Source organism: Streptomyces capparidis (genome assembly GCF_054782095.1).
Map to the genome: position 1 here is coordinate 1 of NZ_BAAGTD010000050.1, position 57,180 is coordinate 57,180.

The window sequence follows — 57,180 nt, forward strand, 5'->3', positions numbered from 1 at the left end:
GCTCGCCGAGGGGGCCCGCGCCGCCGAGGCCCGGCTGCGGGCCGCGCGCGAGGCCGCGGAGCTGGGCGAGCGGCTCACCGCGGCCGAGGAGGAGGTGCGGCGGGCCCGCGAGCGCGCCGCCGGCGCCCACGAGCACTGGAACGCGCTGCGCGAGCGCCGACTGGACGGCATGGCCGCCGAACTCGCCGCAGGGCTCACCCCCGGCGAGCCCTGCCCCGTGTGCGGCGGCACCGGGCACCCGGCCCCCGCGAGCCCCGGCCCCGACCACGTCACCAAGGAGGCGGAGCGGGAGGCCGAGCACGCCCACCGGCGGGCGGAGCGGGCCCGCGAGGAGGCCGCGGAGGCGGTGCGCGCCCTCGGCGAGCGGGCCGCCGCCGCCCGGGCCGCCGCCGGCGACGAGGCACCGGACCGCCTCGCCGCGCTGCTCGCCGACCTCACCCGCGAGCACGCGCGGGCCCACGAGCGGGCCGCCGACGCCGTGGCCGCCGCCCAGCACCTGGAACGCCTGGAGGCCGAGCAGGCCCGCCGCCTCACCGAGCGGCAGGAGGCCGCCACCCGCGCAGCCGCCCTCACCGCCCGCCTCGACGCCCTCGACGGCGAGCAGCGGGAGCGCGCCCAACGGCTGGAGCGGGCCCGCGGCACCGACCCGTCCATCGCCGCCCGCGTCGCCCGGCTCACCCGGGAGGCCGACCGGCACGCCGAGGCCGTCTCCGCCGCCCGCGCCACCGCGCAGGCCGGGGACCGGGCCCGCCGCTCCGCCGAGCAGGCCGAGGCCGCCGCCCGCCGCGCGGGCTTCGCCTCAGCGGAGGAGGCGGCCGGGGCGGCCCTCGACCCCGCAGAGCGGCGCGCCGCGGCGGCGCGCCTGGAGGACCACCGGCAGGAGCTCGCCGCCGTCGAGGCCGCGCTGGCCGACCCCGAGCTCGCGGCCGCCGCGGCCTCGCCCCCCGCCGACCCGGACGCGGCGGCCAGCGCCCTCGCGGCCGCCACCGCCCGGCTGCGCACCGCCTCCGCGGCCCGCGACGCCGCCCGCGACCGCGTCGCCGAACTGGACCGGCTCAGCGCCGCCCTGGCCGCGCAGGCCCGCCGCATGGGCCCGCTGCTCGAGGAGCACGCCCTGGCCCGGAAGCTGGCCGACCTGGCCTCGGGCGGCGGCGAGAACGCGCTGCGGATGCGCCTGGAGTCGTACGTCCTGGCGGCCCGGCTGGAGCAGGTCGCCGCGGCCGCCAGCCACCGCCTGGAGCGGATGTCCTCCGGCCGCTACACCCTGGTGCACTCCGACGAGAAGGGACCGGGCACCAAGCGCTCCGGCCTGTCCCTGCGGGTGGTGGACGCCTGGACCGGCACCGCCCGGGACACCGCGAGCCTGTCCGGCGGCGAGTCCTTCTTCGCCTCCCTGTCCCTGGCGCTGGGCCTGGCCGACGTGGTCACCCAGGAGGCCGGCGGCGTCCGCCTGGACACCCTGTTCATCGACGAGGGCTTCGGCACCCTGGACCCGCAGACCCTCGACAGCGTGCTGGACGTGCTGGACTCCCTGCGGGAGCGCGACCGCGCCGTGGGCATCGTCAGCCATGTCCCCGAGCTGCGCCAGCGCATCACCACCCAGCTCAGCGTGGTCCGCGGCCGCGGCGGCTCGACGGTGCGGGTCACCGCCCCCGCGGGCTGAGGTCCCCCGCCGCGGCACACCCCGGAACGACGACACGAGGACACCCATGACCACGTCCCCCACCGCAGGACTCGGCTCCCTCGCGGAGATACTCGCGGCGGCCGAGCGGGGGAGCTTCCCGCCGCCCGACGGCTCGGTGACGGTGGTGCCGCCGCCGTCCCCGCGCGGCGAGGGCGTCGTCGCGTTCACCGCCCACTCGGTGGTGTTCACCGCGGAGGATCCCCGCTGGGTGCGCGAGACGCTCGCCGCGGTGCGCAGCGACCCGCTGGCCGCCACCCTCAACCCGTCGTTCCTGGTCGCGCTGGCCGCCCGCACCGGCCGCCGGATGGACACCATCGACGCCCTGGTGTGCGCGCCCGCGCTCCCCGGCCCGCCGGAGCGGCCCCTGACCCCGGTGGACGACCCCGGCCACCCCCGGGTGGTGCGGGCCCGCCGCTACCGCGACGACGTGCGGGTGTGGGCGGCGCCCGAGGGCGTGGTGGTGCTCGGCCGAGGGCTCGCCGGGCGCTGGGAGGTGGCGCTCGAACTGGACGAGGGCGCCCGCTGCCGGGGCGCGGGCCGGGCGCTGGCCCGCGCCGCCCGCCACCTGGTGCCGGACGGCGCCGCGGTGTGGGCGCAGGTCCCGCCCGGCAACGCCCGCAGCGCCCGCGCCTTCCAGGCGGCCGGATACCGCCCCATGGGCGCCGAGGCCCTGCTGATCCGCGCCTGACCCGCCCCGCACCCCCGCCGGGCCGGCCGCGTATCGTCCCACGCGCAACCGGAACCGACACCCTCGGGAGCAGGGAACCATGGTGATCAGGGACGCCGTTCCCGGCGACTGGCCCGGCATCTGGCCGTTCTGGCGGCGCATCGTCGCCGCGGGTGAGACCTACGCCTGGGACCGGGACACCCCGGAACCCGCCGCGCGGCGGTTGTGGATGCCGCCGTCGGCGCGGGTGTTCGTGGCCGAGGACGGGCCGCGGATCGTCGCCTCCGCGCAGTTGAAGCCGAACTACGGCGGCCCGGCGTCGAGCACCGCCAACGCCGGCTTCATGGTCGACCCCGACCACACGGGCCGCGGCATCGGCCGCCGCCTCGCCGAACACGTCATCGACCAGGCCCGCCGCGACGGCTACCGCGCGATGGTCTTCAACGCCGTGGTGGAGACCAACCCCGCCGTCCGCCTGTGGACCTCCCTCGGCTTCACCGTGATCGGCACCGTTCCGCGCGTCTTCGACCACCCGAAGCACGGCCCGGTGGGCCTGCATGTGCTGCACCGGGAGCTGTGACCTGCCCGGAGCACGGCTTCAGCGCCAGCCGATCTCGATGTGGGCGGGCAGGAAATCGAGGCCGAGCCAGATGAGTACGCCGCCGACCAGGGAGTAGAACAGCGCTCCGGTCCGGGTCGCGGGGTCGGGCAGCCACCGGTGCCGGCGGCGCTCCGGTGGGGGCGGGGAGGACGGGGGTGTCACGCGGGCTCCTTGGCCGAGGCGGTGCGAGGGGGAACGCGGGGCACGAGGGCGGCGGCCGGCCGGTGGCGCCGGGGACGGCTCCGACGCGGGGCGCGGGGCCGCTCCGCCGTCCGGGCGAGCGCAGGGGAGAGGGGCATCCTGTTACTCCGATGATCCGACCCGTTTCCGGGGCAACAGGAGCATCCCAGTAAGGGGATGGTCCTGTCCAGTCTCCGGGATGGCCTGTTGGGTGCGCCGCTCGACGTCCGCTCTGGCGCGCCTCGTCCCCCGTCCGGGACAATTCGTCCCATGACGGGGGTGTGTGTCGCGCCGGCGGAGCGGCTCGGGCTTCGGCCGCGGGCCGTCCCGGCGGACGCCGGCGCGGGGAATGAGGGCATCATGACGGGCATGATCAGCAGCCAGCGGGACGAGCTGTCCCGCCTAGTGAGGGACCGGAGGGCGGAGCTGGGCCGCAGCCTCGCGCGGGTCGCCGCGGCGGCCGGCGAGGACGCCGTGAGCGCCCAGTGGGTCAACAAGCTGGAGCTCGGGCAGTTGGCGAAGGCGCCGACCCGCGAGCATCTCGCGGCGCTCGCCCGCGGCCTCGAGGTGCCCTTCGCCATGCTGGCGCGCGCCGCCGCCATCCAGTACTTCGGCTTCGAGGAGACGTATTCCGACAGCGGGGAGGTCCGCGCGGTCGTGGCGCACATGGGCGACCTCGACGAGGACGAGCGGCGGCAGGTGCAGGCCATCGTGGAGGCGTTCGCGCGGTCCCGGCGGCCGCGCTCCGGCGACCCGTCGGATTGACACGGCACGGGCCGCCTCGTGGGGAGGTGCCGCGGGGTGCTCACGGCGTCCTCCGGCCGGTGGTGGATGGCTGGAATTCTACGATCGATGAGAAGATCAACTCGCCGACGCGGCAAGCCAGTTGGTGATGGCGAGCGCCTTGGGTCGCCACTCCTCGCTCGTTACGCCCTAGCTCTGAGCTGGACCTCTTGTGCATGATGGTGGGCGAGGCGCACCGCTTGGGGCGTTCACCACCTCGCCTCCACTGCACCCTGCCCATCGAACGTATGATCGATTGGCGGGGTCTCGGCTACTCAGGGGAACGAATGTCCATACTGAAATCGGACTCCACGGCCCTGCCGCCCACGATCAAGATCACCCGTGTCCCCGCCCTCCCGGGAGGCAAGAAGGTGAGCCGGCTGGAGAAGCCCGGGTACATCGAGGTGCGGATCACCGAGGACGCGATCAGCCTGGAGGGCTGCAAGGACCTGGAGTGCGTGATCCAGCTCGCCTTCGACACCGACTCCCTCCAGCAGGGCCTCATCGCCCCGCCGGGCGAAGGCGGCGACGCCCCCCGGCGGGAGCCCGCCCGGTAGGAGCTCCGCCCGTCCCGGGCGGCGCGGGCCCGTGCGCGCGGCGCGCCCCCCGGCCGGGACCGGTGGCTCACCCCCGCGCGTCGGTCGGCTCCACCACCGCCGGGTGCCGTGGATCGTCGGCCCGGACGACCATGTCCGCCGAGGCGGCGGGCGAGGCCTCGGCCTCGTAGCGCTCGAAGGCCGGCAGCGTCCACCGCAGCGCGGGCGGGGTGCGGCGGGCCAGGGCTGCGGGGGTCAGGGCGAGGTGGACGGTGAGGTCCAGGGGGAGCCATCGGCCGAGCAGCAGCTCCCCGTCGAGCAGCAGCACCCCGCCCTCGGGCAGGGTGACGTACCCGGCGCGGGTGGCGCGGTCGCGGGCGGGGTCCCACAGGGAGGGCAGGACCCGGCCGGTCCCGCCGTCCGCGTCCAGCGGGTCGAGGACCTCGCGCCGCAGCGCGCCCTCGTCGAGCCAGTCCTCGTAGTAGGCGTCCGGGTCCTCGCGGCCGTGCTCCAGGCGCAGCGACGCCGGCCGCAGGAAGTCGCCGGCCCGCACCCGCAGCACGGGGCGGCCCCGCAGCCGCAGCGGGTCCACCAGGGCGTCCGCGAGGTCGCCGGGGCGGGCCGCCGGGGCCCCGTCCACCGCGACCCGGGGCCAGGGTCCCGCGGGCAGGGCCGCGATGCGGTCGGCGAGCCGTTCGACGAGCAGGTCGGGGGAGATCGGCCGGGCGCGCACGCCCCCATTGTGGCGGTGCGCACGCCCGGGCGGGTCGGTGGTGGCCCCGGCGGTTCCTCTCGGGTGGAGCGGGGCGGGGGAGAGGACGGGGGGCGACGGGTTCCCGTGCCCCTCGCGCATACCTCGAAGGCATACCCCCCAGGCGTATCCCCCGCAGAGCGTGCGGAAGAGGCCGCCGCCCCGGGGGCCGCGGGCCGGGGCCCCCGGGCGGCGTAGTACCGTCCCGTTGCATGAGCGAGCGGAAAGGCGGAGCGGCGGGTGCATGACGGGATTACGGTCGCGCTGATCGTGTCGTCGCTGGCGGTCGCCGCGTGGGGCGGGCTGACCTGCGCGCTGGACCGGGCGCCGGGGCGCGTCCACCTCGTCGGCGGGCTGCTGGTCGAGGCCGTCGCGCTGGCGCAGTTGGCCGCCGGGATCGCGGCCCTGGCGGGCGGCGACCCCGCCGACGACAAGGCGGTGTTCTTCCTGTACCTGCTCGGCGTGGCGGCGCTGCCCCCGGCCGCCGGGTTCCTGGCCCGGCTCGAACCCTCCCGGTGGGGCTCCGCCGTGGTGGCGGTGGGCGGGCTGCTGCTGCCCGTGCTCGTGGTGCGGCTCCAGCAGATCTGGGAGGGCACCGGTGGCTGACGCCCGCACCACCGGCGCCGGGCCCGGGCGGGTGCTGGTGGCGCTGTACGGGGTGTTCACCGTGGCCGCGGGCGCCCGCAGCGCGGTGCAGATCGCCGCCGGGTTCTCCGACGCGCCCCTGGCCTACCTGCTGTCCGCGCTGGCCGCCGTGGTGTACGCGGTCATGACCGCGGGCCTGGCCCGCGGCGGCGCCCGCGCCCGGCGCGTCACCTGGGCCGGCGCGTGGTTCGAGCTGACCGGTGTGCTGGTCGTCGGCACCGTCAGCCTCCTGGTGCCCGACGCCTTCCCCGACGCCACCGTGTGGTCCCACTACGGCGCGGGCTACGTCTTCATCCCGCTGGTGCTCCCGGTCGCGGGCCTGCTGTGGCTGCGCAGGACCGAGCGCGCCCCCGCGCCCGCCTGAGCGTCCCGCGACCCACCCCCGGGCACCGTTCCGCCGGGCCCGCCGACGGCAGATACTGGGCCCCATGAGGAAGCGTGACTGGCCGTCGGCCGTTCACCGGCTCCGGGAGCGCGGCACCGCGGCGCGGGCCGCCGCCGTCCGCGCCGAGGCCCTGCGGCGGCTCCCGGCGCCGCGGGGACCGGAGGGGGAGCGGCTCGCCGCGGCGGCCGCGGCCCACGAGGCGGTCGCCAAGGCGCTGGCCGTGGAGTACCTGCGCGCCGCCAGCGTCCTCCTCGACCACCACCAGACGGGCCAGTGGCCCCCGCTGCGCTGGCCGCGCGGCATGCGCCCGCCGGGCGGCAGGGCCGTTCCCTCCTGGGTGCGCGCGGTGCACGCCTGCGACGCCAGGATCTGGCGCTACCTGCCCGTGGCGGCGCCCGGCGACGACGGCGCCGCGGGCGCCGACGACGAGGCCGACCTGCGGTACGCGGTGGCCCGAGCGGCCCGCGGCCTGCGCGCCAGCGAGACCGCCCACCTGCTCCACCGCCGCGGCGCCGGCCCCCTCGACGACGCCGAGCAGACCCGCACCGACCTGGCCGCCGTCTGGGACCGCGCCCGCGCCTACGGCGACGCGGTCGCCGCCCTGCTGTCCCGGGACGCGGAACTGCTCACGGCCGGGTAGACCCGGCCCGGAGGGAACCGATCCCGCGCCCGCCCCGTCGCAGAGCCATGACCGCACAAACCCCCAGGGCCGCGGGCGCCGCCCTGCTCGCCCTCTGCGCCGCGCTCACCCTCACCGGCTGCGGCGGCTCCGACGGCGACGGCCGCGCCGCGGCCGACCCCTCCGTGCCCGCCCCCGGCACACCCGGCACCCCCGACCGGCCGCCGCACAACGTCGTGCCCGAGGACTACACCGGGCGCTTCCGGGTCACCGCCACCGTGCTGGAGAGCCCCGACCACGGCCCGCAGTTGTGCCACACCGTGGCGGAGTCGCTGCCGCCGCAGTGCGCGGGCCCCGACGTCGTGGGCTGGGACTGGTCCCGGGTGCGGGCGCAGACCGAGAACGGCACCACCTGGGGCGAGTACCGGCTGGTGGGCACCTGGGACGGCAAGCGCTTCACACCCACCGAGCCCCCGGCCGCCGCCTCCTCCGGCGCCGGGGCGCCCGAGCCGCGGATCGAGCCGTCCGTCCCCGCCCGGCGCACCGCGGACGACCTGGCGGGCACCCAGCGCCGCCTGCACACCGACCGGCCCGAACTGCTCGGCTCCCACGCCGACGAGGAGGCCGGCGTGGTCGTCGCCACGGCCACCGTCGCCACACGTGAGGCGCAGCGCGTCCTGGACGAGCGGTACGGCGCGGGCAGCGTGGTGCTGGTGGGCTGGCTGGAGCCGCTCGACTGAGCGGCCCGCCGTCGGGGGCGGCGCGTCACCGGCCCGGGGTGAACGTCCGCCCCCGCGCGGCGCCCTCGACCGCCGCCACGTAGTCCCGCGCCACCTCGGCCGCGGGGGTGCCCGCCGCGCCGTCCATGCCCAGCCGCTCCAGCGTCTCGCGCACCCACCCCGGGCTGACCGCGTTCAGCCGCAGCCCGCGCGGCATCTCCGCGGCCGCCGCGCCCACGAACGCCTCCAGCCCCGCGTTGACCAGGGCGGTGAACGCGCCGCCCGGCATCGGGAAGGTGAACGCGCCGCTGGTCAGCGTCACCGACCCGCCGTCCCGCAGCCGCAGCGCCGCGGCCCGCGCCAGGCGCACCTGACCGAGCAGCTTGCCGTCGAGCCCGGCGGTGAACTCCTCCTCGGGGGAGCCGGTCAGCGGCGCGAGCCGCCCGCTCGCGGCGCAGCACACCACCGCGTCCACGTCGGGCACCGCGTCGAACAGCGCCGCCACGGACGCCGGGTCCGCCATGTCCACCCGCACCGGCCCGCGCCGCGACGCCCGCACCACCTCGTGCTCCGCCTCGAGCGCGGCCGCGACCGCCCCGCCGAGCACCCCGCTCGCCCCGATCACCACTACCCGCACCACACGCCTCCCGCTCCGTCCGCGCCGGCCGCCCGTGCGGCAGGCCCCGGCCGAGCCTGCCGCCCCGGGCGGCCGGCGACCAGGCCCGGGCCTTGTGCACCCCCGCGGATCCTGCACCTGACAGGTGCAGGATCCGCGTCCGCCCGCACGGCACACTGGCGGGGTGAGCGCGAACCCGGACGACGACCTCGGCGCCTTCCTGCGGACCAGGCGGGCGCGACTGCGGCCCGCGGACGTGGGGCTGCCGGACCACGGAGGGCGCCGCCGCGTGCCCGGCCTGCGGCGCGAGGAGCTGGCGGCGCTCGCCGGGATCAGCGTCGGCTACTACACCCGGCTGGAGCAGGGGCAGGGCGGCGCGGGCGCCTCCGACGGGGTGCTCGACGCCGTCGGGCGGGTGCTGGGTCTGGACGAGGCGGAGCTGGCGCACCTGCGCCGGCTGGCCCGCCCCGGCCGGGCCCGGGCGCGGCCGGAGCGGCTGCGCCCCTCGGTGCGGGCGGTGGTGGAGGCGTTCGGGCACGCGCCCGCGCTCGTCCTCGGCCGCCGCGCCGACGTGCTCGCCTGGAACCGGCCCGCGCACGCCCTGTTCGCCCCGCACCTGGACGCGGACGCGCCGGACCGGCCCGGGTCGCGGCCCAACATCGTGCGCATGGTCTTCCTCGACCCGTGGGCGCGGGAGCTGTACCCCGACTGGCCGGGCAAGTGCCACGACGCGGCGGCGGACCTCCGGCTCGCCGCGGGCCGCCACCCCGGCGACCCGGGCATCGCCGCGCTCGTGGCGGAGCTGACCGGGGCGAGTGAGGAGTTCGCGGCCCTGTGGGCGGCGCACCCGGTCCAGGACTGCGGCACCGTGACCCGCGAGTACCGCCATCCGGTGGCCGGGCGCCTGGTCCTCGCCCACGAGCTGCTGCACCTGCGTGACGACGGGCAGCGGCTCGCCGTCCTCACCGCGGCGCCCGGCTCGCCGTCCGCCGCCGCCCTGGGCCTGCTGGCGGCCGGTGCGCCGGGGGACCGCGCCGGGAGCCGGTGACGGGGGCCGTGGCGGAGGCCGCCGGACGAGGCCGGCGACCGGCGTCGATGACGGGGGCCGGGCCGGACCACCCCGTCCACGGCCCGGCCCCCGCGTCTGATCCGCCCCGGCGCGCCCGCCTCCCGGGCGCGCCCCTCAGGCTTCCGCCCCGCGCACCTCGCCCCGCGGCGCTCCCGCCGCCGCGTCCCGCCCGTCCAGCCACCGGCCCAGGTACGTGACGTCCACGGCGCCGGGCACCCGGACCTCGTGGAAGCCCATCCGGTCGTAGAAGGCCCTGGCCCGGACGTTGGCCGGGGCCATGCCCAGGTGGACGCCGGGGACGCCCCTTTCGGAAAGGGCGTCGAAAAGTCGGGTCAGCAATCCCCGGCCGTGCCCCGCGCCCTGGTGGCCGGGCAGGATGTCGATGTGCAGATGGGCGGGGTAGCCCGCCAGCTCCGGCACGAGCATCCGCTCGGGGTTGTGCAGCAGGCGCAGCATGAGCGGGGTGGGGCCCTCCTCCGGCGCGCCGGGCGCGGGACGCGGGTGGCGGCCGTCCAGGCCGGGCAGCCACCGCTCCCGGAACCAGGCGACGAACGCCGCCGTGTCGGCGGTGGCGACCACGTACCCCACCGCCCGCTCGCCGTCGTCCAGGACGAAGCACAGCCGCGGGTCGAACGCGACGTACGGCGCGGCGAAGATGTCGGGCAGCAGGTCGTGGTCGTCGTACAGGTGCCTGGCGTCGCCGCCCTCGTGACCGGTGCGGATGCAGATGTCGTACAGCGCGGCGCGGTCCTCGGGGCGGTACGGCCGGATCCGGACGACTGGGGGAATAGTGGTCATGGGGAGCACACATACCCGCCTGGGATCGCTCCCACAACCGAATTCCGCCCGGCCGCCCGCCCGGCCCGCCGCTGCTCAGACCCCATTGGGCGCCGGCACCGCCTCGCACACCATCCGCCGCTCGACCCCCACCTCGCGGCGCGGCCCGGTCAGCCGCAGCGGCACCCGGTGCCTGACGTCCGCGGCCGACGCCGCCAGCCGCAGCTCCAGCGCGCCCGGCTCCACGATCCGCCGCCCGGCCGCCCCCGGGTAGGACGCCACGTCCGCGTGGAAGCGGAACCTGACGACCCGCCGCTCGCCCGGCTCCAGCGGCACCCGCGCGTACCCGACCAGGCGCTGGTCGGGGCGGGCGGTCTCGGCCACCGGGTCGTGCAGGTAGAGCTGCACCACCTCCGCACCGGCCCGCTCCCCGGTGTTGCGCACGGCGACGGCGACCTCGGCCTCGCCGTCCGTCGGCAGTTCCGCCGGCGTCTGCCCGGCCGGCTCCCAGGCGAAGGAGGTGTACGACTGGCCGTACCCGAACGGGTACAGCGGCGTCGGGTCCAGCGCGGAGTTCCCGCCCAGCAGCCCGTTCGGCGGCTGGAGGTACGTCCACGGCTGCCCGCCGGGGCCGCGCGGCACGCTCACCGGCAGCTTCCCGGACGGGTTGACCCGCCCGGACAGCACCCCGGCCACCGCCGTGCCGCCCTCCTCGCCGGGGAAGAACGCCTGCACCGCGCCGGCGAGGCGGTCCGCCCAGCGGCCCAGCGCGTAGGGGCGCCCGGTCAGCAGCACCAGCACCACCGGGGTGCCGGTGGCCAGCAGCGCCTCCAGCAGCTCCCCCTGCACCCCCGGCAGGGCCAGGTCCGGCGCGTCGCAGCCCTCGCCCGAGGTGCCCCGCCCGAACAGGCCCGCCCGGTCGCCGAGCACCGCCACGCACACGTCCGCCTCGGCGGCGAGCGCCGCGGCCTCGGCGATCCCGGTGGTGTCGGGGGCGTCCACGTCGCAGCCCGCCGCGAAGGCGACCTCCGAGTCCGGCAGCTCGCCGCGCAGCGCCCCGAGCACGGTCGGGATCTCGACGCCGAGCGGCAGCTCCGGGTGCAGGACCCCGACGTGGCTGGGGAAGGAGTAGCAGCCCAGCATCGCCATCGGGTTGTCGGCGCACGGCCCGGTGACGGCGACCTTCGCGCCCGGCCGCAGCGGCAGCGCCCCGCCCGCCCCGGCCAGCACCACCACGGACTGCTCCGCGACCCGGCGGGCCAGCGCCCGGTTGTCCGCCGGGTCCAGGTCCACCGCGCCCCGCACGTCCTCCGGTCCGGCCGCCGGGTCCCGCGTCACCGCCTCCGCCAGCACGGGCGGCACCGGCGACCAGTCCGGGTCGAGCAGCCCCAGGGCGCACTTCTGGCCGAGCACCCGCCGCAGCGCCCGGTCCACCAGCGCCTCCGGCACCTCCCCGGCGCGCACCGCGTCCACCAGCGGCTGCCCGTACGCGCGCACGCTGGGCAGCTCCACGTCCACCCCGGCGGTCAGCGCCAGCCGGGCGGTGTCGCGGCGGGTCTCGGCGAGGCGGTGCTGGGTCTCCAGGAACCCGATCCCGAAGTAGTCGGCGACCACGGTCCCGGTGAAGCCCAGCGTGTCCCTGAGCAGGCCGGTCAGCAGCGACGGGTCGGCCGCGGGGGGCAGGCCGTCGATGTCCGCGTACGAGTGCATGACCGAGCGGGCGCCGCCGTCGCGCAGCGCCATCTCGAACGGCGGCAGCAGCACCTCGGCGAGCTCCCGCGCCCCGATGCGCACCGGGGACATGTTGCGCCCGTTCGCGGAGGCGGAGTAGCCGAGGAAGTGCTTGAGGGTGGCCACGACGCCGGTGGACTCCAGGCCCCGCACATACGCGGAGCCGACGGTGCCGACCAGCACCGGGTCCTCGCCGATGGTTTCCTCCACCCGGCCCCAGCGCAGGTCGCGCACCACGTCGAGCACCGGCGCGAGCCCCTGGTGGACGCCGACCCGGCGCAGGTCGCCGCCGATGCGCCGGGCCATCTCCTCCACCAGGCCGGGGTCGAAGGTGGCGCCCCAGGCCAGCGGCACCGGGTAGGCGGTGGCCTGCCAGGCGGTGAACCCGGCCAGGCACTCCTCGTGCGCCATCGCCGGGATGCCGAAGCGGTTGGCGGCGGCGATCCGCTCCTGGGCGCGCATCAGGGACAGGGCGGCCGCGGCCGGGTCCACGGGCTTGGTGCCGAAGGGCCGGGTGAGCTGGCCGAGCCCGTGCCGGGCCAGCGGCTCCCAGTCGATCGCCTCCAGCATCTCGTCCTGCCCGGGGGCCACCCCGCCGCCCGCCGTCTCCAGCATCTCGTCCTGCCCGGGCGCGACGCCGTCGCCCTCCGCGTCGGCGCCGATCCACAGGGCGTAGAGCTGGGCGACCTTCTCCTCCAGGGTCATCCGGCCGATCAGGTCCTCGACCCGGGCCTCGGCCGGCAGGGAGGGGTCACGCCAGGGTTCCGCGTCCTGCGCCTGCTCCGGGCCCGGGTCCGTGGGCGTCTCGTGCTGGGGCGGGGGGTGGATGGCCATGGGGTGGGGATTCCTCTCGGCAGGTCGAACGGCATGGGAACGAGGGGCGGGGCGGCGGCTACTTGCCGCCGACTCCCATCAGGCCGCTCACCAGGGCCCGGCGGGCGACGAGGTAGACGGTGAAGATGGGCACGCAGGACAGGACGACGGCTGCGAGCAGCGCGGGCACGTCCACGCCGAACTGGCCCATGTAGTTGAACAGGCTCAGGGTGAGCACCCGCTTGTCCTCCGACTGGGTGAGCAGCAGCGGGAACATGAAGCCGTTCCACGCCTGGATGGAGGCGTAGATGGTGACGGTGCTGATCCCGGACTTGGACAGCGGCACGGCGAGCTGGAGCAGCATCCGCAGTTGCGAGGCGCCGTCCAGCGCCATGGCCTCGTACAGCTCCTCGGAGATGTCACGCAGCGACCCGACGAGCAGCAGTACGCACACCGGCATGGCGAACGCCGCGGTCGGCAGGATCACCGCGGGCAGCGTGTCGTACAGGCCGAGCTCGGCGATCATCCAGTACAGGGGGATGACCACGACCTGCGAGGGGATGGCGAGGCCGAGCACGAACACGCGGAAGGACATGTTCGCCCAGCGGCTGCGGGCCCGCACCACGACGTAGGCGAGCGGCACGCCGAGCACCAGCACGATCCCGACGGTGGCCGCGGCGACGATCACCGTGTTGCCGAAGTAGGTGAGGAAGTCGTTGTCGAGGACCGTGTTGTAGTTGTCGAGCGTGGGGTTCTCCGGCGGGGCCAGCGGGTTGCCGGAGACCGCCTGCTCCTGGTCCATCAGCGAGGTGCTGATCATCAGGTACAGCGGGACCAGCACGATGACCAGCCAGGCCAGGGAGCCCAGGCCGATGAACGGCTTGCCGAGGGACAGGCGGCGGCGCGGCCGGCCGCCCGGCGCCCGCCCCGGCTTCGGGGCGGTGGCGTGGGGCGCCGGGGGCGGGGGCGGGGCGGTGCGGGTGCGGCTCACAGGCCCTCCCGGGTGCTGCGCATGGATCCGAAGCCGGTGAGGCGGACCATGAGGAGGGACAGGCCGGTGGCGACGACGACCAGCGCGGTGGCGATGGCGCTGGCGTAGCCGAGGTCGTAGGCGTCGAAGCCGACCTTGTACATGAGGAAGGGGGCGATGGTGGTGTCGGTGCCGGGGCCGCCGTCGGTGAGGATCAGCACGGTCTCGAAGTAGGTCAGGGAGCCGACCACCATCAGCACCGACGAGGTGGTGATGGTGTGCCGGAGCTGGGGGAGGGTGATGGAGAAGAAGGTGCGCACCGGCCCGGCGCCGTCCACGGCCGCCGCCTGGTAGAGCACCTCGGGGATCTGCCGGGCGCCGCCCTGGTAGATCAGGGTGTGCAGGGGGATGAACTGCCAGCCGGTGACGAACACCACGGCCAGGAACGCCCCGTCGGAGGTGCCGAGCATGTTTCCGTCCTCGAAGCCGATCCACGGCCCGATCTCCTTGATCGCCCCGAAGTTGGGGTCGAGCAGGGCGTGGAACAGCAGGGCGACGGCGGTGCTGGACAGCAGGAACGGCAGGAAGAACGTGGCGGAGAGCACCGCCCGGTTGCGCTGCCGACCGGCCGCCCACACCCCGAGCAGCAGGGCGCAGGGGGTCTGGAACAGCCAGGTGGTCACCGTGAGCAGCAGGCTCAGCCAGGCGGCGTCGCGCACCTGCTGGTCGGTGAAGAACCGCTCCCAGTTGTCCAGTCCGACGATCTTCGGCGAGTTCAGGCCGTCCCAGTCGGTGAAGGACAGGTAGACCGCCATCGCCATGGGGACGACCGCGAAGAGCAGGAAGAACAGCACCGCGGGCAGCGCCCACAGCGCGTTGGGCCGTCCCACCCGCGCGGAGACGCCCGCCGGGCGGGCCCGCTCACGCGGGCCCGCCGGGCGGCCGTTCTTGCCGATGTGCCCGGGGAGGGCGCCGGCGGCCTCGTCCGGCGCCCTCCCCGTCGTGCGTGCGGTGCGGGCCACGGTTACTTCAGGCCCTTCATCGTCTCGACGAACTTCTCGGGGGTGGTCTTGCCGGCGAAGAGCTTGCCGATCTCGGTGGCCATCGGCGTGGCGATCTTCGAGGGCAGCGCCTGGTCCCACGAGAGGGTGAAGTTCGGCGCCTTGTCCACGAGGTCGTACTGGTACTTGGCGAACTCGGGGTTGGGCGCGGTGTCCAGCAGGGACTTCGCCGAGGTGGTGGCGGGGACGTCACCGTTGAGGATCAGGTCCTCGGAGTACTTGGTCTCGGACATGGCCTTCACGAAGGCGAGAGCGGCGTCCTTGTGCTTGGTCCGCTTGTTGACCGACCAGTAGTTGGTCGGGTTGCCGACGACGGAGGCGGGGTCGCCCTTGCCGCCCGCCACGGTCGGGAAGGAGGTCCAGGCGAGATCCTTCTCGACGAACTCCTTGTGCCCCTCCAGCAACTGGGCGTTCTCCCACGAGCCCATCAGGTGCATCGCGGCCCGGCCCTTGGCGAACAGCGTGCTGGCGCCGCCGCCGTTGTAGGCCACGGACAGGAAGTTCTTGCCGAACGCGCCCTTGTCCACCAGCTCCTTCGCCTTCTTCGCGGCCTCCAGCACGGCGGGGTCGCCCCAGCCGGAGGAGTCCCCGGACTGGATCCGGGCGAAGACCTCCGAGCCGCCGATGCGGTCCAGCAGGTACTGGAGCCACATCTGCTCCGGCCACACGTCGGCGCCGCCGAGCGCGAAGGGGGTGATGCCCTTCTCCTTGAAGGCCTCCACCAGTTGCAGCAGCTCGTCGTACGTCTTGGGCGGCTGGAGGTCGTGCTTGGCGAACAGGGTCTTGTTGTAGAAGAGGATGACCGGCTGGATCCCGCGCATCGGGATGCCGTAGTTCTTGCCGTCCACCTTCCCGGCGTCCAGCACCGACGGCAGGAACGCGTCCTTCAGCGCCTTGTCCTTCGCCAGGACGGGCGTGAGGTCCATGAGCTGGCCCGCGTCCACGTAAGGCCTGATGCTGCCGCCGCCCCAGTTGAACAGGAGGTCCGGCGCCTTGGGCGAGCCCATGGCGGCGCGCAGCTTCTCGACGTAGTTGTTGCCGGGGACCGAGACCAGGTCGACCTTGACGTCGGAGGTCTTGTTGAAGCGGTCCACCGCCGACTGCTGCACCTTCACCGACGCGTCGCCGTAGACGTAGACGGTCAGCTTGTCCCCGCCGGAGCCGGAGCCGCCGTCCGAGCCGCAGCCCGCCGTGGTGACCGCGAGACCTGCCGCCGCGACCAACGCGGCCCAGCGCCTCGCGTGCCTGGTGATTCTGGACGTGGCCGAACCCATGGCGACTCCACTTTCGAAGAACAGTGACGGGAGGATCGAAACTTTTCAGCCAGTACGGTGAGCCGTGTGACGCCGAACCGCCCGGTCCGGCTGCCGAGACGCACTTGGCAGCACGGAACGGGTGGGTCGACGATGGTGCCGTCGTCACGCGGCCCGCCGCCGGGCATGCCGGTGCCGTTCGCGCCGACCCCGGCACTCCGCCGTGTCACCACCGCGAGGCCCGAATGTTTCGGCTGCGTCACCGAATGCTGCGGAGAACGTACGGCGGGGTTCTCGGGCCGTCAAGGGATTGCGCACCTCTTCTTCATCTGTCCACGCTCGGCCGGGAAGCGGCTACGATCCCCCTATGAGCGGCGCAGAAGTCCCATACCCCGCGCAGGAGCCGTCGGCTGCCGGCACCGCGACCCTCGCTGAGATCGCCCGCGAGGCCGGAGTGTCGGCTCCGACTGTTTCGAAGGTCCTCAACGGCCGCGCGGACGTGGCCCCCGCCACCCGGACCCGGGTGGAGGAGCTGCTGCGCCTCCACGGCTACCGGCGCAAGCGCGGCACCGCCCGCCCCTCCCCGATGCTCGACCTGGTCTTCCACGAGCTGGAGAGCGCCTGGGCGATGGAGGTCATCCGCGGGGTGGAGAACGTGGCGCGGGAGGAGGGGCTGAGCGTGGTCCTCTCCGAGAGCAGCGGACGGCTCACCCCCGGCCAGACCTGGGTGGACGCGGTGCTGGCCCGCCGCCCCGCCGGGGTGGTGCTGGTCCTGTCCGGCCTCGCCCCCGTCCAGCGCGCCCAGCTCACCAGCCGGGACATCCCCTTCGTCGTCCTGGACCCGGCCGGCGACCCGGGCGACGACGTGCCCGCGATTGGCGCCACCAACTGGAACGGCGGCCTGGCCGCCACCCGCCACCTGATCGAGCTCGGCCACCGCAGGATCGGGGTCATCGCCGGACCGTCGTCGATGATGTGCAGCCGCGCCCGGGTGGACGGCTACCGGGCGGCGCTGGAGAACGCCGGGCTGCCCGTGGACCCCGGCCTGATCCGGGAGGGCGACTTCCACCACGAGGCGGGCTACACCGCCGGACTGGAGCTGCTGGGGAGGCCCGACCGGCCCACCGCCGTCTTCGCCGGGAACGACCTCCAGGCGCTCGGCCTGTACGAGGCCGCCCGCGAGCTGGGCCTGCGCATCCCCGCCGACCTCAGCGTCATCGGCTTCGACGACCTGCCCGTGGCCCGCTGGATCGGCCCGCCGCTGACCACCGTCCGGCAGCCGCTCACCGAGATGGCCGAGGCCGCCGCCCGCCTCGTCCTCGACCTCGGCCGGGACAAGGAGCCGGCCACCACCCGGGTGGACTTGGCCACCCGGCTCGTGGTGCGCAGCAGCACCGCGCCCCCGCCCGCCCACTGACGACCGCCCGCCGCCGGACCGCCGCCGCCGGACCGCCGCCGCGCCCGACCGCCGCGCCCGACCGGCGGCCCCCGACCGGCGGCCCGTGGGCCGATGTGCCCGCTGATGTGCCCGCAAAAGGGACCCGAGGGGGACACCGTCCGGTCCGGTCTGCTAGGAACTGCTGAACAGCGGTCAGGGCAGCGACCGCGCCGGGAGGGTCCGGCGGCACACTTCGAGCGAGGGAGACGGCGCGTGGCCGAGATACGCGAGGACAGCGGGACAGGCTGGGAGGACGACGCCTACGTGCCCACCGACCTCAAGACCGACCAGCCCCACTCGGCGCGGATGTACGACTACCTGCTCGGCGGCAAGGACAACTTCGCCGCCGACCGCGAGGCCGCCGGACGGGCCCTGGACGCCTTCCCGACCCTGCGCACCGCGGCGCAGGAGAACCGCCGCTTCCTCGGGCGGGCCGTGCGGTACCTGGTCGAGGAGGCCGGGATCCGCCAGTTCCTGGACATCGGCTCCGGGCTGCCGACCGCGGAGAACGTCCACCAGGTCGCGCAGCGGTACGCCCCCGAGACCCACGTGGTCTACGTGGACAACGACCCGATCGTGCTCGCGCACGGCCGGGCGCTGCTGGAGGAGGACCGCCGCACCACCGTCATCCAGGCCGACGCCCGCGACCCGCGGAGCATCCTGGACAACCCCGCCACCCACAAGCTGATCGACTTCAGCCGGCCGGTCGGGGTGCTGGTGGTGGCCCTGTTCCACTTCATCGGCGACGACGAGGACCCGATCGGGCTGCTGCGCACCCTGCGCGGCGCCGTCGCGCCGGGCAGCCACTTCGTGCTCTCCCACGCCACCGCGGAGATCTCGCCCGAGACCGCCTGCGGCGTCGAGCGCGCCTACCGGGCGCAGGGCGTGCCGCTGACCCTGCGCGACCGCGCCGCGTTCGCCAAGTTCTTCGACGGCATGGACCTGATCGAACCGGGCATCGAGGTGGTCTCGGACTGGCGCTCGGACGTCCCCGAGTACAAGCGCCCCCCGCACGCCGACGTCTCCTGGTACGGGGGGATCGGCCGGGTCGCGCAGGCGGGCTGAGCCACCGGGCCGGGCGGCCCCGGCCGGGGCCGCCCGGTTCCGCGCCGCCCGGTCAGGGCCGCCGCCAGGAGTCGTCGGACAGGTGGGAGCCCGCCTGCGGGCCCATGCGGAGCATCCCGCCGTCCACCACGTACGACGCCCCGGTGGTGTAGCTCGCCTCCCCGCTCGCCAGGAACGCGATCAGGGCGGCGACCTCCCGCGCGTCCCCGGGGCGGCCCAGCGGCACGCCGGGGCGCGGCTCGGTGCGCACGTCGGTGTCCTCCTGGCCGGTCATGGGCGTGGCGATCTCGCCCGGCGCCACGGCGTTCACCGTGATCCCGTGCTCGGCGAGCTCCAGCGCCATCACCTGGGTGAGCAGGCCGAGCCCGCCCTTGGCCGCGCAGTACGGCGCGGCACCCACCCGGGGCTGGTGCTCGTGGACGCTGGTGACGTTCACGATCCGCCCGCCCCGGCCCTGCCCGATCATCCGCCGGGCGGCGCGCTGGGAGCACAGGAACGGGCCCACCAGGTCGGTGTCCAGCACCTCCCGCACCGTCTCCAGGTCCAGGTCGAGGAACGGCGTGCTGGTGCCCACCCCGGCGTTGTTCACCAGGACGTCCAGCCGGCCGAGCTCGTCGGCGAGCTGGTCCACCACGTCCGCCGCCCCGGGCAGCTCGGTCAGGTCCAGGTGCCGCACCACGGCCTTGCCGCCCGCCTTGCGCACCTCCTCGGCGGTGCGGTGCGCGCCCTCCTCGTCGGTGTGCCAGGTGATGCCGACGTCCAGGCCGTCCTCGGCCAGCCGCACGGCCGTCGCCCGGCCGATGCCCGAGTCGGCCCCGGTGACCACCGCGGTGCGGCGGCCGGTGTTCCATTCGCTCACGGTCCACCCCGCTCCTTCTGCTCGCGCACGGCGTCCGGATCGCCCGCGGCGCTCCGCGGCAGGTCGGGGCCCAGCGGGTCGATCTCCGGCGGCCGGTAGCGGTCCGGGTCGCCGGCCGGCTCCTCGCCGGGCTCCAGGCCGGGCACGGGGCCCTCGGCGATCTCCGGCTGCTGGACGTCGCTGCCCGCGACGTTGGGCGTGTCCGCCTTGCCGATGTCCGCGGGCCGGTCCCGCTGCCCGCCGTGCTCCTCGGCCTCGCGCTCGTCGTGCTCCGCGCGCTCCCGCTCGTGCTGTTCTCGTTCGCGCTCACTCATGGCGCCCTCCTCCGCACTGCTCGGGCTTCCTGGACGCGAACAGCCGCCTACCCGGGCGAAACGGTGGAAAACGGCTCGGCCCGCACCCGGCGCGGACCGCCGGAGTGCGGGCCGTGGGTGCGGGCCGAGCCGCGCGGGGGGCGCCCGGTGCGTCAGCGCAGCGACGCCACGGGGTGCGGGCCCTCGGTCTGGACCCGGTAGTCCTCTCCGGCGGTCATCCGGCGGTGCTCGTCGATCACCCGCTCGCTCGGCGGCTCCTCACCGCCGTGGATCCGCTCCTGCAACCGCTCGAACCGCTCGTGCGCCTCGCGCACGTACCCGGCGCCCAGCGTGGTGAGGTCGATCTGGGTGTCCAGCAGCTCGCGCACGTACGCCTTGTTCGGCTCGAAGGTGAGCACGTTCGGCAACTGCGGGGCGAGCACCTGCTCCGGGTCCCGGCCGTCGTGCCTGCGCATCAGCTCGCAGGCGAGCCGCAGGTGCTCGAGCTCCATGTTCAGGTGCAGCTCCCAGATCGCCTTGATCCTGGGGTCCGGCTCCTGCTCCATGAACGAGTAGTACAGGTAGCACTCGTTGTACTCGTGGTTGACGAGCTGCTCCCACCACGTCTCGCCCGGGTCCACCAGGGACTCGTAGTGCGTGACGTGCTCCTCCTCGATCAGCCCGATCTCCTGGTAGAGCTGCCGCGCGATCGGCTCCATGTACTCGGGGCCGACGTTCATGTAGAAGTTCATCGTCTGCTGCTCGGCGGACATCACCGTGAGCGCGTGCAGCTTCGACAGCGGGTTGACCGTGGACCTGTCGTACGGGTCGCGCACGTTGTCCTGCGGGTGGCGGTGGTGGAACTTCGTCGGGCGGCCCGGGATCACCTCGGTGAGGTCGTCCACGACCTCCTCCGCCTTGCGGTGCTCGATCATCTCGAACAGGTTGGCGTACCGGTACAGGTGGTCGAAGTCCTCCAGCACCCCGAACTGGTACGCCTGCTTCAGGTACGGGTCCGGCTCCATCCGCGCCACCCACGCCGTCAGGTCCACCGCCACCTGCTCGTAGGCGATGGTGGTCTCCAGCACCGAGGACACGCCGGGCAGCAGCCAGTTCACGACCTTCTGCTGCTGCTGCTCGATGTAGCGGACCTCCGCCAGTTGCCGTTTGACGTCCGGGTCGGGACAGTGCCGGGCGAACTGGTGGCTGAACATGACAGCCTCGGTCTCGATGCCGTTCATCGTGATGATCCGGCACCGCGTGTACGGGTCGCAGTTGTCCGGGTCGATCGGCTTGACGTCGAGCTCGCGCCAGTTGCGGAGCTGCCGGTCCAGGGGGATTCCCCGCTGTTCCAGGGGATTGAACGTCATTCGGTCCTCCTCGGGGTCCGGGACGGCTTCCCCGGTACCCCGTGATCCGCCCTCGCAACGTGTGTCGTGCGGATTTCAGGAAGATGGCTCAGTAACGCCCGATCGCCCGGACGGCCCCGAATGGTCCGTGGCGGGCGGGGTAGACGCGGCCCGCTCCCCGGCCCGCTCCCCGGCCCGGGGACCCGGCGGGCCCCAACTCAGGTGACCCGCACCGCCACGAGGCAGGTGTCGTCGTCGGTGTCCCCGCCGGCGAGCTCCAGCAGCCGGTCGGCGTGCGCCTGGAGGTCGTCGCCCGACAGGGACTGCGCCTGCCGCACCAGCGTGGCCAGGGTCTCGTCGATCGCCGTGCGGCGGCGCTCGACCAGGCCGTCGGTGTACAGCAGCAGGGTGTCGCCCGGCCGCAGCACCGTCTCCGCCTCCCGGTACTCCGCGTGCTCCATCGCGCCCAGCAGGATGTTGCGCGGGGAGCGCAGCAGCGTGGCCGAGCCGTCCCGCAGCAGCAGCGGCGGCAGATGGCCCGCCGTCGCCCAGCGCAGCGTGCGCGTTCGGGGGTCGAACAGCCCGCAGACCGCGGTGGCCGTCGTGGACGGCGCGGTGCCGGTGCGGGCCGCGCCCGGCGCGGAGACCCGGTTCAGCCACTCCAGCAGCCGCCCCGGCCCCTCCCCGGTGACGGCCAGGCCCCGCAGCGCGTTGCGCAGCACCACCATGCCGGTCGCCGCGTCGATCCCGTGCCCCGACACGTCCCCCACGGTCAGCAGGGTGCTGCCGGTCGGCAGCAGCATCACGTCGTACCAGTCGCCGCCCACCCGGTACTCCTCGGCGGCCGGCCGGTACCGGGCGGCGATCTGGAGCCCGGGCAGCTCGCGCGGCCGCGGGGTCTCCGGCATGATCACCTGCTGGAGCTGGAGGGCCAGGCGGCGGCGCGTCGCGGCGTGCTGCTCCACCGTGGTGAGCTGGCTGTAGGTGGCCGCCAGCGCCACCTCGGTGTGGTGCTGCGCGGAGACGTCCTGGTACAGGCCCACCACGGCGGTCAGCACGCCGTCGGTGACCACCGGCTCGGCGACCACCCGGATGTGGCGGACGCTGCCGCCCTCCCGGATCAGCCGCACCACCGCGTTGACGCTCTCGTGGCGGCGGTGCAGGGCGTCGAGCAGCTCGGTGAGCAGGGCGCCGTCGCCGGGGTGCAGGTGGGGCCGCATCCGCTCCAGCGGCACCGGCTCGCTGCCCTCGGGCCGCTCGAACAGGGCGTAGGTGTGCTCCGTCCAGGTGGACGAGCCGGCCACCGGGTCGTCCTCGAAGGCGCCGATGCCGCCGAGGCGGTGCGCGATCCGCAGCATCGCCGGGCCGCCGTCCCCCTCGTGGGTGCGCCACAGCGCCACGGCGCGGTCGCCGGCCGGCAGCACCCGCACCCCGGCCGGCGTGCCCGCCCCCGGCGGGACGAGGCCGTCGGGCGACGGCGGGCAGGGCAGCGCGGCGGCCCGCTGGGGCACGCCCGTGGCGCGGGCCCGGTCCGCCAGCGCGGCGAGGTCCGCGTGGACGGCGGGCAGCACCTCGGCCAGCGGGCGCCCCGCGGCCCGCGGCGGGGTGGCGGAGCTCTGCGCGGCGGCCGGGTTGGCGTGCTCCACGCGGTAGGCGCCCGCCCCGCCCTCGGCGCGGAGCAGCAGCGCGGGGTGGACCAGGAGGTCGAGCAGGTCGCGGACGGGGGCGAGGCCGAACGACTCCGCCGGGGCGTCGGCGAGCCCGTCCATGACCTGGGCGGCCACCGAGAGCAGGGCGAGCAGTTGGCGGCGCACCGCCTCGTCCAGCGGCGCCGGCCGGGGCCAGGCCACCAGGGCGACGCCCACCGGCTCCCCGGTGCGGGTCAGCGGCAGCACCGCGCGGGCGGAGTCGGGCGAGGCGCCCGGCAGCGGGCGGCCGGGCGGCGGCCCCGCCGGGAACCACAGGTCCTCGGCGGTGCCCGCCGCGTCGTGCAGCGGCGTGTCGAGCTGCGGGGGGACCCAGTGCCAGTGGGCGCGCTCGGTGGCGCCGAGACCGGCCTGCCCGACCAGGCGCAGGCAGCCGGTGGCGGTGCGGCGCCACAGCGCCAGCGCGTTCGCCCCGAGCGGGCGCAGCGCCTCCTCCAGCAGCGAGGCGGCCAGGTCGGCCAGGTCCTCCGCGGACGCGGCCCCCGCGGCGGCCCCGCGCAGCCGCGCGGCCGCGCCGGGGGAGTCCGACGCCCGGGCCACCACGTCGCCCGCGGCCTGGTTGACGATGTCGGCGGCGAACTCGGGGCGGCTCAGGCCCGAGCGGGCCGCCAGCCGCTCCACGTGCTCGGCCGCCTCCTCGGGGGAGCAGCCGAGCTGGGCGACGAGCACCCCGGTGGCCAGGTCGAGCAGGGAGCGCTCGGAGCGGGCGGCGTGGGCGCGGCGCAGCTCGTCGGCGAGCGCCTCCACGGCGTCGGCGGTCCGCGGGTCCTGCGGGGCGGGGGGACCCTGCGGGGCGGCCGCGGGTGGCGTGGGTCTGCGGGAGGAGTGCTGCCCGGTCATCGAGGAAGTCGCTCCGTCTGCCGTCCACGGGTGCCGGGCTGGCCGCTTCGGTCGCCTGCGGGGATGAGGGGGGCGCGCGTCGCGGCCGGACGGGGCGGTGCGCTCGCGCCTGCCGGAGATTGTACGGACTCGTGCGTCCGCGTGGCGGGCGGTCCCGGCGACCGGGAGAATGCATCTGCCGTTCGGCCGTGGCACGCGCGCCGGAGTCGCGCCCCGGGCGGCTGTTCAGGTGCTCACTCCCGCGGGTAGCGTTCGGTGACGTGCGTTTATCTCCCCTGGTGGTGACCATACGGGCAGGTGGAGGGAGCGGAAGGGGCCCGTCCGCGACCGGCGAACACAGGCAAAGGGGTGGGTGGTGGCGCGTAGTACCACACAGCCGTACGAAGGGGGCGAGGGCGCCGGCGAGGAGGAGCTGAGGCTCCTGCTCGCCGGTCTGACCGCGGTCCGCGACGGCGACTTCGGTGTGCGGCTGCCCGCGCGGGGCGACGGGCTCATGGGGCAGATCGCCGCCGTGTTCAACGACACGGTGGACCAGGTCGCGCTGTGCACCTCCGAGGTCACCCGGGTCGCCCGCGAGGTCAGCACCCAGGGCAGGCTCGGCGGCCGGGCCCTGGTGCCCCGGGCCTCGGGCGGCTGGAAGGAGCTCACCGACTCGGTCGACTTCATGGCCTCCGACCTCACCGACCAGGTCAGGGCCATCGCCCAGGTGGCCACCGCGGTCGCCAAGGGCGACCTGTCCCAGAAGATCACCGTGGACGCGCGCGGGGAGATCCTCCACCTGAAGGACACCATCAACACGATGGTGGACCAGTTGTCGTCGTTCGCCGACGAGGTGACCCGGGTGGCCCGCGAGGTCGGCACCGAGGGCCGGCTCGGCGGGCAGGCCAGGGTGCCGGGCGTCGCGGGCACCTGGAAGGACCTGACCGACAACGTCAACTCGATGGCGAACAACCTGACCAACCAGGTCCGCAACATCGCCCAGGTCACCACCGCCGTCGCCCAGGGCGACCTCACCCGCAAGATCGACGTGGACGCGCGCGGGGAGATCCTGGAGCTGAAGACCACCATCAACACGATGGTGGACCAGTTGTCCTCGTTCGCCGCCGAGGTGACCCGGGTCGCCCGGGAGGTCGGCAGCGAGGGCAGGCTCGGCGGCCAGGCCCAGGTCGAAGGGGTCTCCGGCACCTGGAAGCGGCTGACGGAGAACGTCAACGAGCTGGCCGCCAACCTCACCCGTCAGGTCCGGGCGATCGCCGAGGTCACCAGCGCGGTGGCCGAGGGCGACCTGACCCGCTCCATCACCGTGGACGCCTCCGGCGAGGTCGCCGAGCTCAAGGACAACATCAACGCCATGGTGGAGTCCCTGCGCGAGACCACCCGCGCCAACCAGGAACAGGACTGGCTGAAGACCAACCTGGCCCGCATCACCAGCCTGGTCCAGGGCAACCGCGACCTCGCCGTCGTCGCCGAGCTGGTCCTGGACCACCTCGTCCCGCTGGTCGGCGCCCAGTACGGCAGCCTGTACCTGGTCGACCCGCGCGAGGAGAGCGGCGACCTGCACCTGATCGCCGGTTACGGGCTGCCCGCCGACCGGCCCCCGGCCACCATCGCCGCCGGGCAGACCCTCGTCGGCCAGGCCGCGCGGGCCAGACGCCCGATCCTGGTCGCCGGCGCCCCCGGCTCCTACGTCCGCATCACCTCGAGCCTCGGCGAGGCCGCCCCCGCCCACCTGTGCGTGCTGCCGATCCTCTTCGAGGATCGGGCGCTCGGCGTGATCGAGCTGGCCTCCTTCCATCCGTTCGGCGCGCTGCACCGCGACTTCCTGGAACGGCTGATGGAGACCATCGGTGTGAACTTCAACACCATCATCGCCAACGCCCGCACCGACGCGCTGCTGGCGGAGTCCCAGCGGCTCGCCGCCGAGCTACAGGACCGCTCCGAGGAGCTCCAGGCCCAGCAGGAGGAGCTGCGGCGCTCCAACGACGAGCTGGAGTCCAAGGCCGCGCTGCTGGCCCGGCAGAACCACGACATCGAGATCAAGAACGAGGAGATCGAGCAGGCCAGACAGGAGCTGGAGGACCGGGCCCAGCAGTTGGCGCGCGCCTCCCGCTACAAGTCGGAGTTCCTGGCCAACATGAGCCACGAGCTGCGCACCCCGCTCAACAGCCTGCTCATCCTGGCCCGGCTGCTCGCGCAGAACCCGACGAAGAACCTCACGCCCAAGCAGGTGGAGTTCGCCACCGTGATCCACTCCGCCGGGTACGACCTGCTCCAGCTCATCAACGACATCCTGGACCTGTCGAAGGTCGAGGCGGGCAAGATGGAGATCTCGCCCGAGCCGTTCGACCTCGGCCAGTTGCTGGACTACGTCGAGACCACCTTCCGGCCCCTGGCCGCGGAGAAGGAACTGGAGTTCGTCGTCGAGGTGGCGCCCGAAGTGCCGCCGCAGATCACCACCGACGAGCAGCGGCTGCGGCAGATCCTGCGCAACCTGCTGTCGAACGCGGTGAAGTTCACCGACTCCGGGTCGGTGGCGCTGTCCATCAGCGTGGCGGAGCAGCAGCCCGAGGGCCGCCGCGGCCCCGTGCTCGCCTTCACCGTCCGCGACACCGGCATCGGCATCGCCAAGGAGAACCTGGAGTCCGTCTTCGGCGCCTTCCAGCAGGGCGACGGCACCACCAGCCGCCGCTACGGCGGCACCGGGCTCGGCCTGTCCATCAGCAGGGAGCTGGCCACCCTCCTCGGCGGCCGGATCACCGCCGACAGCGAACTGGGCCGGGGCAGCACCTTCACCCTCACCCTGCCGGTGGGCGCCGCCCCGACGCGGGAGTCGCAGGCGCCGGCGCCCCAGGCCCAGCGGACGGGCGGGAGCGGCCCCGCCGCGGCCGCCGCGCCCGCCCGCCGCCTGCTGGTGGTGGAGGCGGCCGAGCGCGGGCTGCTGGCGACGCTGGCCCGCAGCACCGCCGACGACCTCGCGGGATCCTTCGGCGAGGTGCGGATCACCCACGCGCAGGGCCGCGACGAGGCGCTCGCGCTGCTGCGGGAGCGCCGCCACCACTGCGTGCTGCTCGACCTGGGCCTGCCCGACGCCCAGGCGTACACGCTGCTGGGCGACCTGGACGAGCACCCGCGGCTGCGGGAGATCCCGGTCCTCGCGCACGCGGCCAGGGAACCGGATCCGGCCAAGGAGACGCTGCTGCACACCCGGGCCCGCACCCAGCCCCTGGAGGTGCTCGCCTCCCTGGACCGGCTGCGCGACCGCATCGCGCTGCACCTGTCCGCGGGCCCCTCCGACGCCCTGCCGCAGCCCGCCCACCCGGCGCGGGTGCCCACCAGGCCCGTGCGCGGCGCCTCCGCCCCGCCCGAGCTCGTCGGCCGCAAGGTGCTGGTCGTGGACGACGACGTGCGCAACGTCTTCGCCATCAGCAGCATCCTCGAGGCGTACGGGATGACGGTCATCCACGCGCCCAACGGCCGCGTCGGCATCGAGCTGCTCCAGCAGACCGGCGACGTGGACGTGGTGCTGATGGACGTGATGATGCCGGAGATGGACGGCCACGCCACGACCGCCGCGATCCGCCGCATGCCCGGCTTCGCCGACCTGCCGGTGATCGCGGTGACCGCGAAGGCCATGCGCGAGGACCGGGAGAAGAGCCTGGAGTCGGGCGCCAACGACTACGTCACCAAGCCGGTGGACACCGAGGAGCTGCTGGCCTGCATGGCCCGCTGGTGCCGGGCCAGGCCCCGCGGGGACCGGCTCTGACGCCCCGTGCCGCCCCCGCGCGGCCGGTCCCGCGCCGCCGCGCCCGGCCCGGGGCCGGCCGCCGCGCGACCCCCAGGCCCGGCCCCGCCGGGACCCGGCACCGCCGTCCGCTCCCCGCCGTCCGCCACCGGGCCCCGGCGCGCGGGCGCTTCGGGGCGAATCCGCAGGAACCGCTCCGGGGCGCGCGGGCCGTGCGAACTCGGCGCCGCGAATGCTGCTCATGACACCACGGCACGGGAAATCGCCCGGCGCATCCCCGGAGGAAATCGGATTTCCCGGTACATGGGCGATTCCGGCGCGACGCTCCCGGTTGCGCCCCGCCCGCCCCGAACTCCCGCGCATCTGATACTCATTCGTTATACGCCGATCGCCGAATCGTTCCTGCACGACACGCACCGGGAACCGTCCGGCGGCGGCATCCGGACGCCTTCCGGCGGCGCTGCCGAGTCTCGCTCGAGTGGGCGAAGGCCAAAACTTGGGGAAACTCGCCCCGTGGATCCCGCTCTTGGGAGTGATAATCAACCGTGGCCAGGAAACGAGCGATGAGACCTGGGCTCAGGCCGCTCGGGCCGCGCCCGGGGCGGCCCGACACCCGGGCCGACATCATCCGCGCGGCGAGGCGCCAGTTCGCCCAGGGCTACACCTCGTGCAGCCTGCGGGCGGTGGCGCGCGAGGCCGGAGTGGACCCCTCCCTCGTGGTCCAGTTCTTCGGCAGCAAGGAAGGGCTCTACCTGGCCGCGATGGCCGACGTGATGCCCCGGGGCGAGGCGCTCGGCCGGATCGTGGGCGACGCCTCGGAGGGCGTCGGGGAGCGCATCGCCGACTACTACTTCGGCCTGTGGAACGACGCGGAGACCCGCGGGCCGCTCCAGGCCATGCTCATGTCCGCGGCCTCGCACCGGCCCGCGGCGGACATGCTGCGCGACTTCGTCTCCCGGGAGCTGGTCGGCAAGGTCGCGGCCCAGGCCGTCCCCGACCGCGCCGAGCTTCGCGCCGCGCTGGCCAGTTCTCATCTGGTCGGCACGGCTGTGATCTGCTACGTCGTGCGGATCGCCCCCCTGGCGGACCTGCCGCTGGCCGAACTCGCCCGGTTCGTCGGCGCCACCATCGACGCCTACCTGTTCGGCCCGCTCCCGGTCTCCTGGGCGGGCGCCAAGGGAGCGGGCTGACCCCGCGGCGGGTACCCCCACGCACCCCCGGGCCGCACCCCCGGCGAGCCCTCCAGGGCACGGCCCGGCGCCGCGCCGCCGGACCGGAACCGGCCGCGGGGCGGGCCGCGCGCCCGCCCGGCAGCGGGTCCGGCCCGCCCGGCTCTCCCTTCCGGAACGAGTCAGGCTCCAGCGTCCGCGCTGGCGGAGCGGGGCCCTTCTGGACCATACTCACCCCAACTCAACTGCTGTTGATATAAACCAAGTACCGTGATGGACTCAGCGCGTTTGGGATACAGAGTGTGCCGGGGGTGTGACTGTCGCGTCCGGTGCATTGCAGGCCGTAGTTCCGCCTTCTGACCTCGAGGATGACGAGAGCCATGAGCTTCGACATAACCGGCTACATCAACACCGCCGGGCGGATCCAGGTGGACGACCTGGACCGCGAGGCATTCCTGCGGCGTCCCCTTTCTCCCGAAACGCTGCGCTGCCTTCGGTACATGTCGGACGTCGAGAGCCACACCATCTGCTATCTGCGGGACGTCCTGGTCACCCCGTCGCACCGCGACCCCGATGTGACCGCGTTCATGTCGATGTGGGCGTTCGAGGAGTTCTGGCACGGCGAGGCGATCGACGACGTCCTGCGGCTGCACGGGCAGAAGGCGGACTACGACCACATCAGGTCGGTCCGCGAGGCCCAGGGCCTCAAGGACCGGATCTCGCCGATCTACCAGTCCATCGCCGCCAACTCCATCGGTGAGGACTTCGTGGCCGTGCACATGACGTGGGGGGCCATCAACGAGTGGTCCGCGCACGCCGCGTACGGTTCTCTCATGGAGAAGGAGGAGCACCCGGAGCTGACGAAGCTGCTCACCCGGATCCAGCGGCAGGAGACCAGGCACCTGGCGTTCTACGCCAGCCAGGCCAGGGAGCGCCTGGCCCGCTCCAAGCGGGCGCGGCAGCTCGCGCGGTTCGTCACGCAGCGGTTCTGGCAGCCCGTCGGCTCCACCATCCAGCCGCGGGAGGAGACCACGTTCGTCCTCAAGCACCTCTTCGGCAGCGAGGAGGGCGCCGAGGCGATCCGCAAGATCGACGACAAGGTGGACAAGCTGCCCGGGATGGAGGGGCTGAACCTGGTGACGCGCGGCGTGGCCGAGTTCGGCGCCGGCATCCCCGTGGACCACCTGCCCCCGCTCCCGAACAAGTCCTACGGCAAGCCCCTCGGCCTGATCGCCGGCGCCGCCGCGGCCGCGGGCGCCGCCAAGGTGCTCGGCTCCCGCTTCGCCAGGAGCCGCCGACGTACCGCTCTCGGCATTTCCGCATGACCGACTCCTCGAACTCCCCGGTGGAGGCGGGCGGCACCGCCGCCCGCCCGCCCCGGGAACCCGTACCGCCGCACCACCCCGCAGTGCCGCACCACCCAGCACCGGACGGCGCAGCGCCGTCCGGCGCTGTGCCGTCCCCGGCCGCCGCCGCGCCGTCCGCGCCCGCCTCCGCCGGGCCGTCCCCGGCCGCCGCGGCCCTGCTGACCGCCGTGGGCCGCCTCGGCAGCGTCGCGGTCGCCTTCTCCGGAGGAGTGGACTCCACGGTCGTGCTGGCCGCCGCGGTGCGCGCCCTCGGCCCGGACCGCGCCGTCGCCGCCATCGCCGACTCGCCGTCCCTGGCCAGGAGCGAACTCGACCTCGCCCGCGCCACCGCCGAGTCGATCGGCGCGGAACTCGTGGCGCTGGGCACCGACGAGCTGTCCGTGGACGGCTACCGCGCCAACGCGGGCGACCGCTGCTACTTCTGCAAGCAGACCGTCCTCGGCCGGGTCGCCGACTTCGCCGCGTCGCGCGGGCTCGCCCACGTCGCCACCGGCACCCACCTCGACGACCGCTCCGCGCCCCACCGCCCCGGCCTGCGCGCCGCCCGTGAGGTCGGCGTCGCCGAGCCGCTCGCCGACGCCGGGCTGACCAAGGCCCAGGTCCGCGAGGTCGCCCGGGAGTGGGGTCTGGCCGTGTCGGACAAGCCGGCCATGCCCTGCCTGGCCTCCCGCATCGCCGTCGGCCTGACGGTCTCCCGGGACCGGCTGCACCTGGTGGAGCAGGCCGAGGCCGTGGTGCGCGACACCCTCTCCGAGCACCGCGTCAGCGCCCGCGACGTGCGCGTCAGACTGCTCTCGCGGGGCTTCCGGATCGAACTCGACGCCCCCGCGCACCGCGAGGTGCAGGGCCGCTCCGGGCTCGGCGACGCCCTGCTCGCCGGGGTCGCGGCAGTGGGCCCGGTGGGCGAGGGGAGCCTGGGGCCGTACAGTTCCGGGGCGGTGAGCACATCGCCCGCGGCCGGCCCCGCGCCGGGCCGCCCGGCGGTGGTACGGACAGTACGGAAGGAAGCAGCACCATGATCGAGGCCCGGGAGACCCCGCGGAGCCCGGAAGACGCTCCGGCGCGCGGCGACTCCGCCCTCGTCGAGAACCTGGCGGAACTGCTGGGCGGGGAAGGCATCACCCCGGTGGGGGACTACGCCCGCCTCGACACCGCCAGGCGGCGCAGGACCGGCGTGCCCGAGGTGGTGTTCGCCCAGGGCAAGACCCCCGAGCAGACCCTGGCGCTGCTGGGCGAGCTGCTCGAGCGCGACCCCGGCAGCCCGGCCCTGGCCACCCGCTGCCCGGAGGAGGTGCTCCGCCGCGCCCCCGAGGTCTTCGCCGGGCGGCCGGTGCACGCCGACCCCGTCGCACGGACCGTCACCGTCGGCGACCTCCCGCCGCGGCGCGGCAGCGTCGCCGTGCTCACCGCGGGCACCACCGACCTGCCCGTGGCCCGCGAGTGCGCCGCCACCCTGGCCGCGCTCGGCGCCGGGCACCACGTGCTCGCCGACGTGGGCGTCGCGGGCCTGGCCCGGCTGCTGTCGCACGTCGCCGAGCTGCGCACCGCCGACTGCGTGGTGGTCGTCGCCGGGATGGACGGCGCCCTGCCCAGCGTGGTCGCGGGCCTGCTGCCCGCGCCGGTGGTGGCCGTGCCCACCAGCGTCGGCTACGGCTTCGCCGACGGCGGCCGCGCCGCCGCCGCGGCCATGCTCGCCTCCTGCGCGCCCGGCCTGACCGTCGTCAACATCGACAACGGCTTCGGCGCCGCCGTGCACGCCGCCAAGATCGTGCGGGTGGTGCACGGTGGGTGAGGAGGCCACGGCCGGCGAGGCGGCGGCGCGCGCGGCCCATCTGGACTGCACCGCGGGGGTCGCGGGCGACATGCTGCTCGGCGCGCTGCTGGACGCCGGCGCCGACTTCGGCGCCGTCCGCGACGCGGTGCGCTCCCTGGGCGTGGACGGGCTCGACGTGGCGGCGGAGCCCGGCCGCCGCGGCGGCTTCGCCTGCGTCCGCGTCACCGTCGCCCGCCCGTCCGTGCCCGACCGCCACCGCCACCTGCCGGACGTGCTGAAGGACATCTCGGGCGCCCGGCTGACGCCGGACGCGGCCCGGTTCGCCGCCCGCGTCTTCGAACTGCTCGCCGAGGCCGAGGCCGAGGCGCACGGCACCACGGCCAACGAGGTGCACTTCCACGAGGTCGGCGCGTTCGACGCGATGGCCGACGTGGTCGGCTGCGCCGCCGCCCTGGACGACCTCGGGCTGCTGCGCGACGGCAGCACCGTCACCTGTTCGCCGCTGGCCGCGGGCAGCGGCACCGTGGACTGCGCCCACGGCACGATGCCGGTCCCGGTGCCCGCGGTGCTGCGCATCGCCGCCCGGCGCGGGCTCGCCCTCACCGGCGGCGACCTGGCCGGGGAGCGCACCACGCCCACCGGCGCCGCCCTGGTCGCGGCCCTGGCCGAGCCCGGTCCGCTGCCGCCGATGACGGTGCGCGCCGTCGGCACGGGCGGCGGCGGCCGGGACACCGCCGACCGCCCCAACGTCACCCGTGTCGTGCTGGGCGCGGTCCCCGCCGCCACCGCCGCCCCCGGGCCCGTGCCCGGCGAGGTGACCGTCGTCGAGAGCACCGTGGACGACCTCGACCCGCGGCTGTGGCCCTCGGTGCTGCGCGCCCTGCGCGAGGCCGGGGCCTGGGACTGCTGGACCACCGACACCGTCGGCCGCCACGGCAGACCCGGACGGCTCGTCACCGCGCTGTGCTCGGAGGAGCTGCGCCCGGCCGTCGCCGACGCGCTGTTCCGGCACACCACCACCCTGGGCGTGCGCTGGTCGGAGCACCGGCGGCTGACGCTGCCGCGCAGTTCGGCGGTGGTGACCGTGGGCCCGGATGGCGCCGGGACCCCCGTGACCGTCAAAATCGCCCAAGGCCCCGACGGCGCGCTCACCGTCCAGCCCGAGCTCGCCGAGGCGGAGGCCGCCGCCGCCGAGCTCGGCTGGCCAGTCCGTGCGGTGTGCGAAGCCGCCGTGACCCGCTACCGTCAGGGACTCGCGCCGACCGCAGCGCGGACGGCGCGGTGAGCGCACCGTCCGGCCCAGGCCGGGCCGGCGCGCGCCGCCGCCCCCACGGGGGCGGGGCACAATCGAACACCGCACCACCCACCGACCCCACACAAGTACCGGACCCCAGGAGGACACGAGTGCCGAGCAAGTACCGGATCGGGCACCTCGGGGGCTCGCACATCCTCCTCACCGGAGCCACCGGGTTCATCGGACAGGCGCTGCTGGAGCGGCTGCTCTCCGGCCACCCCGACACCCGGATCTCGGTCATCGTGCGACCCCGGGGCAACGGCAGCGGGCAGGACCGCTTCGCCCGGCTGCTCCGCAAGGACGTCTTCCGCACCTGGCGGGAGAAGCTCGGCGCCGACGAGGCCATCGCCGAGGCCATGCGCCGCGTCAACGTCATCGAGGGCGACCTCGGCACCGCCGAGCTGCCCGGCGACATCGACGTGGCCATCCACTGCGCCTCCACCGTCTCCTTCGACCCGCCCATCGACGAGGCGTTCAGCACCAACGTCTCCGGCGCGGTGTCGCTGTACGAGCAGTTGGCCCGGCAGGAGAAGGCCCCGCACGTGGTGCACATCTCCACCGCCTACGTCTCCAGCGGCGGCCGCGGCCTGGTGCGCGAGGCCAGCCTCACCCACAACGTGGACTGGCGCCGGGAGCTGGCGCTCGGCCTCGCCGCCCGGGACGACGTGGAGCGCGACTCCCGCCGCCCCGAGGTGCTGCGCAAGCAGCTCCGCGAGGCCAGCCGCGCCCACGGCAAGGCGGGGCCGCTGACCGCCGCCAAGGACGCCGAGGAGGCCAGGCGCTCCTGGGTGGAGGAGCGCCTGGTGGACGCGGGCCGCACCCGCGCCCAGATCCTGGGCTGGCCCGACGTGTACACCTTCACCAAGGCCATGTCGGAGCGCGCCGCCGAGGAGCTGTGGGCGGGGCGGCCGCTGTCGATCGTGCGGCCCGCCATCGTCGAGAGCGCCCTGCGGCACCCGTACCCGGGCTGGATCGACGGCTACAAGATGGCCGACCCGCTGATCATCGCCTACGGCAGCGGTCTGCTGCGGGACATCCCCGGCCAGCCGGACACCATCATGGACGTGATCCCGGTGGACTACGTGGTCAACGCCACGCTGGCCGCCGCCGCCGCGCCCCCGCCGCCGGACGCGCCCCACTACTTCCACGTGGGCTCGGGCGCCACCCAGCCGCTGACGCTGCGTCAGATGTACGAGCACGTCCACTCCTACTTCAGCGACCACCCGCTGCCGGAGAGCACCGGGCGCGGCCACGTCAAGGCCCGCACCTGGACCTTCCCCGGCGCCTCCCGGGTGGACCTGGCGCTCACCGCGGGCGAGCGCGCCGCGAAGGCGGCCGACAAGGTCCTCGGCCTGCTGCCCGGCACCGAGCGCACCCAGGAGTGGGCGAGCAAGCTGCACAAGGAGAAGCGGTCGCTCGAGCTGCTGCGCCGCTACTCCGACCTGTACGGCGTCTACACCCGCACCGAGGTCGTGTACGACGACACCGAGCTGCGGGCCCTGCACGAGTCGCTGCCGCCCGACCGGATCGCCGAGCTCGGGTTCGACACCAGCGACATCGACTGGCGCGTGTACATGGAGGAGGTGCACTGCCCCAAGGTCACCGCGCCGCTGCGCGCCAGGACCGGCGGGCGCTCCTCCGCGGGCCGCTCCGGCGGCCGGATCTCCCTGCCCGAGGGCGAGGGCATCGCCGCCGTGTTCGACCTGGACGGCACCATCCTCGCCTCCGACATCGTCGAGTCCTACCTGTGGGCGCGCCTGGCGTCGGTGCCCCGCGCCGAGTGGGGGCAGGAGCTGCTCGACCTGCTGCGCAACGCGCCGCGCTACCTGCTGGCCGAGCGCCGCGACCGGGGTGACTTCGCCCGCACCTTCTTCCGCCGCTACGCGGGTGCCGACCCGGAGGAGCTGCGCCGCCTGGTCGAGGAGCAGCTCGGCGACGCGCTGCTGCACCGCGTGATGCCCGAGGCGGTGCGGCGCATCCGCGCCCACCGGGCGGCGGGCCACCGCACCATCCTCATCACCGGCAGCGTCGACCTGCTCGTGGAGCCGCTGCGGCCGCTCTTCGACGTCATCGAGGCCTGCCGCCTGCACACTCGCGACGGGATCATGACCGGTTACCTTCAGGCACCGCCCATCGTGGGCGAGGCACGCGCGTCCTGGCTGCGCGAACACGCCCGCGAGAACGGGCTCGACCTGACCCGCTCCTACGCCTACGCCGACAGCTACTCGGACCGGCCGCTGCTCGAGGCGGTGGGCAAGCCCTGCGCGGTCAACCCGGACACGCAGTTGTTCCGGCACGCCAAGCGCCGCCACTGGCAGATCGCCCGCTGGGGCGAGCACACGGCGGGCCGCTGGGACGCCCTCGCCTCCGGCGTCGTCACCCATGTCCGCCCCCGGCCGGTGCGCGCCCTGTCCGCGGCGGACCGCACCCTCCCCTCCGCCGACCGCCCCGCCCTCCAGGCCGCCGCCCGCCCGGAGGAGGCCCGATGAACCTGGCGCTGGAATACCACCGCTCACCCGGCCGCTACCTCGCCGCCCGCGGCCTGACCGCCACACGCAGCAAGGTCGGCACCACGCTGGCCGGCGCGCTCGCCCCGTTCCGCCTGACGCGCTCCAGCAGCGGCCCCGACCTGCCCAAGGGCGAGGGCTGGACCCGGCTCGCCCCGTCGCTGTCCGGCATCTGCGGCTCGGACCTCGGCCTGGTCACCGGCACCGCCTCCCCCTATCTGGCGGCGCTGGCCAGCACCCCGTTCGTCCCCGGGCACGAGGTCGTCGGCACCACCCTCGACGACCTGCCGGGCATTGCGCGCGGCACCCGCGTGGTGCTGGACTCCGTGCTGTCCTGCCGGGTGCGCGGCCTGCCCGAGTGCGACTCCTGCCTGGCCGGCGAGACCAACCGCTGCGACCACGTCACCAGCGGGCACCTCGCCCCGGGGCTCCAGACCGGCTACTGCGCGGACACCGGCGGCGGCTGGAGCAAGCGCATGGTCGCCCACGAGGGGCAGTTGCACCCGGTGCCCGACGAGCTCACCGACGAGCGGGCCGTCCTGGTCGAGCCGCTCGCCTGCGCCATCCACTCGGTGCGCCGGGTGACCATCCCGCCGGGGGCGTCCGTCCTCGTCGTCGGCGCCGGCACGGTGGGCCTGCTCACCGTGCTCGCGCTGCGGCAGTTGACGGAGGCCGGCACCATCCACGTCGTCGCCAAGCACCGCCACCAGCGGGAGCGCGCCCGTCAGCTCGGCGCCACCGAGGTGGTCGAGCCGTCCCGCGCGCTGCGCGCGGTGCGGCGCGCCACCGGGGCGCTGGCGCACCGCGCCGAGTTCGGCGGGGAGTTCCTGCTGGGCGGCGTGGACATCGCCTTCGAGTGCACCGGCGGCGGCTCGGGACTGAACACGGCGCTGCGGTCGGTGCGCGCCGGCGGCACGGTGCTGCTGTCCGGGATGCCGGGCGGCGGCGCCGACCTGACGCCGCTGTGGTACCGCGAGCTGAACCTGGTGGGGGCGTACGCCACCCGCCACCGGGAGCCGGGAGCCGAGCCGGGCGCGGACGACGGCACATCCGACTTCGCCAAGGCGATCGCGCTGGCCGCGTCGGCGCCGCTGGACGGCTACGTCGAGCGCTACCCGCTGCACCAGTGGCGCACGGCGTTGGAGCACGCGACCTCGGCCGGTTCCGCGGGCTCCGTCAAGATTGCCTTCGACCTGTCGTTGGAGGGCTGACCGCGGGCGAGTGGCAGTGCCGCAGCGCCGCAGACAGGGCGGCCGCACCCGCCACCGAACCACAAGCCGCATGCACCGTCGCCCGAGGCGTCGCGCCGGTGACCACGACGAGGAGAGAGTGTGAGCAGACCAGGCTTCGTGCTGGAAGTCGATGAACGTACCCCGCCGCTGCTGGTGCACGAGGGTGAGAATTTCCGGCTGGAGCGGCTGCCCCACGGCAGCAGGGTGATCTACCCGCCGGACTCGCTGCCCGGGATCAGAGACCTGGACGGGGCGATCCGCAGTGCCCTGCTGCACCCGCACGGGATCGAGCCCCTGCCCGAACTGCTGAAGGCCGGGATGCGGCTGACGATCGTCTTCGACGACCTGTCGCTGCCGCTGCCGCCGATGCGCCGCCCCGACGTGCGCCAGCGGATCATCGAGCAGGTCCTGGAGATGGCGGCGGCCAAGGGCGTCGACGACGTCGAGCTGATCGCGGCCAACGCCCTGCACCGCCGGATGACGCCGGCCGAGCTCAAGCACGTCGTGGGCGACAGGGTGTTCCGGTCCTTCTTCCCCAAGCACCTGACCAACCACGACGCCGAGGACCGGGACAACCTGGTCCACCTCGGCCACACCGCCGAGGGCGAGGACGTCGAGATCAACCGCAGGGCCGCCGAGAGCGACCTGGTGGTGTACGTCAACATCACCTCCACCGCGATGAGCGGCGGCCCCAAGTCGGTGTCGGTGGGCCTGGCCAGCTACCGCAGCATCAGCCACCACCACAACGTGCACACGCTCCAGCACTCGCGGTCCTTCAACGACCCGCCGCGCTCGGCGATGCACCACTCGTACAACCGGATGCAGGACCTCATCGGCGGGCAGGTCAAGATCTTCACGGTCGAGACCACGCTGAACAACGACACGTTCCCCGCCGCCACGCGCTTCCTCAACAAGCGCGAGTGGGAGTGGACCTACGCCGACCAGGCCGCGTACCTCGCGACCCGGCGCGGCAACAACCTGGTGCCGCCCGCCATGCGGCGCAGGCTGTGGCACAAGTCGGAGGCCCCGTACGCCGTCACCGGCGTCAACGCGGGCGCGCCGAGCGCGGTCCACCCCCTCACCATCAAGAACGTGCACCGCCAGCAGCTCACCGAGATCGACGGGCAGGCCGACATCGCGGTGTACGGGCTGCCGTACATCTGCCCGTACAACGTCAACTCGGTGATGAACCCGATCCTGGTGATGTCCCTGGGCCTGGGGTACTTCTTCAACCTGTACCTGAACAAGCCCATCGTGCGCGAGGGCGGCGTCGGCATCTTCTTCCACCCGATGCCGAACGAGTTCCACCCCGTGCACCACCCCAGCTACATCGACTTCTACGAGGAGGTCCTGGCCGAGACCACCGACCCGGCGGTGATCGAGGCCAAGTACGAGAAGCAGTTCGCCACCGACCCCTGGTACACCCACCTGTACCGCAAGAGCTACGCCTACCACGGCGTGCACCCGTTCTACATGTGGTACTGGGGCGCGCACGCCATGCAGCACCTCGGGGACGTGATCTTCGTGGGCGCCGACCCGAAGACCGCCGCCAGGCTCGGCTTCCGCGCCGCGTCCACGCTGGACGACGCGCTGGCGCTGGCCTCGCACACGGTCGGCACCAGCCCGTCCATCACCTACCAGCACGTGCCGCCGCTGACCCTGGCCTCGGTGCGGTGAGCGGGATGAGGAAGAAGACCAGCAGGCGCGGCGCCGGCAGTCTGCGCTCCGACCTGTCCCTGCTGCGGACCGGCCGCGACTGGCGCGGCCGGGCCCGCTCCCCGCGCGGCTACGCCATCGAGTCCGGCGCCACCTCCGGGTGGGGCGCGGGTGAGACGGCGGACCGGACGTTCCCCACGGCGTGGGCGCGCACTCCCGCCGCCGGGGTGGTGCGCAACGTGCTCCAGCGCGGGGTGCTCAAGCCGTACGCCTGGGCGAAGACCCGGCCGCTGATCGAGGGGCTTGACCTGCTCGACGGCGTGCGCGGCCCCGTGGTGTTCGTCTCCAACCACGCCAGCCACGTGGACACGCCGCTGATCCTCGGCGCGCTGCCCCGGCGGCTGTCGGACCGCACCGCGGTGGGGGCGGCGGCGGACTACTTCTTCACCTCGCCGGGGGCGGGCGCGGCGACCGCGCTGCTGTTCAACGCGTTCCCCGTGGACCGGTTCGGCGCCCGCAGGGGCGGGCCGAGCCTGCCCGCCGAGCTGATCGAGGACGGCTGGAACATCCTGCTGTACCCCGAGGGCACCCGCTCCCACGACGGGTGGATGGGCTCCTTCAAGCTCGGCGCGGCCCGGCTGTGCCTGTCCACGGGCATCCCCGCGGTGCCCGTGGCGGTGCGCGGCACGTTCGCGGCCATGCCCCGCGGGCGCAACCTGCCGGTGCGCACCGGGACCCGCCTGGTCGTCCGCTTCGGGCGGCCCCTGCACCCGCGGGAGGGCGAGGGCGCGCCGGAGTTCCGCAACCGGATGGCCCGGCACGTGGCCGCGCTGTGGGCGGAGGAGGACCTCGGCTGGTACGCGTCCCTGCGCGCCGCGGAGGAGGGCACCCTCACCGTGCCCGAGGGCAAGGAGACCGCGCTGCCGGTGACGGCGACCCCGGTGGAGAGGGGCAAGCCGGTCGCCGAGTGGCGCCGCGTGTGGGAGGCCACCCGCCCGTCGCCGCCGTCGACCCGCCCCAAGGTCTGGCGCGACCGCTGACCCCGCCACACCCGCGAGCCGGGCCCTCCCCCAAGGGGAGCGCCCGGCTCGCGGCGTTGCGGCACTCCGCGGCGACTCCTCCGGCGGGGGCCCGGGGCGCGGCCCCGGCCGGTCCGGAGCGCGGCTCCCCGACGGGACCCGGGCCGCACCGCTCCGGGCGCGGCCCCTGGCCTCCGGAGGAACCGCCCCCACCCCCACCCGTCTGCGACGCATGACCGCCCCGGAAGGGGCTACCCGGTCCCGCGAGCCGCCGCAGGCACCCCGCGGCGGGCAGGACGGAAAGGACCGGCCATGCCGCCCACCCCCTCCCGGTCAGGCGCGGGCCCGGGCCACCTGGACCCCAGGGAGGCCCTGGTGCCGAGGCTGCGCGCCCTGAAGGCCGTCGTGTTCGACACCGACGGGGTGATCACCGACTCGGCCCGGGTGCACGCCGCCGCCTGGAAGGAGGCGTTCGACGCCTGCCTGCGGGAGCGGCCCCCGGACGACCCCGGGCAGCGCCGCCCGTTCGACCCGGTGGAGGACTACCGGCGCCATGTGGACGGCAGGCCGCGGTTCGACGGCGCCGCCGCCTTCCTCGTCTCCCGCGGCCTCGACCTGCCCCCGGGCGACCCGGACGACCCGCCGGGCTGCGACACGGTGTGGGCCGTGGCCGCCCGCAAGGACCGGGCGTTCACCGCCGCGCTGCGCGCCCGGGGCGTGACCGCCTGGCCGGGCTCGGTGCGACTGCTGCACGCGCTGCACGCCGCCCGCATGCCCCGGGCCGCCGTCTCCTCCTCGTGGCACGCCCGCGAGCTGATGGCCTCCGCCGGGGTCGCCGGGCTGGTCTCCGCCGTGCTCGACGGCGCCGAGGCGGCCCGGCTGCAACTGCCGGGCAAGCCGGACCCGGCGCTGTTCCTGGAGGGGGCCCGCCGACTCGGCGTCCCGCCCGGGGCGGCCGCCGTGGTGGAGGACGCCCTGGTGGGGGTGGAGGCGGGACGCCGCGGCGGCTTCGGCCTCGTCGTGGCCGTGGACCGCACCCGCCTGCCGTCGAGCGCCGCCGACCTGCGGGCGCACGGCGCCGACCTGGTGGTGGAGGACCTGTCCGAACTGCTGACCGGGTGAGGGAGGGACGCCGCATGCCGGAGTGGACCTGGACCTACGAGGGCTACGACCCGGGGCAGGAGCGGCTGCGCGAGTCGCTGTGCACGCTCGGCAACGGCTACCTCGCCACCCGCGGCGCCGCCCCCGAGGCCGCCCCGGGGCCCGCCCACTACCCCGGCACGTACATCGCGGGCTGCTACGACCGCCTGGTGTCGGACGTGGCCGGGCGCATGGTGGAGAACGAGGACCTGGTCAACGTGCCCAACTGGCTGCCCCTGCGGTTCCGGGTGCTCGACGCCAGGCTGCCCGAGGCCGGGCGGGGCACCGGCACGCCGTGGCTGAGCCCGGACGGGCCCTGGCTGCTGCGGCACCGGCAGACCCTGGACCTGCGCGAGGGCACCCTCACCCGGGAGGCCGTCTACCGGGACCCCGAGGGGCGGGTGCTGCGCGTGGGGCAGTGCCGCCTGGTCCACATGGGCGACCCGCACCTGGCCGGGCTGCGCACCGAGTTCACCGCCGAGGGCTGGAGCGGCCGGATCGAGGTGGAGTCCGCGCTGGACGGCACGGTCAGCAACTGCGGGGTGGCCCGCTACCAGGACCTCGACGGGCGCCACCTGACCGGCGTGTACACCGGGCAGGAGCCCCCGGACACGGCCTGGCTGCGCTGCCACACCACCACCTCCGCCATCGGCGTGGCCCTCGCCGTCCGGCTGCGGCCCCCCGAGGGCGTCCCGGTGGAGCCGTGGCCCGGGGAGCGGGCGGCCGTGCAGCGGGTGCTGCTGGACCTGGAGGACGGCCGGGCCGCCGCCGTGGAGAAGACCGTCGCCCTGCACACCTCGCGGGACACCGCGATCAGCGACCCGCTGTACGCCTCCCTGGACGACGTCCACCGGGCCCCGGACTTCGCCGGGCTGCTGGCCGGGCACCGGGTGGCCTGGGCGCACCTGTGGCGGCGCGCCGACCTGGACGTGCCGGGGGAGGCCGGGCGGATCCTGCGGCTGCACCTGTTCCACGTCCTCCAGACGCTCTCCCCGCACACCGCCGACCTGGACGTGGGCGTCCCCGCGCGCGGCCTGCACGGCGAGGCGTACCGGGGCCACGTCTTCTGGGACGAGCTGTTCGTGCTGCCCTATCTGAACCTGCACTTCCCCGAGGTCACCCGCGCCCTGCTGACCTACCGCCACCGCAGGCTGCCGCAGGCGTGCCGGGCCGCGGCCGACGCCGGGCACACCGGGGCCCGCTTCCCCTGGCAGAGCGGCAGCGACGGCCGGGAGGAGACCCAGGTGCTGCACCTGAACCCGCGCTCGGGCCGCTGGCTGCTGGACCACTCCCGGCTCCAGCGCCACGTCGGCTCGGCCATCGCCTACAACGTGTGGCACTACGCGCAGGCCACCGGCGACCACGACTTCCTGCACACCAGGGGCGCGGAGCTGCTCACCCAGATCGCCCGGCACTGGGCGAGCCTGGCCGTCTTCGACCCGGCGCTCGGACGGTACCGGATCCGCGGCGTGGTGGGCCCCGACGAGTACCACGACGCCTACCCGGGCGCGGCCGAGCCGGGCATCGACGACAACGCGTACACCAACGTCACCGCCTCCTGGGTGCTGGGCCGCGCCCTGCACGTGGCCCGCACCCTGCCCGAGCCGCGCCGCAGGGAGCTGTTCGAGCGCATCGCCCTCGGCCCGGCGGAGCTGGAGCTGTGGGAGGAGGTCTCCCGACGCCTGTACGTGCCGTTCCACGGTGGGGTGATCAGCCAGTTCGACGGGTACGGGGAGCTGGCCGAGCTGGACTGGGACGGCTACCGCGAGCGGTACGGCGAGATCAGGCGGCTGGACCGGATCCTGGAGGCGGAGGGCGACACGGTCAACCGCTACCAGGCGTCCAAGCAGGCGGACGTGCTGATGCTCGGGTACCTGTTCTCCGCCAAGGAGCTGGCGGGCCTGTTCCACGGCCTCGGGCACCGGCTCGACGACGCCACCTGGCGCCGCACCGTGGACTACTACCTGGCCAGGACCAGCCACGGCTCGACCCTCAGCGGCCTGGTGCACGGCCTGGTGCTGGCGCGGGTGCGGCGCGGCGACGCCTGGCGGTACTGCCTGGAGGCGCTGACCGGGGACGTCGCCGACATCCAGGGCGGTACCACCGCGGAGGGCATCCACCTGGGCGCGATGGCCGGGACCCTGGACCTGGTGCAGCGGGGGCTGACGGGCCTGGAGACCTGCGAGGACGGGCTGTGCCTCGACCCGGTGCCGCTGCCCGAGCTGTCGGAGTTCGGCTTCTCGCTGCGCTACCGGGGGCACTGGGGGGTGGGGATCCGCCTGTCCGGGGAGGAGCTGCTGGTCAGCGTGCCGGGCTCGGCGGAGGTGCCGATCCAGGTGGAGGTCGGGGGAGAGGTGGTGGGGGTGCCCCCGGGCGAGGAGCGGCGGCTGAAGCTGCGCGAGCGGTGACGGCTCGGCCCCGGGCGCCGTCCCCGCGGGTCCGCCGGCGCCGCGCTACCAGGTGCCGCCCAGCACGCTTGCCGCCGCCCGCGCCGCCGCCAGGGCCTCGCACAGCAGGTCCCCGTCCGTCAGGGTGCCCGTCCCGTCCGGCGGCACCAGCCAGGTGCGGCCCCGCACCGCGCGCAGCGGCACGACATGGGGGTGCGGGCAGTGCAGCGTGCCGGGCGCGCCGACCACCGTGGTGCCCGGCAGCCGCCAGCCCCGGCTGCTCTCCGCGGACACCAGGAACTCCACCGTGCCGCGCACCGTCAGCAGCACCGGGCCGAGCCGGTGGTTGGCCGCGCACATGCGCACCACGGCGTCCAGGCCGAGCGGCTTGACGCAGCGCACGATCTGCCACCCCGGCCCCGTCGGGACGTGGGCGAGCTCGCCCGCGCCCCACGCCGCCAGCACCCGATCCGGGTCGGCGGCCGCCGCGGCCAGCCACTTGGCGCCGTTGGCCATGGCGTTGGCGGTCGTCTCCAGGGCCTCCCGCACCGCCCGCGGGTCCGTGCGGCAGGCCGGGTCGGCGAGCGGGGACAGCGCCCAGTGCGGGCTCGGGTGCGGCCCGGGTGCCCGCTCGCCGGCTCCGCGGCCGGGTGCGCGCCGGCCGTGCGCCGCCGGGTGCGGCGGGTCGCGGTGGACGCCGTGCCGGGGCTGCGGCCCGGGACCGTTGAACGCGGCGCTCATCGGAGGGTGCCCGGATGCGGAGCGGTGGCCATCGATCCCCTTCTCGCGGAAGCGTCGGGGAGGAGGCGTCACGCGAGGTGAGCCCCCGTCGCCTCCGTCTTCGCGACAACCTCAGGGCACGGCCCGGTGGGGCCGCGCCGACCGGGTCGGCCCCCGTCAACCGAGTCGGCCGGGTTCGCGGCGTAGCTGAACCCTGAGTTGAACAGATCTCTGAAAATTCAACCGGGAGTAGAATTACCGTGCTCGGTGAGTCTAAGCTCGCGGCGGCCGTCGCTGTCAACTACTAATTGGATACTGCGAGTTAGGGGCGCGGCGGGACGCCGCCCGGGCGATGATCTCCTCGCGGTGGAGGTGGCACGTGGAGTCCGAGGCCGAGGACCGGCCGATGCTGGCCCGCAGACTCGGGCGGCTGTTCGACGACATCCGCCCGCAGGGCCCCCGGGGCCGCAGGTACACCAACGAGGAGGTCGCCACCGCGATCAAACGGGCCAACCCCGACATCCGCGTCAGCGGCGCGTACCTGTCCGCGCTGCGCAACGGGACGAAGAAAAACCCCTCCACCGAGCTGCTCACCGCGCTCGCGCGCTTCTTCGGGGTGCCCGCCTCGTACTTCCTGGACGACGCGACGGCCGCCCAGACGGAGGCGGAGATAGCGCTGGCCAAGGTCGCGGGGAACCTGGGCGTGCGGCAACTGGCGCTGCGCGCGCTCGAGCTCTCGCCCGAGGGCCTGGCCGCGGTCACCAAGATCGTCGAGGCCGTTCTGGAGAATGACGCGAAGCCGAGGGCGCCTTCCGGGGAGAATTGACGCCCATGCGGACACCTTGGGGGTGGGACGGCGGATGCTCGTCGCGACCTGGCGTACGCCCCGGGAAGGGCGGGACGGTGACATGGACCTGAGGCGGATGCGCCGGAGCTGCGCGGCGCTCGTCCGCGACCTGGACCTGCCGGTGCCCGCGGATCCCGACGACCTGATCGCCCGGCTGTGCGACCGCATGGGGCAGCGGCTGGGCCGGCCCGTCCACCACCGGCTGGTGCCCTTCCCGCCGGACACGGTCAGCGGCCTGTGGCTGGCGACGGACGCCGCCCACTTCGTGCTCTGCGAGCGGGACACCAGCCCCTGGCACCGGCTGGCGATCACCGGCCACGAGTTCTGGCACATGGAGGCCGAGCACGAGGCCACCGCCGTGGAGGGCCCCGACGCCACCCGGCTGGTCTTCCCCTCCCTCGACCCCGGCACCGTCGCCCGCATCGTCGCCGCCCGCACCCACTGCTCCGCCGAGGCCGAGCAGGAGGCCGAGTTCTTCTCCTCGCTGCTGCTGTCCAAGGTCAGCCGCTGGCTGCCGCAGCGCACCTGGGCCGTGCCCGACTCGGCGGCCGGCCTGGTGCACCGGCTGGAGACCGCGCTCGGCCGGGAGCGGGAGCGGCCCGACCGTGGATAGCACCACCGCCGTCTTCTGGACCTGCTCCGCCGTCGCCTGGGTGGCGTTCCTCTCCAAGCTCCCCGGGCTGTGGCGCCGCCCCCGCAATCCGCTGCGCCGGCTCGTCGCCTGGTGCCTGCTGTGCGCCGCGCTGATCCTGTTCTTCGCCGCGCCGCGGGCCGTCGGCTTCGTCAACGACCTCACCGGCGTGCCCAACTTCGCCGCGCCGCTGGTCTACACCCTGATTGTCGCCGAGTCCGCGGGCCTCCAGACCCTGCTCGCGCACTGGCGCGGCCCGGCCGAGCGCGCCCGGGTCACCGCGCGGCGCTGGGCGGTGGCCTGCCCGGTGCTCGTGGCCGCCATCGTCGTCCTGTTCGCACTGGGCGACACCCCGGTCGAGCGGCGCCGCGACTTCGACACCCACTACGCGACCACCGCGTACATCGCCGAACTCATCGTCGTGTACGTGCTGGTCTACGGCGCGGCGATCGGTGGTCTCGCCTGGATGGGCTGGCGGTGGGCGAAGGTCGCGGGGCGGCCGTGGCTGCGGCGCGGGCTGCGGGTGATCGTCGTCGGGGCGCTGTGCGGGGTCGGGTTCACGCTGTGCAAGCTGACGGCGCTGGCCGCGCGCTGGGCCGGCGGCGACCTCGACTGGCTCAGCACCGACGCCGCGCCCGCCTTCGCCGGCCTGTCCACGCTCGTCACCCCCGTGGGCTTCGTGCTGCCCGTGGCCGGGCACCGGCTGACCAGCCTGCGCGGCCGGGCCGCCCGGCTGGCCGCCTACCGGCGCCTGCACCCGCTGTGGGACGCGCTGCGGCGGGCCACCCCCGCCATCGTCCCGCCGGTGCCCGTCCCGTGGTGGGACGCCGAACTGCGGCTGACCCGGCGGCTCACCGAGATCCTCGACGGGCGACTGGCGCTGCGCGCCCACACCGACGCCCGGCTCACCCCGATCGTGCTGCGGCACGCCCGGGAGGCCGGACTGCCGGACGCGGAGGCGGCGGCGGCCCTGGAGGCCGCGCACTGCCGGGCCGCCGTCGCCGCCAAGGAGCGCGGCGAGCGCTTCCCGCCGCCCGCCCCCTCCGGGGAGGGGCCGCCGGGCGGCTCGGACGGCGCGGACGAACTCGCCCGGCTGGTCGCCGTCTCCCGCGCGTTCGCCCACTCGCCGGTGGTCGCCGCGGCGGTCGCCGAGTACGACGAAAGCCGCCGCTCCGGCTCCCTGGCCCCGGCCGCACCGGGCACCGACGGCGCCCGCTGAGACCGGCACCCGCGCGGCGCGCCGCGCCGTGCGTGGACCGCCGTCAGCCCGAGGTGTCCCGGTAGCGGCGGCCCATGCGGGTCGAGACTCGGGTCACCAGGCCGCGGGGGAGGAGCCGGGTGGCGCCCACGACCGCCTTGTACGGGGCGCCGGGCACGCTCACCGGCACCCCCCGGCGGAAGTCGCGGACGGCCGTGTCGACCAGCTCGTCCGCGTCCAGCCACAGCGGCTCGGGGATGCGGGACATGTCCATCTCGGCGCGCTGGTGGAACTCGGTGTGCGTCCAGCCCGGGCACAGCGCCATCACGTGCACGCCACCGGCGGGGATGTCCCGCAGCACGCTCTCGCTGAAGTTCACCACCCACGCCTTGGACGCGCTGTAGGTGCCCCGGGCCAGGAACGCGGCCACCGACGCCACATTGATCACGCCGCCCCGGCCACGCTCTATCATCGCGGGCAGCGCGGCGTGCGTCAGCCGGAGCACCGCCTCGCAGTGCACCCGCAGCATGGCGACCTCGTCGGCGACGCTCGTCTCCAGGAACCTGCCGCGCTGGGCGAACCCGGCGTTGTTCACCAGCAGGTCGATCCCGTCGGCGGCGCGCCGCTCGGCCGCCCGCAGGCCGTCCTCGTCGGCGAGGTCGGCCGTCAGCACCTCCGCCCGCACCCGGTGCGCGGTGCGGTACTCGTGCGCGGCGCGCTCCAGGCGCTCGGTGTCGCGGGCCACCAGGACCAGGTCGAAACCGTCCGTCGCGAGCCGCCGCGCGAAAGCGGCGCCGATTCCCGCGGTTGCTCCGGTGATGAGGGCCGTCGGCATGGGCCGAGCCTATACCCGGGCACCCGCGCGGCACCCCGCGCGGCGCCGCGTTCCCAGGGCGTCCAGGACATCGCCGAACTCCGCGCGGACCCGCCCCTCCATCGCCCGGGCGAACGCCGCGCCCGCCACGTCCCCCGCCACCGGGCGGAGCCTGGCGACCACCTCGGAGATCCGGTGGATCTCCGCCGCGGGCAGCGGACGCTCCCCGAGGTCCCCGACCACGTGCGTGCCCACCAGCGCCACGAACAGGCCGGCCATCGCGTCCACCTGCTCCTGGAGCCGGGCCGCCGCCTCCAGCACGGCCGACAGCGGCACGCCCTCGCGCACCAGCGCCGCCGAGCCGTCCAGCAGGCGGCGGCTGACGACGGTGACCGAGTCCCCGTCCACCGTCGCGTAGCCCAGCGCCACCGCCCGGCGCAGGTTCTCCTCGGTGAGCTGGTCGCCGTACACCCGCCGGACGGCGGCACGGTCCAGGGTGACGGGCTCCTCGTGGGACCACGCCTCCGTCATCACCCGCTCCAGGCCCAGCACATCGGCGACGTTGCTGTCCTGCTCCCACGCCGCCAGCAGCTCGCCGATCCCGTTCAGGGTGTGCCCGCGCCCCAGCAACTCGGAGATCACCCGCAGCCGGGCCAGGTGCTCCCCGCGGTACCAGGCGACCCTGCCCTCCCTGCGCGGCGGCGGCAGCAGCCCCCGCTCCTGGTAGTACCGCAGATTGCGGACCTTGATCCCGGCCGCGCGGGCCAGCTCCCCGACGCGGTACTCCCGCTCGGCGGCGCTCACGCGGGGAGGCTCGGTTCCGCCCGCGGCCCACCCTCCCGGTCCTCGGCCGCGGCCCTGGCGGCGGCGTCGGCGGCGCCGCCCGCACCCACGGGACCGGTGACCTCCATCGTCTCCAGCGCGTCCCGGAACCTGGCCAGGCGGCGCGGCGCGCCCACCGCGACCACCGAAGGCAGGCTGCCGCGCACCGGCTGCATCATGCGCAGCCACCACTGCCCGTACACGTGCGGCGCGCGCCGGGCGATGCCGTCGGCGAGCCGCTCCACCGCCGGCTCCAGCGGGCAGACGCGGTTCACCGGCCACGGCAGCGTCCGCCGCATGCCCACCAGCGCCTCGTCGGCGAACGCGGCCCGCACCATGTCGGTCTCGGTCCAGCTCAGATACGCCACGCCGACGCCCACCCCCTGGTGGGCGACCTCGGCGCGCAGGCTGTGCGCGAACGCCTCCACGCCCGCCTTGCTGGCGCAGTACGCCGCCATCAGCGGCGCGGGGGTGAGCGCCGCCAGCGAGGCCACCTGGAGCAGATAGCCCCCGGAGCGCGTCAGATGGGGCAGGAACGCGCGCGCGGTGGCCACGCTGCCCAGCAGGTTGACCTCCACCACCCGGTCGAACGCGGCCGCGTCGTAGCGCGCGAACGGGCCGCCGACGGCTATCCCGGCGTTGGCCACCACCACGTCCACCCGGCCGAACCGCCCGGCGACCTCGCCGGCCACCCGGTCCAGCGCGGCGCGGTCGGTGACATCGGCCTCCCACCAGGCGGCGCCGGGGCCGCAGTCGGCCGCGGCCCGCTCCAGTTGCTCGGGTTCCAGGCCCAGCAGCGCCACCCGCGCGCCCCTGGCCGCGAGCGTCCTGGCCAGCTCGGCGCCGATGCCGCGCGCCGCCCCGGTGACGACGGCCGTCCGGCCGTCGAGCCTTCGGTTCCTCACACCGTTCCCCTTCCCGCCGCCGCGGCGGAGGCGGGCAGGTACCCGTCCACCAGCCGCAGCACCGCCCCGGCCACCTCCTCGGGACGCTCCACCGGCGTCATGTGCCCGGACCCGGACAGCTCCACCACGTCCACGAGTTCGGGCAGCGCCTCGGCGACCGCCCGCGACAGCGCGGGCGGTATCAGCCGGTCCTCTGCGCCGTACAGCACGATCGTCGGGGCGTCCAGCAGCGCCAGCTCCGCGCGCAGGTCCAGCCGGTGCAGCACCCGGCCCCAGGCGGCGCGCGACCGCCCGGCGCAGGCGTGGACGATCCGCGAGCAGAACTCGACCTGCTCCGGCGTGGCCGCAGGCGTCATCGTGCCGTACCGCAGCAGCCACCGGCTCGCCCGCGTGGACGGGCCCAGCGGCAGCGGCGAGGTGAGCAGCGCGCGGTGCACCCGGTACCGCAGCCGCGGGCTGCGCAACGGCACCACCTGCACGTCGCCCACCAGGTCGGCGGCGCCCGTGCTGCACAGCAGCACCGCCGCGGTGCGCTCCCGCACCGCCTCCCGGCCCGCCGCCGCCATGATCGTCATCGTGCCCATGCTGTGCCCCACGAGCACCGCCCGCTCGCCCTCGGGCACATGGCGGCGCACCACCGCCTCCAGGTCGTCGGCCAGCGCGTCGGTGCTGAAGCCCTCGCGGCGCGGCGTGTCGCTGCGCCCGTGCCCGCGCTGGTCGTACACCACCACGCGCAGGCCGCGGGCGAGCAGTTGCTCCGCGACCGGCTCCCAGAACAGCGTCGAGCAGCACCAGCCGTGCGCCAGCACCGCGGTGGGCGCGCCCTCGGGCCCGTGCTCCTCCACGTGCAGCCGGGTGCCGTCCGCCGAGGGGATCCACCGCGCCGCGCGCGGAACCAGTCGCCTGCCGTCCGTACGGGGCCCACGGGGTTCCGCCGCCCACCGGGAACGCACCTGCACAGCCTCATCCCTCCGTCGTCGTGCTCGTCTCGGTGACCGCCCGGCCCGCGCCCCGGGCGGCCCTCGCCGCCGCGGGCCGGGCGAGCAGCCGGTATTCGGCCGGGTCGACCCGCCGGGTCTCCCGGCGGAAGCGCGGCGTGGACGAAGGCCACAGGGTGGGGTTGTCGCCCGCCGCGTCCCGGTACCAGCTCGCGCAGCCGCCGACCTGCCACACCGTGCGCCGCATCCGGCGCTGGAGGTCGGCGTTCCAGCGCTCCTCCGCCTCGGGCGTCGGCTCGATCGCGGCGACACCCCGCTCGTCCATCAGCCGCAGCGCGTCCATCACATAGGCGAGTTGGGACTCGATGATGTACACCATCGAGGTGTGGCCCAGGCCGGTGTTGGGCCCGATGAGGAAGAACAGGTTCGGGAACCCGGCGACGGTGGTGCCGCGCAGCGCCCGCATCCGGCGGCTCCACACCTCGCCGAGGCTGCGCCCGTCCCGGCCGAGCAGGCGGGAGGCGATGGGGCGCTCGGTGGTGTGGAAGCCGGTGCCGAAGATCACCGCGTCCACCTCGCGCTCGGTGCCGTCGGCGGCGACCGCGACCCGGTCGCGCAGGTCGGCCAGGCCGGAGGGGATCACCTCGACTCCCGGGCGGGTGAGCGCCGGGTAGTAGTCGTTGGAGAGCAGGACCCGCTTGCAGCCGAGGGTGTAGTCGGGGGTGAGCACGGCGCGCAGCCACGGGTCGCGCACCTGGCGGCGCAGGTGGGCGCGGGCCAGCAGTTCGGCGGTGCGCATCAGTCGCGGCCAGCGCGTGAACGCCGGGACGAAGCTCTCGCGGACGGAGTAGATGCCGGCGCGGGCCGCGAGCTGGGTGAGCGGCGCGTACCGGAACGCGCGGGTCTCCAGGCCGGTGATGGGGCGGTCGCCGCGCGGCAGCACCCACGCCGGGGTGCGCTGGAACAGCACGAGGTCGCGCACCAGCGGCTGGATGCGGGGGATGAACTGGATCGCGGAGGCGCCCGTGCCGACGACGGCGACGCGCTTGCCCGTCAGGTCGTAGGAGTGGTCCCAGCGGGCGGAGTGGAACACCCTGCCGCGGAAGGAGTGCAGTCCCGGCAGGTCGGGCAGCACCGGGTCGGACAGCGGGCCGGACGCGCAGACCAGGACGTCCGCGGTGAGGTCGCCGCCGGTGGTGCGGATCGCCCAGCGCCGCTCGGCGTCGTCCCAGGCCGCCTCGGTGACCTCGTGGCGCAGGCGCACATGGGGCCGCAGGGCGAAGTCGTCGGCGACGCGCTCCAGGTAGGCGCGGATGGACGGCTGCTCGGAGAAGCTCCTGGGCCAGCGCGGGTTGGGGGCGAAGGAGAACGAGTACAGGTGGGAGGGGACGTCGCAGGCGCAGCCCGGGTAGGTGTTGTCGCGCCAGGTGCCGCCGACCGCGTCCGCCCGCTCCAGCAGGACGAAGTCGCGGATCCCCGCCTGACGCAGCCTCACCCCCATGCCGAGACCGCCGAATCCGGCGCCGATCACCGCCACGCGGACGTGGCCGACTGTCTCCTTCATCGCGAGCCGCCTCCCGGAAGGCCGTGGAACCCCGCACCCCTGACCGGTGCGCCCCTGCAACCCGTGCGCGGTGGAACTTGCGCTGTGGAACCCGTGCGCCGTGGAACCCCGCGCGCGGTGGAGCGGTGCACCGTGGGACCCCGCCAGTGAGCGCCGGCTGAGCATCCGCCCGGGGGACCGCGGGTGGAGGCCGGCACGTTCGCACCGTAGACTGTGCCAACGCTCACTGGCAAGGTTTCCGGCAGTGCCGGGTGACACCGGGGAGGCCCCGGCGCCGGGTCAGCTCACGGTGATGGGCGTCGCCAGCGTGCTGACGTTGTTCACCTGGTAGGTGGCCTTGAACGAGGCGGAGGTGGACGCGGTCGGGCATCCGAAGCCGCCCTCGACCTTCACCGGCACGGTGGTGTTGAACGTCAGCTTCGACGGCGCGCCGTTGGCCCACGAGCCGGTGATGACGGCCGGGCCGTTCGGCGCGGTCGTGGTCTTGCACGTGGCCAGGCCGCTGGTCTGGACGATGACGCCACCGGTCGGGATGGTCATGCTGCCGGTGACGGTCGAGCCGCCCTGCATGGACGAGATCCACTCACCGCTGGTGGTGACCGTGGCGCTCACCGCGGGGACGTTGGTGCGGCAGGACGAGTAGGTGGGCGGGTTCATCTTCGAGGAGACGGGCCCGTCCGGGTTGGTGTTGGCGGTCGGGATCTGGTTCCTGGCGTTGGTGCCCAGCGGGGTGGTGGGGCTCGTCGCGGACACGCTGCACGTCACGGTGACACTGCCGGCCGTGAACGTGGCGGTGGTGCCGGTGGCCAGGGAGGCCGAGAAGTACGCGCCCGCCGGGCTGACCGTGGTCGGGGCGGCCATCGCGCTCGCGGTGCTGACGGCGCCCGCGGCGCCGGCGCCGGCCAGGGCCAGGCCGGCCGCGCCGGTGACGGCGACGCCCGCCTTCAGGACGCGGCCGGTGGTGGCGCCGCGGGACGAGAGGGAACGGCTCATGCTGATGCACTCCTTGTCTCGTTGCTCGGACTACTGAGGGGGTGGTGCGGCACTGAGAGGAGTGGTGCGTGGGTCAGGAGCCGGGGCCCGCCGCCATGAGCGGATGGTGCGGGGGCTCGTTCGGCGGCGGTCCTGTCCCTGCCGCGGGCCCGCCGCCGGCGGCCTGCGCCTCGGCGGGGGTGTCCCCGGCGTCCTGCGGGGGGAGCGGCTGCCAGGCGAAGCCCAGGCTGCCGCCGATGACGGCCGTGATGGTGCCGAAGAAGAACCCGCCCAGGTTGGACAGCACCAGGCAGGCCGCGGCCAGCATGACGGAGACGATTCCGGCGAGCGAACGGTACTGCGGGGCGAACCAGAAGGTCAGGCCCATGAGGATGAGGATCAGCCCCATGAGGATCGAGGAGACGCCGGCGATCCCCTGATGGAGCATCACCTCCAGCGGTGCCAGGGGGATGGCGGTGATCTCGGCGCCCGCGATGACGACGAGCAGCCCGCCCCAGAACGGGCGGCCCTTGCGCCAGCGCCGCCAGCCTCTCCAGATCCTCTTCACCTCGGCCTCCCGGCGGACGCGCTCAGAAGCATTCCTTCTTGCCCTTGTGGATCTTCATGTCGAGGCCGGTGAGTTTGAAGGAGCCGGCGTTCGTGGCCCAGGCGACCTGGCGCACATTCGTCATGTGGATCTCGTCCGCCTGCTGGGAGAACATGTCCTGCATGCCCTGGGAGCCGTCCGGGCCCTTGTCGAGGGTGGAGGCGTCCCGGCCGATCTCGATGTTCTTGAACTCCGGGGTGCCGGACATCTGGGTGGCATCGATGAACAGGTCCTTGGCCTCGACCGGCTTGCCGCCGCCGCCCGCGGAGAGCTTGAGCGAGATGTCGCCGACGATCGGCAGTGTGGTGACCACCGACTGGCACAGATTGTGGAGGTCGGCCTCCTTCATCGTGGTCACCATCACCGGCAGGAGGTCCTCGCGCACGTTGGTGTCGATCCCGCCGTACTGGGTGAACCCCTTGCCTTCCAGCTTGTCCACCGAGACCTTGAACTGCTGGCCGGAGACCGCGAAGGAGGCCGCGATCGCGCCGTGGGCGAGAGCGATGGCCAGTGCTCCCGTGGCAGCGAAGCCGGGGATGGACAGCACGGCGAAACGCCGCCATCTGACCCGTCCCACGACCTGTCTGCCCTGCGCGTCCTTCATGAATTCACGTCCTCTCGCTCCGAAATCGGCACGGCGGAGGGCGCGTCGAACAGGCGCCGCTGCGCCGTACATAAGCTACCGAGTGGTAGTGATGATGGTGGACCCGGCGGAGCGATCGCAAGAGGTGATGTGAAGATTTCTTGGGCGCTGTTTATACCGGGGAAACAACAGGCGAAAGCGCGGACGGGAAGGGGCCGGGGAGGGCGGGGACCGGGCACGGAAATGAAAAAGGGCAGCCTCGTGCCCGGGAGCCGTGAATTGTTCCTGCGGCGACAAGATCCGCGGTGTTTTTGTGTCCGCCGTGTCTAGCGGCCGCGCCGGTCGAGCGGAACTCCTCCCCGTGGAGGGGGTCGGGGGCGGCCCGGCCGGGCGGGTGCCCGGTCAGCCGAACGTAACCCCGCCAGCACTCACTGGCAAGGTACGGAAATCGCCTTCCCGCACGTCAACGACCGTGCCGCGCAAGGGAGTCGATGATCACTCGGCCGGCGGGACCGTCGAGCCGGCCCGGGGCGGCCGTGCGCGGGTCGCCCGCCCCGCGGGGCGGCCCGCAGGTGATCCGTCGCGGTCCGGCCGCCGGACCCGAGTCGGAGTCGAGCGCTCCGGCGGCCCGCGCGGGCCGGTGGGCTGAGGGCGGGAGCGGCTGAGGGCGGGAGCGGGATGCAGGGGTTGCCGCGGTGGGTTCCGGAGCCGGACTGCGCCGTGCCGATGGACCGCGCCGTGCCGACGGGGCGCGGCGCGCGTCCGGGGCGCGGCCCGGCCGCGCGCCGCGGTCCGGTCGCGGCGTCGCGCCTCGGCGCCCGGCCGCGCCCCGGTGTCGGAGGGTCACGCGTTGTCGACGGCCGCGTTCCCCAGTTCCTCCTGGAGCCGGTCCACGCTGCCGCCCGAGCGGAAGTCGGCCAGCACCTCGGTGATGGCGGTCGTCCAGCGGGTGTCCGCGACCACGCCGTGGGTGAGGGAGCCGACGATGGTGTCGTTGTCCGCCCACTGGTCGATGGCCCACTGGAGGTAGGGCCCGTACAGGCTCTTGTCGGCGTCTATCCGCGCCGGTATGGAGCCCTTGCTCGGGTTGAACGCGTCCTGCCCGGCCTGGCTGCCGCAGGTCTTCAGCCACGCGATGGCGGCGTCCCGGTTCTCGGCGCCCACCGGCAGGGTGAAGGAGTCGGAGAGGAACTGGTACATGCGGCCGGTGCCGGGCGTGGCGGACCAGCCGTAGTGCTTGCGGGGCCGCAGGTCCAACTCGCCCGTGAAGTAGGAGTCGATCCAGTCGCCCATCACGATGAACCCGGCGTCCCCGTCGGCGACCAGCTTCGCCGACTGCTGCCAGGAGCGGGTGTCGTGCGTCCCGTCGGTGTACTCGAGCAGGTCGGCGTACCGTTTCAGCGCCTTGGTCATGGCGGAGCCGCCCCAGTTGCCCGCGGTGCCCCACAGGTCGGAGTACTCCGCGTCGCCGAGCGTGCCGAGCAGGACGGTCTCCAGCAGGTGGGTGTAGGTCCACGGCTCGCCCATGACCAGAGGAGTCCTGCCCGCGGCCTTGACCCGCTCCAGCGCGTCGAAGAAGTCGTCGAAGGACTTCGGCGGTTCGGCGATCCCCGCGTCGTCGAGCACGGAGGCGTTGTGCCACAGCAGGTTGGCGCGGTGGATGTTGACCGGAATGGAGTAGGTCTTCCCGTTGCGCTGGAGGAGGTCGAGCAGCGTGTAGGGAAAGGCCGGGCGCCAGATCTCGGTGTCGTCGTAGATGAAGGAGAGGTCCTCCAACTGCCCGGCGTCGATGTAGTCGTTGAGCTCGGCCCCGGCGTGCCCCTGGAAAGTGTCCGGGGGATTGCCGTTCCGCATGCGGGTGGCGAGTTCCTTCTTGGCCCGCTCCCCGGCGCCGCCCGCCACGGCCTCGTTGCGGAAGGTGATGTTCGGGTTTTCCTTCCTGAAGACCTCGACGAGTTTGCGCAGGCCGGCTTCCTCGCCGCCGCCCGACCACCAACTGAAGACGCTGAGCGTTTTCTTTTTCGAGCCGCCGCTCTCGCCGCCGCCGCAGCCGCCGAGGGCGACGGTGCTCACCGTCGCCGCCGCGGCAGCCAGGAAGGATCGTCTCCGCACGGGCTTCGCGCCACCCCGCATTGTCATGAGCTCCTGTTCCTGTCGCGGCACACCGGCGGTGGTCGTTCGCCGGGGCCGAGCGGGCACTCATCTCAGCGGCGAGCCGTAACGGATGTCAAGAGTTCGGAAACATCGTCTTAACTCTGATGGGTCCTCATATCGGGTTGTCCAGACCAATTTGACCGAGGGGTCGGGAACGCGCCGGGAAGGCGATCTTCTTGCCGCGCGGGGGAGTTGGCCACCGGTGTGCTCCCGTCAATGCGGGCGGAACACCTGGGATTCGGAAGGGCACTTCGGCGGCCCCGAGCCGCGGTGTCGCGCACAACCGGAGACGGTGGGCGGTGAGTGGGGCGGCGAGTGGGGTCGGCGGCTTCGGCCGGCGGGTGTGCGGCGGATCACCGCGCGGGCCGCGCCCGGGGCTGTCCGCCGATCGGACGCCCGAGTTCCCCGCGCCCGCGGAACCGGGAAGGGGGATTCGGTCGCGTTGTCCCGCGCCGGGAAAAGAAAACGCATTCCTGCCGGGTTTCTCGGACACCGACGGAAGGAAAACGGACCTGATTCCCCGCGCCTCCCGGCGGCTTCCGGAGCCCGGCGGCGGGGGAGTCACGGTGCTCGAACGCCCGCACCCGCCGGGATGAGGCGCGCGTGAGCGACCCGGTGAGCCGGGCGGCGCCGCCGGACGTCGCGCTGTGCCCCGCTCGCGCGCCGGACACGCCGCGGCGGGCGCGGCACCCCGGGCTGCCCGGGCGCCGCCCGGAGCCCTCGGCGGGGGCGGCCCCTTCCCGGCGGGCGGGTCCGGTCGCCGGGAAGGGGACGCCCCCGCCGTTCCGCCGCTCCCGGACGCCCCGGCGCCCCGCCGCATGGTGCACATCCGCGGGCCTGTCCCGACCGAAGTTGACTCTTACGGGGGAATCTTGCCGTTTTTCTTCACCCGATCCGGGGATTGTGGCGCACCATCGGGCGCGTGACTGCATCCAATCGGCCGTTACGTCGCGCGCAGGTGTGGGGAGTGGGCCTCGCGGTCCTCGGGCTGGGCTGGGCCGGCGGGGGAGTCGCGCACGCGGCCGGCCAGGAGGGAGGCGGGCACCCTCCGGCGCACTCCTCCGTGGAGGCGGCGGTCGGCCTCGCGCCCGGGGAGCGCTGCCCCCTGCGCGTCGTGGTGCGCACGCCCCTGCTCGGGCTCTCCCTGTCGCTGTGCGGCTGCGAGCGGCCGCCCGCCCCGGAACCGCCGCCCGCTCCGGAACCGCCCCCGCCGCCGCCACCGGAGCCGACCCCCACACCCCCGCCCACGCCGCCCGCGACGCCGCCGCCGGCCCCCCGGCCCCCACCGCCCACCACTCCCGCGCCCGAGCCGCCCACGCCGCCCGCGCCGGAGCCCTCGCCCTCCACCCCGCCGCCCGGTCCCGCCTCGCCCGTCCCGCCCGACGACGAGCAGGCCGCCGCGCCGCCGGCCGGCCCCTCCGCGCCGGGCGCGGGGAGCGCGCCCCCACCGGGGCCCGGCCCCGCCCCCGAGGAGAGCGCCGCCTCCCCGACCGCCTCGTCCACCTCGTCGCCGCCGGTCCGCCCGCCGCGGGCCTTCCGGCCCTCGGCCGCGCCGCCCGCGTCCGGCAGCGACATCCCGATGGTGGCCACGGTCCTCCTCGTCACCCTCCCCGCCGTGTTCGCCGCCGCCGCGCTGCGCTCGCGTTCCCGCTCCCGTTCCCGTTCCCCGTCCCACTCCTGACCGCCCCGTCCCCGTGTCCGCCGCCGCCCGCCCGGCCGCCGCTCCCG

At 74.9% G+C, this 57,180-nt stretch carries 50 protein-coding genes; 28 read left to right on the top strand and 22 right to left on the bottom strand.

What is annotated here, in order from left to right; all coding sequences use genetic code 11:
* From ACYVO2_RS30295 to ACYVO2_RS30305, 3 genes are all read left to right on the top strand, one after another.
* A partial coding sequence (locus ACYVO2_RS30295; protein ID WP_461011244.1) for an SbcC/MukB-like Walker B domain-containing protein occupies positions 1 to 1,663 on the top strand: 1,663 nt, incomplete at its 5' end.
* 46 nt (positions 1,664 to 1,709) lie between these two features.
* Positions 1,710 to 2,372, top strand: a complete 663-nt coding sequence (locus ACYVO2_RS30300; RefSeq protein ID WP_461011245.1) for a GNAT family N-acetyltransferase — start codon at positions 1,710 to 1,712, stop codon at positions 2,370 to 2,372.
* Between the two features lie 79 nt (positions 2,373 to 2,451).
* A complete protein-coding gene (locus ACYVO2_RS30305; protein WP_461011246.1) occupies positions 2,452 to 2,931 on the top strand; it encodes a GNAT family N-acetyltransferase in 480 nt (159 codons plus the stop codon).
* Positions 2,932 to 2,949: 18 nt separating this feature from the next.
* Here ACYVO2_RS30305 and ACYVO2_RS30310 read toward each other — a convergent pair whose 3' ends face one another.
* Complete coding sequence (locus tag ACYVO2_RS30310) at positions 2,950 to 3,114, bottom strand: hypothetical protein (RefSeq protein WP_461011247.1); 165 nt, start codon at positions 3,112 to 3,114, stop codon at positions 2,950 to 2,952.
* Positions 3,115 to 3,501: 387 nt separating this feature from the next.
* Between ACYVO2_RS30310 and ACYVO2_RS30315 the strand changes: the two genes are divergently transcribed.
* Both ACYVO2_RS30315 and ACYVO2_RS30320 read left to right on the top strand, forming a co-directional pair.
* On the top strand, positions 3,502 to 3,897 hold the full coding sequence (locus ACYVO2_RS30315; RefSeq protein ID WP_461011248.1) for a helix-turn-helix domain-containing protein: 396 nt from the start codon (positions 3,502 to 3,504) through the stop codon (positions 3,895 to 3,897).
* Between the two features lie 305 nt (positions 3,898 to 4,202).
* Entirely contained in the window at positions 4,203 to 4,472 is a 270-nt protein-coding gene (locus tag ACYVO2_RS30320; protein ID WP_461011249.1) for a hypothetical protein, read from the top strand.
* A 67-nt stretch (positions 4,473 to 4,539) separates the two neighbouring features.
* Here the strand turns inward: ACYVO2_RS30320 and ACYVO2_RS30325 are convergent, their stop codons facing one another.
* Positions 4,540 to 5,184, bottom strand: a complete 645-nt coding sequence (locus tag ACYVO2_RS30325; protein WP_461011250.1) for a nucleoside/nucleotide kinase family protein — start codon at positions 5,182 to 5,184, stop codon at positions 4,540 to 4,542.
* Between the two features lie 258 nt (positions 5,185 to 5,442).
* Here ACYVO2_RS30325 and ACYVO2_RS30330 point away from each other — a divergent pair, with 258 nt between their 5' ends.
* The 4 genes from ACYVO2_RS30330 to ACYVO2_RS30345 all read left to right on the top strand — a co-directional run bounded on the left by ACYVO2_RS30330 (position 5,443) and on the right by ACYVO2_RS30345 (position 7,591).
* Complete coding sequence (locus ACYVO2_RS30330) at positions 5,443 to 5,808, top strand: hypothetical protein (RefSeq protein WP_461011251.1); 366 nt, start codon at positions 5,443 to 5,445, stop codon at positions 5,806 to 5,808.
* Positions 5,801 to 6,211, top strand: a complete 411-nt coding sequence (locus ACYVO2_RS30335) for a hypothetical protein (RefSeq protein WP_461011252.1) — start codon at positions 5,801 to 5,803, stop codon at positions 6,209 to 6,211. The genes ACYVO2_RS30330 and ACYVO2_RS30335 overlap by 8 nt, the downstream gene beginning before the upstream one ends.
* Positions 6,212 to 6,275: 64 nt before the next feature.
* Complete coding sequence (locus ACYVO2_RS30340) at positions 6,276 to 6,872, top strand: hypothetical protein (protein WP_461011253.1); 597 nt, start codon at positions 6,276 to 6,278, stop codon at positions 6,870 to 6,872.
* A 47-nt stretch (positions 6,873 to 6,919) separates the two neighbouring features.
* Positions 6,920 to 7,591: a hypothetical protein gene (locus tag ACYVO2_RS30345; RefSeq protein ID WP_461011254.1), complete on the top strand. Its 672-nt coding sequence runs from the start codon at positions 6,920 to 6,922 to the stop codon at positions 7,589 to 7,591.
* A 25-nt stretch (positions 7,592 to 7,616) separates the two neighbouring features.
* On the opposite strand, the gene ACYVO2_RS30350 is transcribed toward ACYVO2_RS30345, so the two are convergent.
* The gene (locus tag ACYVO2_RS30350) at positions 7,617 to 8,207 is read right to left on the bottom strand and encodes a short chain dehydrogenase (RefSeq protein WP_461011255.1); all 591 of its coding nucleotides are present in this window, start codon (positions 8,205 to 8,207) and stop codon (positions 7,617 to 7,619) included.
* Between the two features lie 163 nt (positions 8,208 to 8,370).
* On the opposite strand from ACYVO2_RS30350, the gene ACYVO2_RS30355 reads away from it, so the two are divergent.
* Positions 8,371 to 9,234, top strand: a complete 864-nt coding sequence (locus tag ACYVO2_RS30355; protein WP_461011256.1) for a helix-turn-helix domain-containing protein — start codon at positions 8,371 to 8,373, stop codon at positions 9,232 to 9,234.
* Positions 9,235 to 9,369: 135 nt separating this feature from the next.
* On the opposite strand, the gene ACYVO2_RS30360 is transcribed toward ACYVO2_RS30355, so the two are convergent.
* The 5 genes from ACYVO2_RS30360 to ACYVO2_RS30380 all read right to left on the bottom strand — a co-directional run bounded on the left by ACYVO2_RS30360 (position 9,370) and on the right by ACYVO2_RS30380 (position 15,881).
* Positions 9,370 to 10,053: a GNAT family N-acetyltransferase gene (locus tag ACYVO2_RS30360; RefSeq protein ID WP_461011257.1), complete on the bottom strand. Its 684-nt coding sequence runs from the start codon at positions 10,051 to 10,053 to the stop codon at positions 9,370 to 9,372.
* A 75-nt stretch (positions 10,054 to 10,128) separates the two neighbouring features.
* Positions 10,129 to 12,597, bottom strand: coding sequence for a beta-xylosidase/alpha-l-arabinosidase (locus ACYVO2_RS30365; RefSeq protein ID WP_461011258.1), 2,469 nt, complete (start codon positions 12,595 to 12,597; stop codon positions 10,129 to 10,131).
* A 58-nt stretch (positions 12,598 to 12,655) separates the two neighbouring features.
* Positions 12,656 to 13,567 (bottom strand): carbohydrate ABC transporter permease, encoded by a 912-nt coding sequence (locus ACYVO2_RS30370; RefSeq protein ID WP_461011259.1) that lies wholly within the window; start codon positions 13,565 to 13,567, stop codon positions 12,656 to 12,658.
* Positions 13,564 to 14,436 carry a carbohydrate ABC transporter permease gene (locus ACYVO2_RS30375; protein ID WP_461011305.1) on the bottom strand — a complete coding sequence of 291 codons (873 nt, stop codon included), beginning with the start codon at positions 14,434 to 14,436 and terminating at the stop codon, positions 13,564 to 13,566. The genes ACYVO2_RS30370 and ACYVO2_RS30375 overlap by 4 nt, the downstream gene beginning before the upstream one ends.
* 134 nt (positions 14,437 to 14,570) lie before the next feature.
* The gene (locus ACYVO2_RS30380) at positions 14,571 to 15,881 is read right to left on the bottom strand and encodes an extracellular solute-binding protein (RefSeq protein WP_461011260.1); all 1,311 of its coding nucleotides are present in this window, start codon (positions 15,879 to 15,881) and stop codon (positions 14,571 to 14,573) included.
* Positions 15,882 to 16,227: 346 nt separating this feature from the next.
* Here ACYVO2_RS30380 and ACYVO2_RS30385 point away from each other — a divergent pair, with 346 nt between their 5' ends.
* Together ACYVO2_RS30385 and ACYVO2_RS30390 are read left to right on the top strand one after the other, a co-directional pair.
* Positions 16,228 to 17,277, top strand: coding sequence for a LacI family DNA-binding transcriptional regulator (locus ACYVO2_RS30385; protein WP_461011261.1), 1,050 nt, complete (start codon positions 16,228 to 16,230; stop codon positions 17,275 to 17,277).
* A gap of 234 nt (positions 17,278 to 17,511) precedes the next feature.
* Positions 17,512 to 18,363: an SAM-dependent methyltransferase gene (locus tag ACYVO2_RS30390; RefSeq protein WP_461011262.1), complete on the top strand. Its 852-nt coding sequence runs from the start codon at positions 17,512 to 17,514 to the stop codon at positions 18,361 to 18,363.
* Positions 18,364 to 18,415: 52 nt separating this feature from the next.
* Here the strand turns inward: ACYVO2_RS30390 and ACYVO2_RS30395 are convergent, their stop codons facing one another.
* The 4 genes from ACYVO2_RS30395 to ACYVO2_RS30410 all read right to left on the bottom strand — a co-directional run bounded on the left by ACYVO2_RS30395 (position 18,416) and on the right by ACYVO2_RS30410 (position 23,410).
* Positions 18,416 to 19,222: an SDR family oxidoreductase gene (locus ACYVO2_RS30395; protein WP_461011263.1), complete on the bottom strand. Its 807-nt coding sequence runs from the start codon at positions 19,220 to 19,222 to the stop codon at positions 18,416 to 18,418.
* Entirely contained in the window at positions 19,219 to 19,536 is a 318-nt protein-coding gene (locus ACYVO2_RS30400) for a hypothetical protein (protein WP_461011264.1), read from the bottom strand. The genes ACYVO2_RS30395 and ACYVO2_RS30400 overlap by 4 nt, the downstream gene beginning before the upstream one ends.
* A 152-nt stretch (positions 19,537 to 19,688) precedes the next feature.
* Complete coding sequence (locus tag ACYVO2_RS30405; RefSeq protein WP_461011265.1) at positions 19,689 to 20,885, bottom strand: hypothetical protein; 1,197 nt, start codon at positions 20,883 to 20,885, stop codon at positions 19,689 to 19,691.
* 197 nt (positions 20,886 to 21,082) lie between these two features.
* Positions 21,083 to 23,410, bottom strand: coding sequence for a SpoIIE family protein phosphatase (locus ACYVO2_RS30410; protein ID WP_461011266.1), 2,328 nt, complete (start codon positions 23,408 to 23,410; stop codon positions 21,083 to 21,085).
* Between the two features lie 355 nt (positions 23,411 to 23,765).
* Between ACYVO2_RS30410 and ACYVO2_RS30415 the strand changes: the two genes are divergently transcribed.
* From ACYVO2_RS30415 to ACYVO2_RS30470, 12 genes are all read left to right on the top strand, one after another.
* On the top strand, positions 23,766 to 27,173 hold the full coding sequence (locus ACYVO2_RS30415) for a HAMP domain-containing protein (RefSeq protein WP_461011267.1): 3,408 nt from the start codon (positions 23,766 to 23,768) through the stop codon (positions 27,171 to 27,173).
* Positions 27,174 to 27,715: 542 nt separating this feature from the next.
* Positions 27,716 to 28,342 (top strand): TetR/AcrR family transcriptional regulator, encoded by a 627-nt coding sequence (locus ACYVO2_RS30420; protein WP_461011268.1) that lies wholly within the window; start codon positions 27,716 to 27,718, stop codon positions 28,340 to 28,342.
* Positions 28,343 to 28,701: 359 nt separating this feature from the next.
* Positions 28,702 to 29,646, top strand: coding sequence for a ferritin-like domain-containing protein (locus ACYVO2_RS30425; RefSeq protein ID WP_461011269.1), 945 nt, complete (start codon positions 28,702 to 28,704; stop codon positions 29,644 to 29,646).
* A complete protein-coding gene (larE, locus tag ACYVO2_RS30430) occupies positions 29,643 to 30,707 on the top strand; it encodes an ATP-dependent sacrificial sulfur transferase LarE (protein ID WP_461011270.1) in 1,065 nt (354 codons plus the stop codon). Before ACYVO2_RS30425 ends, larE begins: the two co-directional genes overlap by 4 nt.
* Positions 30,704 to 31,480, top strand: coding sequence for a nickel pincer cofactor biosynthesis protein LarB (gene larB, locus ACYVO2_RS30435; RefSeq protein WP_461011271.1), 777 nt, complete (start codon positions 30,704 to 30,706; stop codon positions 31,478 to 31,480). Before larE ends, larB begins: the two co-directional genes overlap by 4 nt.
* Complete coding sequence (gene larC / locus ACYVO2_RS30440; protein WP_461011272.1) at positions 31,473 to 32,747, top strand: nickel pincer cofactor biosynthesis protein LarC; 1,275 nt, start codon at positions 31,473 to 31,475, stop codon at positions 32,745 to 32,747. Before larB ends, larC begins: the two co-directional genes overlap by 8 nt.
* 119 nt (positions 32,748 to 32,866) lie before the next feature.
* A complete protein-coding gene (locus tag ACYVO2_RS30445; protein WP_461011273.1) occupies positions 32,867 to 35,245 on the top strand; it encodes an HAD-IB family hydrolase in 2,379 nt (792 codons plus the stop codon).
* Complete coding sequence (locus ACYVO2_RS30450) at positions 35,242 to 36,474, top strand: zinc-dependent alcohol dehydrogenase (RefSeq protein ID WP_461011274.1); 1,233 nt, start codon at positions 35,242 to 35,244, stop codon at positions 36,472 to 36,474. Before ACYVO2_RS30445 ends, ACYVO2_RS30450 begins: the two co-directional genes overlap by 4 nt.
* Before the next feature lie 120 nt (positions 36,475 to 36,594).
* Positions 36,595 to 38,172, top strand: coding sequence for an NPN-dependent hydroxyacid isomerase, LarAH14/15/16 family (larAH, locus tag ACYVO2_RS30455; RefSeq protein ID WP_461011275.1), 1,578 nt, complete (start codon positions 36,595 to 36,597; stop codon positions 38,170 to 38,172).
* Positions 38,173 to 38,177: 5 nt separating this feature from the next.
* The gene (locus ACYVO2_RS30460; protein WP_461011276.1) at positions 38,178 to 39,191 is read left to right on the top strand and encodes a lysophospholipid acyltransferase family protein; all 1,014 of its coding nucleotides are present in this window, start codon (positions 38,178 to 38,180) and stop codon (positions 39,189 to 39,191) included.
* 291 nt (positions 39,192 to 39,482) lie between these two features.
* Positions 39,483 to 40,292: an HAD family hydrolase gene (locus tag ACYVO2_RS30465; RefSeq protein ID WP_461011277.1), complete on the top strand. Its 810-nt coding sequence runs from the start codon at positions 39,483 to 39,485 to the stop codon at positions 40,290 to 40,292.
* A 14-nt stretch (positions 40,293 to 40,306) separates the two neighbouring features.
* On the top strand, positions 40,307 to 42,718 hold the full coding sequence (locus tag ACYVO2_RS30470; RefSeq protein WP_461011278.1) for a glycoside hydrolase family 65 protein: 2,412 nt from the start codon (positions 40,307 to 40,309) through the stop codon (positions 42,716 to 42,718).
* 45 nt (positions 42,719 to 42,763) lie between these two features.
* On the opposite strand, the gene ACYVO2_RS30475 is transcribed toward ACYVO2_RS30470, so the two are convergent.
* Entirely contained in the window at positions 42,764 to 43,438 is a 675-nt protein-coding gene (locus ACYVO2_RS30475; protein WP_461011279.1) for a hypothetical protein, read from the bottom strand.
* Between the two features lie 358 nt (positions 43,439 to 43,796).
* Here ACYVO2_RS30475 and ACYVO2_RS30480 point away from each other — a divergent pair, with 358 nt between their 5' ends.
* From ACYVO2_RS30480 to ACYVO2_RS30490, 3 genes are all read left to right on the top strand, one after another.
* Positions 43,797 to 44,243: a helix-turn-helix domain-containing protein gene (locus tag ACYVO2_RS30480; RefSeq protein ID WP_461011280.1), complete on the top strand. Its 447-nt coding sequence runs from the start codon at positions 43,797 to 43,799 to the stop codon at positions 44,241 to 44,243.
* Positions 44,244 to 44,325: 82 nt separating this feature from the next.
* Positions 44,326 to 44,877, top strand: coding sequence for a hypothetical protein (locus ACYVO2_RS30485; protein WP_461011281.1), 552 nt, complete (start codon positions 44,326 to 44,328; stop codon positions 44,875 to 44,877).
* Positions 44,870 to 46,114: an MAB_1171c family putative transporter gene (locus tag ACYVO2_RS30490; RefSeq protein ID WP_461011282.1), complete on the top strand. Its 1,245-nt coding sequence runs from the start codon at positions 44,870 to 44,872 to the stop codon at positions 46,112 to 46,114. Before ACYVO2_RS30485 ends, ACYVO2_RS30490 begins: the two co-directional genes overlap by 8 nt.
* A gap of 43 nt (positions 46,115 to 46,157) precedes the next feature.
* Here ACYVO2_RS30490 and ACYVO2_RS30495 read toward each other — a convergent pair whose 3' ends face one another.
* The 9 genes from ACYVO2_RS30495 to ACYVO2_RS30535 all read right to left on the bottom strand — a co-directional run bounded on the left by ACYVO2_RS30495 (position 46,158) and on the right by ACYVO2_RS30535 (position 55,410).
* Entirely contained in the window at positions 46,158 to 46,928 is a 771-nt protein-coding gene (locus ACYVO2_RS30495) for an SDR family NAD(P)-dependent oxidoreductase (protein ID WP_461011283.1), read from the bottom strand.
* A gap of 9 nt (positions 46,929 to 46,937) precedes the next feature.
* Complete coding sequence (locus ACYVO2_RS30500; RefSeq protein ID WP_461011284.1) at positions 46,938 to 47,711, bottom strand: MerR family transcriptional regulator; 774 nt, start codon at positions 47,709 to 47,711, stop codon at positions 46,938 to 46,940.
* Positions 47,708 to 48,634: an SDR family oxidoreductase gene (locus ACYVO2_RS30505; protein WP_461011285.1), complete on the bottom strand. Its 927-nt coding sequence runs from the start codon at positions 48,632 to 48,634 to the stop codon at positions 47,708 to 47,710. The genes ACYVO2_RS30500 and ACYVO2_RS30505 overlap by 4 nt, the downstream gene beginning before the upstream one ends.
* The gene (locus ACYVO2_RS30510) at positions 48,631 to 49,593 is read right to left on the bottom strand and encodes an alpha/beta fold hydrolase (RefSeq protein ID WP_461011286.1); all 963 of its coding nucleotides are present in this window, start codon (positions 49,591 to 49,593) and stop codon (positions 48,631 to 48,633) included. The genes ACYVO2_RS30505 and ACYVO2_RS30510 overlap by 4 nt, the downstream gene beginning before the upstream one ends.
* Before the next feature lie 4 nt (positions 49,594 to 49,597).
* On the bottom strand, positions 49,598 to 51,136 hold the full coding sequence (locus ACYVO2_RS30515) for a flavin-containing monooxygenase (RefSeq protein WP_461011287.1): 1,539 nt from the start codon (positions 51,134 to 51,136) through the stop codon (positions 49,598 to 49,600).
* 279 nt (positions 51,137 to 51,415) lie between these two features.
* Entirely contained in the window at positions 51,416 to 52,129 is a 714-nt protein-coding gene (locus ACYVO2_RS30520) for a hypothetical protein (RefSeq protein ID WP_461011288.1), read from the bottom strand.
* Between the two features lie 73 nt (positions 52,130 to 52,202).
* Entirely contained in the window at positions 52,203 to 52,676 is a 474-nt protein-coding gene (locus ACYVO2_RS30525) for a DUF6114 domain-containing protein (protein ID WP_461011289.1), read from the bottom strand.
* A 22-nt stretch (positions 52,677 to 52,698) separates the two neighbouring features.
* Positions 52,699 to 53,319, bottom strand: coding sequence for a DUF6230 family protein (locus ACYVO2_RS30530; protein WP_461011290.1), 621 nt, complete (start codon positions 53,317 to 53,319; stop codon positions 52,699 to 52,701).
* An 822-nt stretch (positions 53,320 to 54,141) separates the two neighbouring features.
* Positions 54,142 to 55,410, bottom strand: coding sequence for an ABC transporter substrate-binding protein (locus tag ACYVO2_RS30535; protein WP_461011291.1), 1,269 nt, complete (start codon positions 55,408 to 55,410; stop codon positions 54,142 to 54,144).
* A 964-nt stretch (positions 55,411 to 56,374) separates the two neighbouring features.
* Between ACYVO2_RS30535 and ACYVO2_RS30540 the strand changes: the two genes are divergently transcribed.
* The gene (locus ACYVO2_RS30540; RefSeq protein WP_461011292.1) at positions 56,375 to 57,133 is read left to right on the top strand and encodes a hypothetical protein; all 759 of its coding nucleotides are present in this window, start codon (positions 56,375 to 56,377) and stop codon (positions 57,131 to 57,133) included.
* The last annotated feature ends 47 nt before the right edge of the window (positions 57,134 to 57,180 follow it).

Coding starts and splice junctions, on each gene's coding strand:
- ACYVO2_RS30300 (WP_461011245.1), top strand. CDS start 1,710: ATGACCACGTCCCCCACCGCAGGACTCGGCTCCCTCGCGGAGATACTC.
- ACYVO2_RS30305 (WP_461011246.1), top strand. CDS start 2,452: ATGGTGATCAGGGACGCCGTTCCCGGCGACTGGCCCGGCATCTGGCCG.
- ACYVO2_RS30315 (WP_461011248.1), top strand. CDS start 3,502: ATGATCAGCAGCCAGCGGGACGAGCTGTCCCGCCTAGTGAGGGACCGG.
- ACYVO2_RS30320 (WP_461011249.1), top strand. CDS start 4,203: ATGTCCATACTGAAATCGGACTCCACGGCCCTGCCGCCCACGATCAAG.
- ACYVO2_RS30340 (WP_461011253.1), top strand. CDS start 6,276: ATGAGGAAGCGTGACTGGCCGTCGGCCGTTCACCGGCTCCGGGAGCGC.
- ACYVO2_RS30345 (WP_461011254.1), top strand. CDS start 6,920: ATGACCGCACAAACCCCCAGGGCCGCGGGCGCCGCCCTGCTCGCCCTC.
- ACYVO2_RS30360 (WP_461011257.1), bottom strand. CDS start 10,053: ATGACCACTATTCCCCCAGTCGTCCGGATCCGGCCGTACCGCCCCGAG.
- ACYVO2_RS30365 (WP_461011258.1), bottom strand. CDS start 12,597: ATGGCCATCCACCCCCCGCCCCAGCACGAGACGCCCACGGACCCGGGC.
- ACYVO2_RS30380 (WP_461011260.1), bottom strand. CDS start 15,881: ATGGGTTCGGCCACGTCCAGAATCACCAGGCACGCGAGGCGCTGGGCC.
- ACYVO2_RS30385 (WP_461011261.1), top strand. CDS start 16,228: ATGAGCGGCGCAGAAGTCCCATACCCCGCGCAGGAGCCGTCGGCTGCC.
- ACYVO2_RS30400 (WP_461011264.1), bottom strand. CDS start 19,536: ATGAGTGAGCGCGAACGAGAACAGCACGAGCGGGAGCGCGCGGAGCAC.
- ACYVO2_RS30405 (WP_461011265.1), bottom strand. CDS start 20,885: ATGACGTTCAATCCCCTGGAACAGCGGGGAATCCCCCTGGACCGGCAG.
- ACYVO2_RS30410 (WP_461011266.1), bottom strand. CDS start 23,410: ATGACCGGGCAGCACTCCTCCCGCAGACCCACGCCACCCGCGGCCGCC.
- ACYVO2_RS30420 (WP_461011268.1), top strand. CDS start 27,716: ATGAGACCTGGGCTCAGGCCGCTCGGGCCGCGCCCGGGGCGGCCCGAC.
- ACYVO2_RS30425 (WP_461011269.1), top strand. CDS start 28,702: ATGAGCTTCGACATAACCGGCTACATCAACACCGCCGGGCGGATCCAG.
- larE (WP_461011270.1), top strand. CDS start 29,643: ATGACCGACTCCTCGAACTCCCCGGTGGAGGCGGGCGGCACCGCCGCC.
- larB (WP_461011271.1), top strand. CDS start 30,704: ATGATCGAGGCCCGGGAGACCCCGCGGAGCCCGGAAGACGCTCCGGCG.
- ACYVO2_RS30450 (WP_461011274.1), top strand. CDS start 35,242: ATGAACCTGGCGCTGGAATACCACCGCTCACCCGGCCGCTACCTCGCC.
- ACYVO2_RS30460 (WP_461011276.1), top strand. CDS start 38,178: ATGAGGAAGAAGACCAGCAGGCGCGGCGCCGGCAGTCTGCGCTCCGAC.
- ACYVO2_RS30465 (WP_461011277.1), top strand. CDS start 39,483: ATGCCGCCCACCCCCTCCCGGTCAGGCGCGGGCCCGGGCCACCTGGAC.
- ACYVO2_RS30470 (WP_461011278.1), top strand. CDS start 40,307: ATGCCGGAGTGGACCTGGACCTACGAGGGCTACGACCCGGGGCAGGAG.
- ACYVO2_RS30475 (WP_461011279.1), bottom strand. CDS start 43,438: ATGAGCGCCGCGTTCAACGGTCCCGGGCCGCAGCCCCGGCACGGCGTC.
- ACYVO2_RS30485 (WP_461011281.1), top strand. CDS start 44,326: ATGGACCTGAGGCGGATGCGCCGGAGCTGCGCGGCGCTCGTCCGCGAC.
- ACYVO2_RS30495 (WP_461011283.1), bottom strand. CDS start 46,928: ATGCCGACGGCCCTCATCACCGGAGCAACCGCGGGAATCGGCGCCGCT.
- ACYVO2_RS30515 (WP_461011287.1), bottom strand. CDS start 51,136: ATGAAGGAGACAGTCGGCCACGTCCGCGTGGCGGTGATCGGCGCCGGA.
- ACYVO2_RS30520 (WP_461011288.1), bottom strand. CDS start 52,129: ATGAGCCGTTCCCTCTCGTCCCGCGGCGCCACCACCGGCCGCGTCCTG.
- ACYVO2_RS30530 (WP_461011290.1), bottom strand. CDS start 53,319: ATGAAGGACGCGCAGGGCAGACAGGTCGTGGGACGGGTCAGATGGCGG.